Here is a 54,599-nt window from a genome sequence, read left to right on the forward strand (position 1 = left end):
CGCGCGCCGCACCGCGACTCAGCAGCACGTCGGTGAAGCCGCCGGTGGATGATCCCACATCGATGGCGACCGCGCCCGTCACGTCCCAGCCGAAATGGTCAAGCCCATGCGCCAGCTTGATGCCGCCGCGCGATACCCAGGGATGGTCCCGGCCGCGCACGTCGAGCGTCACATCCTCTGCGAAGCTTTGCCCCGGCTTCTCCACCTTGCGATCACCGACATAGACCAGCCCGGCCATGATCAGCGCCTGCGCACGGGTGCGCGATTCGGCGAGGCCGCGATCGACGAGCATCTGATCTACGCGAGACTTTGCCATGCCGGCCCTATCGCCCCCCGATCGCTTCGTCGCAAGCGCTGCTCGATCCGACCTTGTGGCGGAACTGAGTCATTGCCCATGGATTTGATAGGATATAGAAAGAGGTCGAGGTCGCGATGCCGGGCGTCCCCCTAGAGCACTGGCACCGCGGCCTCGCCCCGACGGACAGGAGCACCATCATGGGCCATTTTTCGTCCAGCATCGCGCGGCCGCCAACCGTCCTTACGGTTCCCGGCCTCGGCAATTCGGGTCCGGCGCATTGGCAGACTCTTTGGGAACAAGGCCGCCTCGACACGCACCGTGTCGATCTCGGCATGTGGGATACCCCGCATCGCAACGCCTGGGTGACGAAGCTCGACCAGGCAATCTCCAGCGCGCAGGCCCCCGTCATCCTGGTCGGGCATAGCCTGGGATGCCAGGCGATCGCCTGGTGGGCGTCGCTCAGCCCGCAACCCTATGGATGGCCAGTGGCGGGCGCCCTGCTCGTCGCGCCTGCCGACGTGGATCGCGAGGGCGCACCGGCGGAGCTGAACACCTTCGCCCCCGCACCCCGAATCCCCCTGCCCTTCCCCTCGATCCTGGTTGCGAGCACCGACGATCCCTGGGTCTCGATCGAGCGTGCGCACAGCCTGGCGGCGGATTGGGGCAGTTACTTCGTCGATGCTGGCGCACAAGGCCATCTCAACGCGGCCAGCGGACTTGGCTGGTGGCCCGAGGGTCAGGCCCTGCTCGACCGAGTGATAGAGGCCGCCGGCGGGCCGCATGGCGAAGTCAGGGCGCCCGGCGATGCCCGCGCGATCCTCGCCCGCCCGCATGATTACACTGCGCATGAGGCACGCAACTGAGGCAGATGGTCGAGGCCACCGGCCACGACGCGATCAGGAAGGTGGCAGCGCCTCGTCGCTTTCCTGTTCGGCGCGCAACGCCGCGATCCGCCGCGCTTCCTTCAGGCGGCGCCACAGCGCGAGATTGAAGCCCGCCATCGCCACCACCAATATGGCAGTGGCGAGGATGACCTTGGTCCAGCCGCTCACGCGCCCACAGCGGCGCCGGTTTCGTTCCAGCGCAGCGCCTTCAGCACGGTTCCGACGATCCCATCGGCATCAAGCCCTGCCGCCGCATATTGCGCCTGCGGCGTATCCTGATCCTGGAAGACATCCGGCAGGCGCAGCGTGCGCAGCTTCAGCCCGCCATCGATCAGCCCCTCGTCGGATGCCATGGTCAGGACATGCGCGCCGAGGCCGCCAACCGATCCTTCCTCGATCGTCACGGCAACTTCGTGGCTGGACAGCAGGCGACGGATCATCGCCTCGTCCAGCGGCTTGGCAAAGCGAAGATCGGCCACCGTCGTCGACAGGCCCTTGGCCTCCAGCTGATCCGCCGCCTTCAGCGCCTCGGCCAGCCGGGTGCCGAGCGACAGGATCGCCACCGTCTTGCCCTCGCGCACGATGCGGCCCTTGCCGACCTCCAGCAGTTCGGGGGTCCCGGGCAGCGGCACGCCGGTGCCGTTGCCGCGCGGATATCGCACCGCGATCGGGCCGGAATCATGCTCGACACAGGTATGGACCATGTGGACCAGCTCGGCCTCGTCCGCCGCCGCCATCACCACGAAATTGGGCAGGCTCGCCAGATAGGTGATGTCGAACGATCCGGCATGCGTCGCGCCGTCAGCGCCAACCAGCCCCGCACGATCGATCGCGAAGCGCACCGGCAGGTTCTGGATCGCCACGTCATGGACCACCTGGTCATAGGCGCGTTGCAGGAACGTCGAATAGATCGCGCAGAACGGGCGCATGCCCTGTGCCGCAAGGCCAGCGGCGAAGGTCACGCCATGCTGTTCGGCAATGCCCACGTCGAACGCGCGATCGGGATGGCGCTGCGCGAAGCGATCGACCCCAGTGCCCGACGGCATGGCCGCGGTGATCGCGCAGACCCGCGGGTCGCGATCCGCCTCATTGGCCAGCGCGTCGCCGAACACGTTCTGATAGGCCGGCGGCCCCGGCGGCGCCTTCGCCTGCGCGCCAGTCACCACGTCGAACTTCTGCACACCGTGATATTTGTCGGATGCCGCCTCGGCCGGGGCATAGCCCTTGCCCTTCTTCGTCACGACATGGACCAGGATCGGGCCTTCCTCCGCGTCGCGCACATTCTCGAGCACCGGGATGAGGTGTTCCAGATTATGCCCGTCGATCGGGCCGACGTAGTAAAAGCCCAGCTCCTCGAACAGCGTGCCGCCCATCGTCATGCCGCGGGCGAATTCGTCGGTCTTGCGCGCTGCATTGTGAAACGGCCGCGGCAGACGCCGCGCCAGCTTCTTCATCAACTCGCGCACCGACAGGAATTCGCGGCTGGAAACGATGCGCGACAAATAGGCCGACAGCCCGCCGACCGGCGGCGCGATCGACATGTCATTGTCGTTCAGGATCACGACCAGCCGGTTGCCTGCGGCCTCGGCGTTGTTCATCGCCTCATAGGCCATGCCGGCGGACATCGCGCCGTCGCCGATCACCGCGATCGCCTTGCCCGGCTGGTCGGCCAGCTTGTTGGCGATGGCAAAGCCAAGCGCGGCCGAGATCGAGGTGGAACTGTGCGCCGCGCCGAACGGATCGTATTCGCTCTCGCTGCGCTTGGTGAAGCCGGAAAGGCCGCCGCCCTGCCGCAGCGTGCGGATACGGTCACGCCGCCCGGTCAGGATCTTGTGCGGATAGCATTGGTGCCCGACGTCCCAGATCAGGCGGTCGCGCGGCGTATCGAACACATAGTGGATCGCGGTCGTCAGCTCGACCACGCCCAGCCCCGAACCAAGGTGCCCGCCCGTGGAGCCAACCGCGGAGATCGTCTCGGCCCGCAGTTCGTCGGCAAGTTGGCGAAGCTGTTCAGGGGCCAACTTTCGAAGGTCGGCCGGCGTCGAAACGGTATCGAGCAACGGCGTCTGAGGCAGATCGGTCATCGTGCGGCGCTTACCCCAGCGGTTGGATCGTGTCGAATGGTACGGGTTCCTGCCACGTCGATCATCGGGCGGTACCGGCGCAGGCGGCGCAGCGGCCGCGCACCTCGATCACCGGGCGCACCGGTGAAAAGCCAGCGGCAGAGGCCGCGTCGCGGACCCCGCCGGTCAGGCGGTCATCGTCAAGATGAGTCGTCTGCCCGCACGAATCGCACACCAGGAAAATGCAGTCATGCAGGCAATCGGGGTGCGCATTGGCGACATAGGCGTTGGCGCTCTCCACCTTGCGGGCCAGGTTCGTTCCGACGAACAGATCCAGGATGCGGTACACGCTGTTGGCGGCAACGCGCCGCCCCTCCGCCTTGGAAACGGCGTCGGCGATATCATAGGCGCTCGCCGGCTTATCGAACCCGGCCAGCGCGCCAAACACGCTGGCGCGCATCGCGGTCCATTGCTCCCCGGCACGTTCCAACGTTGCCTGGGCTGCCTCGGCCAGGTCTGCACCCTGCGGTTCGTGATGATCGTGATGAGCATGCGCCATGATCTGGATTTAGGCAGGCGTGCACCGCGCAGCAAGCACGCGATACCGCCCGCGCCCTTGCGATGGTGACGCCGCCTGCCTCTCTCCCCTATGATCCGGCCTCGATCGGGAGAATGTTCATGGATCTTGGCCTGTCCGGCAAAACCGCCATCGTCTGCGCGTCCAGCCAAGGGCTGGGCTTCGCCTGCGCGCAGGAACTTGCCCGCGCCGGCTGCCGTCTCGTCATCAACGGCCGCGATGCCGATGCGGTCGAGCAAGCAGCCGCGAAGCTGCGGCAGGATGCCGGCGTGGAGGTGATCGCCATCGCCGGCGACATCGGTGATCCGGCGGTGCAGGCCGATCTGGTCGCCGCCGCCGGTCGGCCAGACATTCTCGTCAACAACAACGGCGGCCCGCCCCCGCGCGGTTTCCGCGATCTTGACGAGGCTGCGATCCACGCCGGGCTCGATGCCAATATGGTCACGCCCATCCGCCTCGTTCAACAGGTCGTCGACGGGATGATCGAACGGCGCTTCGGCCGCATCGTGTGCATCACCTCCGGGTCAGTGAAGGCGCCCGCCGGCGGCCTTGATCTTTCCAGCGGCGCGCGCATCGGGCTGACCGGCTTCCTCGCCGGCGTCGCGCGCGAAGTGGCGAGCGCCAATGTCACGATCAACTTCCTCCTCCCCGGCCTGTTCGCCACCCGCCGCTTGCCCGCCGTCATGAACTTCGCCGCCAGATCGCAGTCGATCGATGTCGAGACGGCAGAGGCGCGCAGCCGCGATCGCATCCCGGCCAAGAGGTTCGGCGATCCGGCCGAATTTGGCGCAGCCTGCGCCTTTTTATGCTCGGATCGCGCCGGCTTTATCACCGGGCAGAGCCTCCTGATCGATGGCGGCGCCTACCCGGGCGTGCTATAAAGTACAGCTTGTTTGCGCGCTGCGACATTTTCTTGCATGGCCGCGCGCCGAAAGGAAACTTGCCATGGCCTCCAATTGGGCCCCTCATAGCTGGACCTCTCACGAGGCTCGCCAACTCCCCGACTACCCCGATCAGTCCGCGCTGACCGCCGCGACCGATACGCTGCGCAGCTTCCCCCCGCTCGTCTTTGCCGGCGAAGCGCGCAATCTGACCGCTGAGCTCGCGCGTGTCGCGGCCGGCGACGCCTTCCTGCTGCAGGGCGGCGATTGCGCGGAAAGCTTCGCCGAGTTTCATCCCAACAACATCCGCGACACGTTCCGCGTCATCCTACAGATGGCGGTGGTCCTCACCTATGCCTCGAAGCTGCCGGTGGTGAAGCTCGGCCGCATGGCCGGCCAGTTTGCGAAGCCGCGCTCCGCCCCGACGGAAACGATCGATGGCGTCGAATTGCCCAGCTATCGCGGCGACAACGTCAACGACATCGGCTTCACCCCGGAATCTCGCACCCCTGATCCGAAGCGCATGGTGCAGGGCTATGCCCAGTCCGCCGCGACGCTGAACCTGCTGCGCGCCTTCGCGCAGGGCGGTTACGCCAATCTCGCGCAGGTGCATCGCTGGACGCTGGATTACATGGGTCGCAGCCCGTGGGCGGCGAAATATGCCGAAACCGCCGATCGCATCGGCGAGGCGCTCGATTTCATGGCGGCGTGCGGCATCGATCCCGAAACCGTGCCCCAGCTCGCGCAGACAAGCTTCTACACCAGCCATGAGGCGCTGCTGCTTCCTTATGAGGAGGCGATGACCCGGCAGGATTCGCTAACCGGCGACTGGTACGATACGTCCGCGCACTTCCTGTGGATCGGCGATCGCACCCGGTTCGAGGGCTCGGCGCACGTCGAGTTCCTCCGCGGGATCGGCAATCCGATCGGCGTGAAGTGCGGACCGACGTTGGAGCTCGACGTGCTGCTGCGCCTGCTCGACACGCTCAATCCCGGCCGCATCCCCGGCCGCATGACGCTGATCACCCGCTACGGCCATGACAAGATCGAGGCGGCCTTCCCCAAGCTGCTGCGCGCCGTCACGCGCGAAGGGCATCCGGTGGTCTGGAGCTGCGATCCGATGCACGGCAACGTCGTGAAGGCAGCGAACGGCTACAAGACCCGCCCGTTCGAGCGGATCCTGGCCGAGGTCCGCGGCTTCTTCGCGGTTCACCGCGCAGAGGGGACGCACGCCGGCGGCATCCACGCCGAAATGACCGGGCAGAACGTCACCGAATGCACTGGCGGCGCCGTCGACGTCACCGAACAGACGCTGGCTGACCGCTACCACACGCATTGCGACCCGCGCCTCAACGCGGGGCAGAGCCTGGAGATGGCCTTCCTGCTCGCCGAAATGCTCAACGCGGAGATGGCGGAGCGCCGCAAGGCAGCCGCCTGAAATGAAAAAGGATGTCGCGGTGGGTTGACGACCCGCCGCGACCCCCGTAGAGGCGCCGCTCCCGCTTGCACGGCCCCTTCGTCTAGCGGTCTAGGACGTCGCCCTCTCACGGCGAAAACACGGGTTCGAGTCCCGTAGGGGTCACCAGCGCACAGCCTCCGGGCGTGCCACGCTGCCGGTGCAAGGCGTCTCCCGCCGCCGATCAAGATCAACCGCATCACGGCGTCTCCCGCCGCAAGCGGTATCCAACAGAGCTCGCCGGATTTTCTCATCCGTCTCGGACGAGAAGACCGACCTGCAACCTTGCCGACCGCAGGTGACCGTGCTGCAACCCGGCGGCGATTGACCAAGGGGGGACTTCATGCGGTGGCTTGGCGCGCGCGACGAAACGACTGGGAGGAATAATCCCGCCTACCCCGACAAGCTGTTCGCTGCCCTCGGCGCCCGTGGTCTATGCGCGAGTCGGCGATGGTGAGTCTCGCTGCGCCCACGACTCGCGCCGACAAGGAGATCGAGGCAGAGATCGATGGCTCATCCTACCGGCGAAGGCGGCTCCAGCGCTTTGTCGATCATATGGAACGGCACTGTCTGACGGATGGGCGACAGATCCGGGTGCTCGATCTGGGCGGGTCAAAGGCCTATTGGCAGACGACCAGACCAGTCTGGGAACGGCTCGATCTCGATATCACCATCGTCAACCTGGGCGCCCCGACACTGGATGACGGATGTTATCACCTGCGCCCCGGCGACGCCTGCCACATGGCAGATCATCCCGCGAACACGTTCGACATCGTCCATTCGAACAGCGTGATCGAGCATGTCGGTCACTGGCGCGAGATGACGGCAATGGCTGCGGAAGTCCGCCGCCTCGCCCCACACTATTTTGTTCAAACCCCGAACATGTGGTTCCCGCTGGAGCCGCATTTCCGCACCCTCGGGTTTCACTGGTTGCCGGAGGCGTTGCGAATGGAACTGCTGATGCGCCGCGGCTTTGGCTTTCGCGCCCGCCAGCACAACGTGGGTGCAGCGATCGCGAACGTGCAGTCCGTCAACCTCCTGACCGCACGACAAATGCAGCATCTCTTTCCCGATGCCGTCATCGAGCGCGAACGCGTTATGGGGCTGACCAAGTCACTGATCGCCATTCGCTGACGCCCGGCGGCGCGCGTCAGCGCCCTTCATTTCCTTGTCGGCGAGCGCACCAGAACGTGCGCCCGCTACCCCGCAAACGCCTTCAGGATCGGGCACGGCCCGGCATTGCCCGAGGCGCAGTCGCGCTCCAACTCGCTCAGCCAGTTGCGCGCCGCCTGCAGGTCCGCGATCCGGCGATCCAACTCGGCAATCCGCTCTTCCGCCAGCGCCCGGGCACGCGCCCGGTCCTGTGCAGCGTCCAACGCCAGCAATTCCCCGATCTGCTCCAGTGAGAAACCGGCACCCTGCGCCGCGCGAATGAAGCGCAATCGCCGCACATCTTCGCCGTCATAGCGTCGCACGCCGTTGGCGGGCCGCTCGGGCTCGCTCAGCAGTCCGCGGCGCTGATAATAACGGATCGTCTCGACCCCGACGCCGCCCTCGCGCGCCAGTCCGGCAATCGTCATCGATCCCATGCCTGCCACCCCATTGACTCCGTACCATAGTACAGAACCTATATCGGCCTCCGAACGCACCGAACAAGGACCGGCGCGTAAGGAGCTTCAATGACCATGCGGCGCGACAAGACAGCCGTTCTATACCGGATGGTGCTGCCCGACCATCTGTGCCCCTCCGGCCTGAAGTCGAAATGGCGGCTGGAACGTCATGGCTATGTCGTCGAGGATCGCCCGCTGCGCACCCGCGCGGAGGTGGACGCGTTCAAGGCGGCGCACGGCGTACAGACCACGCCGCAGACCTTCATCGACGGGCAGCGCATCGGCGGCAACGACGATCTGACACGCTTCCTGGGCAAGCGGATGCCCGCGCCGGGAGAGACCAGCTACCGCCCGGTGATCGCGGTCTTTGCGATGACGGCACTGATGGCGCTTGCCGCCAGCCTCGCCGCCTTCGGCAGTCCCTTTACCGAACAGGCGGCGATGTGGTTCGTCAGCCTGTCGATGTGCGTGCTGGCGCTGCTGAAGCTGCAGGACGTGGAACGGTTCTCGACCATGTTCCTCTCCTACGACCTGCTCGCCCGGCGCTGGGTGCCCTATGCCTATCTGTATCCCTTCGGGGAGGCGCTGGCCGGGGTGCTGATGACGGCGGGCGTGCTCGACTGGATCTCGATCCCGCTCGCGCTGCTGCTCGGCGGCGTCGGCGCGGTGTCGGTGTTCAAGGCGGTCTATATCGATCGGCGCACGCTGAAATGCGCCTGTGTCGGCGGGTCGAGCAACGTGCCGCTTGGCTTTGTCTCTCTTACCGAAAACCTCTTCATGCTTGGGATGGCGATCTGGATGCTTGTACGATGAAGACGATGATGACGTTGGTCGCCGGCGCTGCGATCGCCCTCCCGGCGGCCGCCCGTGCGCAGGAGCCAGCGCAGGCCGCCGCCGCCGCGGCCCATACGGCACAAGGCCATGGCCATCATCACACCGGCCCTGCCACGCCGGCAGCACCGCCCTCACCCGCCACCCCGGCCGCGCAGGGCGCCCCCCACGCCGGGCACGAGATGGGCAAGGCCGTAACGCCTCAGGCGGGCGCGCACGCCGCCCACAGCAGCCACGGCCAGCAACCGCAACACGACGCGCCCATGATGGATCATGCCGCCCATGGCGCCGCCGCGATGAACCATGGCGCGGATCATCAGATGCCGGCGATGCTTGGCCCCTATGGGATGAGCCGCGAGGCATCGGGAACGGCGTGGCAGCCGGATAGCTCGCCGGTGCTCGCCACCATGTTCCACGCCGGCGACTGGATGGGCATGGCGCAGGGCAATGCGACGCTGGTTCATTCCGACCAGGGCGGCCCGCGCGGCGACCGGCACAATTTCGTCGAATCGATGGCGATGGTCATGGCCAACCGCCCGATCGGTGAGCATGGCCGGCTGGGCCTTCGCGGCATGTTGTCGCTCGATCCCTTGATGGGTCGCCGCGGCTATCCCTTGCTGTTCGCGGTTGGCGAAACGGCGGACGGCGTGAACAAGCTGGTCGATCGCCAGCACCCGCACGATCTCTTCATGGAGCTTGCGGTCAGCTATTCGCACGATCTGGGCGATGGCCGCGCGGCGTTCATTTATGCCGGCCTCCCCGGTGAGCCCGCGCTGGGCCCGCCCACCTTCATGCACCGCCTCTCCGGTCTCGATAATCCGGAGGCGCCGCTCGGCCACCATTGGTTCGATTCGACCCACATCACCTGGGGCGTCATCACGGCGGGTTTCTCCACCCGCACCTGGAAGATCGAGGCCAGCGCCTTCAAGGGCCGCGAGCCGGACGAAAAGCGCTGGGACATCGAAACACCACGGCTCGACAGCTGGTCGGTCCGTGCGTTCTGGAACCCGACCGCCAATCTGTCGCTCCAGGCGTCCACCGGCTTCCTGAAATCGCCCGAACAATTGCACCCTGACGAAAACGAGCAGCGCACCACCGCCTCGACGACGTGGAACAAGCCGCTCGGGCCGGGCGCGAACTGGGCCACGACCGTCGCGTGGAGCCGCAAGGATCTGCAGCCCGGCCCGGTGCTCAACGCCTGGCTCGCCGAAAGCCTCATTCGCTGGGACGACAAGCACACCGTCTACGCCCGCGCAGAACGCAACGATCAGGGCGAGCTGTTCGGGGAGGATAACCCGCTTCACCATGACATCTTCACGGTGAACAAGCTCAGCCTCGGCTATCAGGTCGAAGTGCCGGTCACCGGCGATGTGCGCCTCACCTTCGGTGGTCTCGCCAGCGCTTATGCCTATCCCGACGCGCTGAAGCCCTTCTACGGCGACGATGGGTTGAAGAGCTTCATGGTCTATACCCGGCTCAACTTCGGCAATCGCTCATTGCGCTAGGCACGCGGCGGCTGCCGGCATCTTGCGTGCCCGCAGCCGCCGGATAGGCTGATCTGTGTTTAGGGAGCGTGGATCGCGCGGAACGGCCACCGTTCCCGCGACTTGTTGATGGCATCCCCATCATGAGGAATGCCATGCCCCGCCGTCCCGAACCGCCCTACCCCGAACAGCAGCAGCCTATGCCCGGCCGCACCGCGCCGATGGATCCCCGCCCCGATCATGGCGAGGATAGCTATGTTGGCCACGGCCGCCTGCTCGACCGACGCGCCCTCGTCACTGGCGCCGACAGCGGCATCGGCCGCGCCGTCGCGATCGCTTATGCCCGGGAGGGCGCCGATGTGGCGATCAGCTATCTCGACGAACATGAGGATGCCGAGGAGACCAAGCGGCTGGTGGAGGACGCTGGCCGTCGCGCAATCCTGCTGCCCGGCGACATCAGCGATCCCGCCCATGCCCGCGCCATCGTCGCCCAGACGGCAGAGGCGTTCGGGCGGATCGACATCCTCGTCAACAATGCCGCCCATCAGGCCACCTTTGCCCGGCTGGAGGATATCTCCGACGAAGAATGGCAGGTGACCTTCGCCACCAACATCCATTCTATGTTCTATCTGGCGAAGGCAGCCGTCGCGCACATGAAGCCGGGCAGTTCGATCATCAACACCAGCTCGATCAATGCCGAGGATCCCAGCGAGCAACTGCTCGCCTATGCGACGACGAAGGGCGCGATCTACAATTTCACTGCCGGGCTCGGGAAAATGCTGGCCGATCGCAAGATCCGCGTGAACGCGGTCGCGCCGGGCCCGATCTGGACGCCGCTGATCCCGTCCACGATGCCGGTCGAAAAGGTGAAGAACTTCGGCAGCGACACGCCGATCGGCCGCGCCGGCCAGCCGGCAGAGGTGGCGCCGCCCTATGTCTGGCTCGCCAGCGACGAGGCCAGCTACATCACCGGCGCGACCATCCCGGTCACCGGCGGCCGCGCCTTCCTCTGATCGGGCGAGTCGCGACGCGAGGAGCGCGCACGGCAAAAGGCCGGGTGGCACCAAAGCCACCCGGCCTTTTCGCTATCCTCGGCCTCCCCTTGCCGGGAAGGCCCGCTGGATCAGGCGAGCGCCGACAGGCGCTTGGTCAGACGCGAGAACTTGCGGCTGGCCGTGTTGCGGTGGAGCACGCCACGCGCGACGCCACGCTGCAGTTCCGGCTGAACCGCTGCAAGGGCTGCCGATGCGGCCGTCTTGTCACCCGCTGCGAGCGCTGCCTCGACCTTCTTCACGAAGGTGCGGATGCGGCTCACGCGCGCACCATTGATTTCGGCCCGGCGCTGGTTGCGGCGGATGCGCTTCTTCGCTTGCGGCGTGTTCGCCATTTACAGTCCTCGAAATATCGGTCGATGAAAAAAGGGCGGCGGGAACACCCATCGCCCTGGAAGCCGCTGCCCTTAACGATATCGCTCGTCTTGGTCAACCGCGCTGGCACGTCGGACACCAGAAGGTGGAACGTCCGCCCTCTGCATAACGCTGCACCGTTCCGCCGCAAGCGCACGGCTGCCCTTCGCGGCCATAAACCGCGAATTGCTTGGAAAAATACCCCAGTTCGCCGTCCGGCCGGGCATAATCGCGCAGCGACGATCCGCCCGCTTCGATCGCCGACAGCAGAACCGCCCGAATCGCCTCGACGAGTCGCTCGAGTCGCGCCAGCGATATTCGCCCCGCCGCGCGCTTGGGGGAAATGCGCGCCAGGTACAGCGCCTCGCAGACATAGATATTGCCGAGGCCCGCGACGATGCGCTGGTCGAGCAGCATCAGCTTGATCGATGCCCGCCGGCCATGCAGCGCCTGTTTAAGGCCGGCGGCGGTCAGTTCGGGGCCAAGTGGTTCCGGACCCAGGCCGATGAACGCCGGAAACGACCCGATGTCCGAGCTCGGCCACAGGTCCACCGAGCCAAATCGGCGCGGATCGTTCAGCGCGACACGGCGCCCTGCGTCGGTCTCGATCACCAGGTGGTCGTGCGGCAGCAGCTCCTGCGGATCGACCCGCCACCGCCCCGACATGCCCAGGTGAAAGATCATCGCCTGGTCGCGATCGGTATTGATCAGGCCATATTTCGCCCGTCGCCCGAGGCTCGTGATCGTCGCGCCGGTCATTACCTGCCTCAGGTCATCCGGGAAGGGCCGGCGCAGATCGGGCCGGCGCAGCTCCAGCGAGACGACCCGCGCGCCTTCCAGCACGGGGCGCAGCCCTCTCACCGTGGTTTCGACTTCAGGTAATTCCGGCACCTGCGCCCCCTAGCCCGCTGCGCTGCACCGGGCTAGAGCCGCGACCATGAGCGAAACCGTCTCCTTCGGCTACGAGGACATCCCCGCCACGGAGAAGACCGCCCGCGTCGGCGGCGTCTTCACCAACGTCGCCAGCCGCTACGATCTGATGAACGATGCCATGTCAGGCGGCATGCACCGTTTGTGGAAGGACCGCTTCGTGCGCCGCGTGAAGCCGCGCGCCGGGGAGCAGATCCTCGACATGGCCGGCGGCACCGGCGACATCGCCTTCCGGCTCGCGACATCCGGCGCATCGATCACCGTCGCTGACATCAACCCCGCGATGCTTGAGGTCGGCATGAAGCGGGCGCAGGACCGCGGCATCGACGGCCTGGTCTGGACGGAGGCGAACGCCGAATCGCTGACCTTCCCGGACCGTTTCTTCGATGCCTACACCATCGCCTTCGGCATCCGGAACGTGACGGACATTCCCGCCGCCCTGCGCGAGGCACATCGCGTGCTCCGCCGCGGCGGCCGCTTCTTCTGCCTTGAATTCTCGACCACCACCTGGCCGGGGTTCAAGGAGGTGTACGACACCTATTCGCACAAGATGGTGCCGAAGCTGGGCCAGCTGCTCGCGCAGGACGCCGACAGTTACCGCTACCTCATCGAATCGATCCGCCGTTTCCCCGACATGCCGACGTTCGAGGGCATGATCCGCGACGCCGGCTTCACCCAGACGAAGGTGGAGCCGCTGCTCGGCGGGCTGGTCGCGATCCACAGCGGCTGGAAGATATGATCGCTGCCCGTCCCCTCTCCCCGGCGTGGGAGAGGTAAGTGACCAGTTCGATCGTCCATAGCTGGCGCCTGCTCAAATGGGGCCGCACGCTCGCCCGCCACGGCGCGCTGCGTGGCCTGGAGCAGGATCCGAACACCCCGCCTCGCGTGCGGCGGATGCTGCGCCTCGCCCGCTTCGGTGCGCGCGTGCCGGCGCAGCCGGGCTATGCCGATGCGTTCGAGGCGATCGGCCCCGCCGCGATCAAGCTCGGCCAGACGCTCGCCACCCGTCCCGACATCGTCGGCGACGAGGCGGCGCTCGACCTCCTGCGCCTGCAGGACGCGCTCCCGCCCCTACCGTTCAGCGTCATCAAGCCGCAGATTGAGAAGAGCCTCGGCCGCCCGCTGGAAACCCTCTTCGCCAGCTTCGACGAAAACCCCGTCGGCGCCGCCTCGATCGCGCAGGTCCACCGCGCCGTCACCATCGACGGTCGTCCCGTCGCGGTCAAAGTGCAGCGCCCCGGCGTCGAGGCCGATTTCGCCGAAGCGATCGACACCTATGAATGGGCCGCGGCTCAGCTTGAGGCCGCGGATCGCAACGGCGGCGGCGAGATCACCCGGCTCCAGCCGCGACTCGTCATCGCCACCTTCAAGCGCTGGACCGCGCGCGAACTCGATTTCCGCCGCGAAGCCGCCTCCGCCAGCGAACTGGCAGAGGGCATGGCCTCGGAGCCCAATTTCCACGTGCCGGCGATCGACTGGGCACGCACATCAGGAAAGGTGCTCACGCTCGAATGGATCGATGGCATCAAGCTGTCGAACCGCGAGGCGCTCGCGGCCGCCGGCTACGACCTTCCGCTGCTCGCCCAGACGCTGATCCACGCCTTTTTGCGCCAGGCGATCGCCGAGGGGTTCTTCCACGCCGATCTCCATCAGGGCAATCTCTTCGCCTTGCCCGGCAACCGCATCGCGGCGGTCGACTTCGGCATCATGGGCCGGATCGATCGCCGGGCGCGCATCTGGCTCGCCGAAATCCTCTACGGGCTGATCACCGGCAATTACCGGCGCGTTGCCGAGATCCATTTCGAGGCCGGCTACGTTCCCCCGCACCATGACGTCGCGGAGTTTGCGACGGCGCTTCGGGCCGTGGGGGAGCCAATGCGCGGCCTGCCGGTCAAGGAAATGTCGATCGGGATGATGCTCGATGGGCTGTTCTCGATCACCCGCGACTTCGACATGGTCACCCAGCCGCACCTTCTGCTGCTGCAGAAGACGATGGTGATGGTGGAGGGTGTCGCGACCGCGCTCGATCCCGACATCAACCTTTGGGAGACCGCCGGCCCGCTGGTGGAGGAGTGGATCCGCACCGAATTGGGCCCGGAGGCGGCGATCGCCGACCGGATCGTCTCGGACGTTAAGACGCTGTACCGCCTGCCCGAATTGGTCCGCCGCATCGAGGCGCGCTTCCCGCCGCCCGGTGGCGCGCCGCCCGCGCCCCCGCTGCGCGAGATTGAGGTCGTGCGGATCGGCGGTGGCTGGCGCTATGCCGCGGTTGGCCTCGCCAGCGCGCTCGCCGGGATTGCCGCAACCTGGACGATGATCGGCTGACATGCGTACGGCCGTCGGCCGCCCTCTCCTGCTCGCCGCGCCGTCCCGCTTTGCGGGATTGCCGCGACCGCGCGCGCGCCTGTTCCTGGCGCTGCTGGCGCTGCTTCTGCTCGCCTCGCTGACGGCGCTCGGCACGCCGTCGCTGCAACAGGCCGCAGCCCCGGTCGACGATCAGGCCGGTGCCATCGTTTATGGCTCGACGGTCGACGCGCTGCGCCACGGCGCGGATTATTATTCCGCGGTCATCGACGCGCTGCGTGCGGGCGACCAACCGGTCCGGCCCTGGGTCGCGGTGCGGCTCCCCACGCTGTCGGTGATCCAGGCCGGCGTCAGCCGCGTCGCGGCGGCGCTTCTGCTCTACGCGCTTGCCCTGCTGACGCTCGCGTCATGGTGGCGCCGCCTTCGCGACATTCTGCCGCGCCCGATCCCCCGCTTCGCCGCGACGCTGTTGGCGGCGGGTGGCATGGGGACGGCGCTGCTCGGGCAGCAGGTCACCGGACACGAACTATGGGCAGGGCTGTTGATCGCCCTGTCACTGGCCATTCGCTTGCCGGAACGCACCATGGCGTCAGTCGCGATCGGCCTGTGCGCGATGCTGATTCATGAGGGCGCTGCGCTGTTCGCCATCATCATGGCTGCGTTCGCGCTGGCGGAACGCAATGGGCGCGAGATGCTGGGCTGGGCCATCGCGGCCATCGTCTTTGCCGCCGCGCTCTGGTTCCATGCCCGCGCCGTCGGCGCCGTCACCGGACCGCTGGATCAGCCGTGGATCGGGTGGCCCGGCATCCTGGGCTTCGGCTTTGCGGTTCGCTCGCTTATCATGGCGACGCTCCTGTCGATCGCGCCCTTGTCCCTCGCGGCTATCGCGATGGGCCTGGCAATTGCCGGATGGACCGCCTGGCGCAATCCCCTCGCCGCGCGCGTGCTGGCGACGCTCGTCGGATATCTCCTCTTCCTGTCGCTCGTGGCGCCGGCTGACCTGTCGGACCCTGCCAATCTTGTTGCGCCTGTTTCGCTGATCGGGCTCATCTTCATCCCTGATGCGCTGCGCGATCTGCTGCGCGCAGCGCTCGACAGACGCCGCATCACCGTGACAAGAACGGCTTCATGAGCCGCATCCTCCTAATCGTCGGCGGCGGAATTGCCGCATATAAGGCGTGTGAGATCATCCGCTTGCTCCGCAAGGGCGGGCACAGTGTCCGCTGCGTCCTTACCGAGGGCGGCAGCCACTTTGTCACGCCCATGACGCTGGCCGCCTTGTCGGAACAGGAAGTCCACACCACGCTGTGGGACCTGAAGGACGAGGCGGAGATGGGCCATATCCAGCTCAGCCGGCAGGCCGATCTGGTGCTCGTCGCGCCGGCCACCGCAGACCTGCTCGCCCGCATGGCCGGCGGACTGGCGAACGATCTCGCCACCACGCTCCTGCTCGCCACGGACAAGCCCGTGCTTGCCGCGCCTGCGATGAACGTGCGCATGTGGCAGCACCCCGCAACCCAGCGCAACGTCGCGCGGCTGCGCGCCGACGGAGTCCGGATCATGGCCCCCGATGAAGGGGCGATGGCGTGCGGCGAATTCGGACCCGGCAGACTGCCGGAGCCGGCAGCGATCGTCGCCGAGGTGGAGCGACAGCTTGGCCTGGCGCCGGCGCCCGCAGATGCCGTCGGTCAGATCACGGCACCGGGCGCTCGCCTTGCCGGCAAGCATGTGCTGGTCACCGCCGGTCCGACACATGAGCCGATCGATCCGGTGCGGTACATCGCCAATCGCTCCTCCGGCAAACAGGGCTTCGCGATCGCCGGCGCACTGGCGGCGCTTGGCGCTCGCGTGACCCTCGTTGCCGGCCCGGTGTCACTGCCGACCCCACCTGGTGTGAGCCGTATCGATGTCGAGACCGCGCGCGAGATGCACGCCGCAGTCGACGCCGCCCTCCCCGCCGATGCCGCGGTGCTGGTGGCGGCGGTCGCGGACTGGCGTTCGGCCGGCGCGGCCGAGCAGAAGATAAAGAAAGACGGCACGGGGACGCTTCCGGATCTGCGTCTCGTGGAGAATCCCGATATCCTCGCCGGGCTTGGTCGTGGCTCACAGCGTCCACGTCTCCTGATCGGATTTGCCGCTGAAACCGAGAATGTCGTTCCTCACGCCCAGGCCAAGCTCGCGCGAAAGGGCGCCGACTGGATCGTCGCCAATGACGTCTCGGGAGACGTCATGGGCGGCGAGGCCAATGCGGTCCACCTCGTGTCCGCGGACGCAGTAGAAACGTGGGAACATATGCCGAAGCAGGCCGTGGCGGATCGTCTCGCCGCACGCATTGCTGACGCTCTGGAGAATGTGTCGTGATCACCATCAGCCTTCGCCGTTTGCCGCATGGTGCCGACCTCCCCCTTCCTGCTTATGCAACCTCGGGCGCGGCCGGCATGGACGTGGTCGCCGCGGAGGATGTCACCCTTGCATCCGGCGCACGGCATGCGGTGGCGACGGGGTTTGCGATCGCGATTCCGGAAGGTTTCGAGGTTCAGGTGCGCCCCCGCTCCGGCCTTGCGCTCAAGCATGGAATAACCTGCCTCAACACCCCCGGCACGATCGATTCCGATTATCGGGGCGAGGTGAAGGTGATCCTCGCCAACCTTGGTGACTCGCCGTTCGAGGTCAAACGTGGCGATCGCATCGCGCAGCTTGTCCCGGCGCAGGTCACGCGGGCTTCGCTGATCGAAAGCGCGGACCTGGACGAGACGGATCGCGGCGGTGGCGGCTTCGGGTCGACCGGGCGGTGAGCGTCATCCTCCTGGCACTCGCGCGAGCGGCGCAGGTGACGGCGTTCGTGTCCCCGTCAGAGGGCGAGGAGGCCCCGCCGGTGCTGACTGTGGCTGCGACGCAGGAAAGCGCCGCCAGCGTCCCGGGCGACCTGTCCGGTCTTCCCGAACTGAAGTTCCGTCGCCGGCGCACGATGCCGCCCGCCCTCTCCTCCTTCGTCCGGGATGAGGTCGCGGCGCGGCGCTGCGAGGCGGCCGACAAAAGGTTGCGGGTCAATCTTGCAGTGCTTGTCGCGGAGGACGGCCAGTTGCGCCGGATCCATCCGCAAGCGATCGGCTGCCCCACCGTCGAACAATATGCGTCCGGCGTGATGCTCAGCATGGCGCGCGCCAACCTTCTGCCGGTCGGCGAGACCCGCTGGTTCCGCACATCCCTGCTGTTCCAGTGGCAGTAACGATCGGGCCGGAAGAGCGCGAACGCTACGCGCGCCAGATCATCCTGCGCGAAATCGGCGGCTCGGGTCAGCGACGGTTGAAGGGGGCTACGGTCGCGGTGATCGGCGCTGGCGGGATTGGGGCGCCGGCGATCGCCTATCTCGCGGGTGCCGGGCTTGGCGAAATTCGCATCGTCGACGACGATCGCATCGACATTTCCAACCTTCAACGCCAGATTCTGTTCGACGTGGCCGACACCGGCGCGTTCAAGGCCGAACAGGCTGCAAAAGCGGCCGAATGCCGCAACCCCTTCGTGACAGCCGCGGCCATTGTTCGCCGGATCAACGCCGGCAATGCGGAAGAATTGCTGCACGGGGCCGATGTTATTCTGGACGGCTGCGACAATTTCGCGACCCGCCTCATCGTTGCCGATGCGGCGCTACAACTCCAGATCCCCCTTGTCTCCGCTGCAGTCGGCCAGTTCGAGGGGCAATTGGCCGTATACCGCGGTTGGGAAGCTGACCTCCCCTGCTACCGCTGCCTCGTCGGCAGCGCACCCGATCGCGACGAGGCAACCTGCTCAGAACAGGGCATTCTTGGCCCGGTCACCGGTGTTCTCGGCAGCATGGCGGCACTGGAAACGATCCGCGCCATTACCCCTTTCGGCGCCGATCCCGCGGGCAGGCTGACGCTGATCGACCTGCTGGACTGTCGCTTTCGTACCATCCGTGTGCCGAAGGATCCGGCCTGCCCCGCCTGTTCTCCACGCTCAGGCGAGTAGCGCTTCCGCAAAGGCGCGCACCTCGGGCCCGATGTCGTCCCGCTCAAGTGCCAACGCAAGATTCGCCTTGATGAAGCCGGACTTTCCCCCGCAATCGAACCGACGCCCCGAAAAGGTGTAGCCGTGAAATGGCTGTTTGCCGATCAATTGCGCCATGGCATCGGTCAGCTGTATCTCGCCGCCGGCCCCCTTCACCGGCGTATCGAGGATCTTCATCACTTCCGGTTGCAAGATATATCGGCCCGGTGTCATCAGGTTTGACTTGGCAGTTCCCGGTGCGGGCTTCTCGATAACTTCCAGAACCTCCGTCAGAGGCCCGTCGACGGCACCAGGAGTGATAATCCCGTAATTGTGAGTCTCGCTGGGGGAAACCTCGAGCGCGCCGATCAGATTGCCGCCGACGCGCTCATACGCTTCCACCATCTGCGCCAGAAAGCCCGGCGTTCCGACCATCAGCTTGTCCGGCAGGAGAACGGCAAAAGGCTCATCGCCCACGATCTCACGCGCACACCAGACCGCATGGCCCAGACCCAGGGGTTCCTGCTGGCGGACATAGACGGGAGAACCTGGCGCCTGCCGAATATTGTCAATTAACTCCAGGCCCTTGCCGCGGCTCTTCATCGTTGCCTCTAGCTCGAAGGACACATCGAAATGATCCTCAAGCGTCCCCTTGCCACGACCGGTGACGAAGATGATCTGCTCGATCCCAGCTTCCCGAGCCTCCTCGACCGCATATTGGATCAGCGGCTTGTCGACGACGGTCAGCATCTCCTTCGGCATCGCCTTGGTGGCCGGAAGGAAGCGCGTCCCAAGCCCGGCCACAGGAAAAATGGCCTTACGCACCGGCTTGAAAGAGGACATCGCTGTTTTCTCCCGATAGTTGCGGTGCGCTTTAGCGAGGCTGCGGTGAAGGGCAAAGCCGCTGACGCAAATTTGGATTTAGTCTGCTCTTAACGCGCCATGTGCTAGGTGGTCGCCATGAAGACCTTGGTGATTTTCGGCACCCGGCCAGAGGCAATCAAATTGTTTCCCGTGGTGCGGGCGTTAGAGGCGACGGCAGGCGTTCAGGTTCGCACCTGCGTCACCGCCCAGCATCGCGGCTTGCTCGATCAGGTGTTGGCGATCGCTGGGCTTTCACCGGACATAGATCTCGACCTCATGGAGCCTGGCCAGACCCTCGACCGGCTGACCAGCCGCTTGCTGGCAGGAATTGGCGAGGTGCTCGATCGCGAGCAGCCTGACCGCGTCATCGTACAGGGCGACACCACGACGGCGATGACAGGCGCTCTGGCTGCCTATTACCGCAAGATTCCGGTTGCTCATGTGGAGGCAGGCCTTCGCTCGAGCAACATCTACCATCCATGGCCAGAGGAAGTGAATCGCCGCATCGTTGCGCCAATCGCAGATCTTCATTTCGCACCCACCGCGACCGCAGCAGAGGCGCTCGCGCGTGAGAACATCCTGTCGGGCGTCCATGTCACGGGGAACACCGTGATCGACGCCCTTCGTTGGACGAACGACCGGATCTCACATGATCCTTCGCTCGCCGCGGGATTGGACTCCATCCTGAGCCGCTTTGCTGACCGCCGGATTGTGCTGGTCACCACTCATCGGCGGGAAAACTTCGGCGACGGTATGGCGGCGATTGCACGCGCGATCGCCCGCATCGCCGAGGATCGGGACGCTGCAGTGCTGTTTCCGATGCACCCGAACCCGAACGTCGTCTCCGTCATGGAAAAGACGCTTGGCGCTCGCGATAACGTGGCGCGCATCGAACCGCTTGATTACCCCCACTTTATCCGAGCGCTGAACGCCTGCACCTTGGTGCTCACCGATTCCGGCGGGGTTCAGGAGGAGGCGCCCGCGCTCGGCAAACCCGTGCTGGTAATGCGAGACACGACGGAACGACCTGAGGGTGTAGAGGCTGGGACCGCTAAACTGGTGGGCACTGCGGAGGAGCGGATCGTTTCCGAAGTCTTCACGCTTCTCGATGACAAGCGCGCCTACGCCGCAATGGCCCGCGCCCACAATCCCTTTGGCGATGGTCGTGCGAGTGAACGGATCGCGGAGATCATTGCCAATGCTGTCTGATAACGAGCTCAAGGTCGCGGTTCTCGGGCTCGGGTACATCGGCCTTCCGACCGCGGCAGTGATTGCTCGCACTGGCGCGAGCGTGCTTGGCATTGATGTTCATCAGAACGTGGTCGACACGGTTAACTCGGGCAAGGTCCACATCGAGGAAGTGGACTTGGACGGGCTTGTCTCGGGGGTGGTGCAGCGCGGCTACCTTCGCGCATCGAACGTGCTGGAGCCGGCGGACGTGTTCGTCATCGCCGTTCCCACGCCCTTCGCCGAGGATCGCAGACCCGACACGGGCTTTGTCCTCGAGGCGGCGCGCGCGGTCGCCTCCGTCTTGAAGGCTGGAGACACGGTGATCCTTGAATCAACCTCCCCCGTCGGCACCACCGAGCACGTGCGCGATTTGCTCGCTGAGCTGCGCCCCGAGCTACGTGCGCCGGGCATCAGCGAAAGCTCGGACTATGCGGTCGCCTACTGCCCCGAACGGGTGTTGCCTGGTCGCATTCTCGTCGAATTGATCGACAATGATCGGGTCATCGGCGGGATCACACCCCGTTGTGCGCGCAAGGCGCTCACCTTCTACCGCCGTTTTGTTCGAGGCGCATGTATCACGACCAGCGCTCGGGCAGCGGAGATGACGAAGCTCACCGAAAACGCGTTCCGCGACGTGAATATCGCCTTTGCCAACGAACTGAGCCTGGTTGCCGACACGATGGGCGTTGACGTCTGGGAGGTCATCCGGCTCGCCAATCGTCACCCGCGTGTCAACATCCTTCAGCCCGGACCGGGCGTAGGGGGTCATTGCATCGCCGTCGATCCGTGGTTTCTGGTCGCAGCGGACCCGGAGAATACGCCGTTGATCCGGACGGCGCGCGAGGTGAATGACGGCAAGACAGACCACGTGATCGCAGCAGCGGCGGCCATGATAGCCACCAACCCCGGTGTACCCGTCGCGTGCATGGGGCTCGCCTTCAAGGCAAATATCGACGATTTCCGCGAAAGCCCTGCGCTGAAAGTCGCCTTGGCGCTGGCGCGGCAATTCCCCGACCAGATCAAAATTGTCGAACCCTATGCCCGGAATCTGCCGAACGCCTTCGAGGCAACCGGTGCGCGGCTAATTGACGTGGATGCGGCAATCGAAACGTGTCCAATCATGATCGTCCTCGTCGACCATGACGTATTCCGATCGATTCCGCTCGAGGAACGCGCCGACAAGCGCGTTCTGGATACCCGCGGCATCTGGCCCGACCAACCGCCGCTACGTTCGGACGCTCGACTAGGACGACGGACAAGCTGATCGGCGTTGTTGCGGGGGCTGACCCGCTCGGCTAGTTGGTCGGCTCTTTGCACAAAGATCTGCCTGCCATGTTATCGCGTTTGCTTTCACGCCGTCGTCCGAGTGCACCACCTGCCCAGCTTCCGGCGGGCCGGCGCCTCTATGCGATTGGCGACGTGCACGGCCGACTTGATCTTCTTGACGAACTACTACGGCGCATCGACGCTGACGACGCGTCGCGCGGCGGAGCGCAAACAGGAATCATCCTGCTCGGCGATCTCGTGGATCGCGGGCCTGATTCCGCTGGTGTGGTGGAGCGCGTTCGGCAGATGTGCGCCAGTCGACAGGACGTGCGATGCCTTTGCGGCAATCATGAGGAAATCTTCCTCGGCGCCTATGACGGGGATCCGGACCTCGTTCGCCTCCTGCTCCGGGCAGGCGGGCACGAAACGCTGCTCAGCTACGGCATGAAAGCAGCTGCCATCGATCAGGCCACCATACCCGAACTCGTCGACATGATGGCCCGAGACATACCGGCAGAGCAGATCGCCTTCCTCCGGTCTCTCGACGACTATCTCCTGGAAGGAGATTATCTGTTCGTTCACGCTGGCATACGCCCGGGGCTACCGCTGGAGCAGCAGACCTCCCGCGACCTGCGCTGGATAAGGCAGCCCTTCCTCGAACATGGCGGTCATCACGGAAAGTACGTCGTCCACGGCCACACCATCACGGATGGGGTAGATGAGCGGGTCAACCGAATCGGTATAGATACGGGCGCCTACCGAACGGGCCGGCTAACCGCGCTTGGAATCGAGGGCGAGCACCGTTGGATCATCGATACTGTTGATCATCATGAAAGTGGCACGTGAGGTTCATCACATTTCCGCTAAAGTGTTGCGGAAATGCCTTGATTGGAAAGCGTTCTGAGCGCTGTTGACCAACATATGAGATTGCGCTGCACTGCAAACTCTGTCAGATGGCCGTGACGGACAAAAAAGGGAGTTCGTGATGAAGGTTCGTGGTTACCTCGCGGCTGTTGCCGCTGCTTCGCTGGCTGCAGCTCCTGCTGTTGCGGCTCCGACCTCGGCATCCAGCCTGTCGGTTGCCAAGGCTGCTCGCGCCAGCACCTCCACCGCCAAGGCCGACAAGGCTGCTGGCGGCGGCGTGATCGTTGCCGTTCTCGCTGCTGCTGCAGTGATCGCCGGCATCGTGATCATCGCTGACTCGGACGACGACTCCGACAGCAACTGAGTCTCGACTCAGGATGATGAAATAGCGGCTTTCGGGCCGCTATTTTTTTGTCTGAACGGCGGGAACCCACACAGCCCTTTGGACGTCATTTCCTTCAAAGAATAACCGCGTCAGCCAGCACCGTTTCGCGACCCCATTCGTTTGCAGCCTTGATCCAGGTAATTGAGGCAAGGAAACGGTAATGAGCAACGGCGCAACGAACCACGGTGCCGGTGGCGAGCCGCACCAGCAGGCTAGCGGTGACGAGCAGGTGCTCACCACCAACCATGGCGTGCCTGTCAGCGACAACCAGAACAGCCTGAAATCCGGGCGGCGCGGACCTACCCTTCTCGAGGATTTCGTCCTTCGGGAGAAGATATTCCACTTCGATCACGAACGCATCCCTGAGCGCATCGTACACGCTCGTGGCTCCGGCGCGCATGGGTTCTTCGAGGCCACTGCCGATATCAGCGAACTGAGCAAGGCAGCAGTGTTCAAGAAGGGCGAAAAAACCGAGGTGTTCGTTCGCTTTTCGACTGTCGCCGGCGGCGCAGGGTCGGTCGACACCCCGCGCGACGTGCGTGGCTTTGCGGTGAAGTTCTACACCACCGAAGGCAATTGGGATCTGGTCGGCAACAACATACCCGTTTTCTTCATACAGGATGCCATCAAGTTCCCGGACTTGGTGCATGCGGTAAAGATGGAGGCCGATCGCGCCTATCCACAGGCCGGAAGCGCGCACGATACATTCTGGGACTGGGCGTCGTTGATGCCCGAATCCACCCACATGCTGATGTGGGCTATGTCGGACCGCACCCTTCCCCGCTCCTTCCGGATGATGGAGGGCTTCGGCGTCCACACGTTCAAGCTCGTCAACGCCGACGGACACGCCAGCTTCGTCAAATTCCACTGGAAACCTCGACTGGGCCTGCAATCGACGATCTGGGACGAGGCTTTGAAGTTGCAGGCGGCAGACAATGATTATCAGCGCCGCGATCTGTGGGAAGCGATCGACACGGGGGCATTCCCGCAATGGGATCTTGGAATCCAGGTGTTCGACCAAGCCTTCGCCGAAGCGCAGCCCTACGACGTTCTTGATGCAACGAAGCTGATCCCGGAAGAGGATGTTCCCGTCCGGATCGTCGGTACGCTGACGCTGAACCGAAACCCCGACAACTTTTTCGCGGAAACCGAGCAGGTGGCTTTCCTGCCAACGAACATCGTCCCCGGCATCGATTTCACGAATGATCCGCTGCTCCAGGGACGTCTGTTCAGCTACCTCGACACGCAAAACTCGCGCCTCGGCACCACAAACTTCCATCAAATTCCGATCAACGCGCCCCGCTGCCCCTTCGGCAATTTCCAGCGGGACGGAAAGATGCAGACACAGGTCCCCAAGGGCCGCGCCAATTACGAGCCAAACAGCCTGGCAGCGCATGGAGAGGAAGGTGGTCCTCGCGAATCCCGGGATCGTGGCTTTCGCACCGTCACTGCGCCATCCTTCAGCGACGAACAGGGAGAGAAGCTGCGCGTCCGGGCCGAGCTGTTCGCCGACCATTACAGCCAGGCCCGGCTATTCTACCGCTCGCAGACGCCAGCCGAGCAGGCGCATATAGCCTCATCATTCGTGTTCGAACTGTCGAAGGTCGGCCTGCTTGATCAGGTACCGCCCCGCATGGTCGCCAACCTTCGCAACGTTGACGAAGATCTGGCGAGGCGTGTCGCGGACGGGCTCGGAATCGACCTTCCGGAAAAGGCACCAGCCGCACGTGAGCCAGTGGACCTGCCATCCTCCGGCGCTCTGTCGATCCACAAGAACATGAAGGAAACCCTCGACGGGCGCGCCGTCGGCATCCTCTTCGCAGAAGGAAGCGACGCATCGACACTCGATAGCCTGGTCGCCGCTGTTGAAGCGGAAGGCGGCAAAGCGGTACTGGTCTCTCCAAAGGTAAATGGCACCCCCCTGTCAGACGGCAGCAAAAGAAAGGCCGATGGACAATTGGCCGGAACGCCCTCCCAATTGTTCGACGCGGTTGCGGTAGTGGTCTCGGAAGACGGCTGTGCAGCGCTGTTGAAGGAAGCCGCCGCTGTTCAGTTTGTCATGGATGCGTTCGGGCACCTCAAGGCGATCGGCGCCAGCGCGGAGGCGCAGCCACTGCTGGACAAGGCTGGCGTGCAGAAGGACGAAGGTGTGACCACGCCGGACGGCAGCTTCGTGTCGGCGGCCAAACGCCGCTTCTACGACCGGGAGCCTGCGATCCGGATGCTTGCCTGATCTGGCTCCCTCAATCCCGCACGCTCGCATCGCCGAGCGTACGGGATTGGGAAGGGCAGCCCCTCCCATTCCCCTGCACATCGGTGATCACGACGAGCAGAGCTTCTCACAAACGCTGCGCCCGATATCAGGCAGACGCGTTGCAAGGGATGTGGATTGCGGCCACTCCAGCCGGGCGCCGACGGTCGGCGCAATTACGGGAAGAGTCGTGTTCCAGCTGGACGGCAAGGTCGCATTGGTGACGGGCGCAAGCGGCGGACTGGGCGCAGAGATCGCGCGCGGCCTCTGCTGGGCGGGCGCCCATGTCATCCTCCAAGGACGCAATCTGGATCGGCTTACCGCTCTGGGCGAGACATTGACGACGCTGGGTGGATCGGCAGCCGTTGCGGCGGTAGACCTTCGCGCGGATGATGCGGCCTCGACGCTGCTCGCTCACCACGGCGCGGTCGATATTTTGGTCAACAATGCCGGCCAGCGCGACCGCCGCGCGCTGCAGATGATCGATCGGGCGTCGGTCAGAGATTTGCTTGAGACAAATCTCGTCGCACCCTTCGACCTCGCCCGTCGCTTCAGCGCCGGGATGCAACCCGGCGGACGCATCATCAACATCAGTTCAATCGCCGGCCAAATAGCCCGGTCCGGCGACGCTGCCTACACCATGTCGAAAGGCGGTCTGGAGGCACTGACACGTGCGCTCGCCGCCGAACTCGGCCCCGCCCAGATCACCGTCAACGCGGTCGCGCCCGGCTACTTCGCCACCGAAGCCAATGCGGCCATGATTGCCGATCCAGCCATTGCCGAACATCTACAGCGCCGCACATCGCTCGGCCGTTGGGGCCGCCCGGAAGAGATTGTGGGCGCCGTCCTCTTCTTCGCCTCGCCAGCCGCATCCTATGTGACCGGACAAGTCCTGGCCGTCGACGGCGGCTATCTAGCACACTTTTGAAAGGAAAGTTTTGCCCGAGCCTGTGGCATTCACCGCCGAAATCTCGGCAAGGGAAGCTGGCGCACCCGACAGGATTCGAACCTGTGGCCTCTGCCTTCGGAGGGCAGCGCTCTATCCAGCTGAGCTACGGGTGCTGGGAGCGATGCGCCTAGCAGGGGCGGATCGAGGGCGCCAGCGATTTCGTTAGCGGCGCTACTTTGCCAGCGTGACAGGCTGAAATGGCGCCAGGCCGCAACTCGCACCCGGCATTGCCGTCGTACCCACTAACACGGTGATGATGTCCTGCTGGCACAACTGGCTTAGCGACGTCGCGTAGCTGAAGCGCCGTTCAAACCCCAATTGAGGACAAGGCTGGTCGAGGGTGACGCGATAATAGCGGCCACCCGTCATCCGGAAATCGATGACTTGGTCGTTGCGCACCAGCGTCTCGCGGATGTTGCGGAGTGGAATGCACGATTGCGGCTTCCCCGCCGGGGTCGCAGCCGGGACGGCATTGCGATCGCGCGCCGCCCCTGGAGCTGCCGCCACTGCCAATGCCAAGGCGGCCGGAAAGAGCAAACGCATGATCCTTCTCCTTTGCAGTCCCGGCTCCGCGCCGGATCAATCTCCTGCGAACGCGTTCTTTAGCCGCGCGAAGAAGCCCTGGCTTTCAGGACATTCCTCACCCGTCTCGGTTTCGCGAAACTCCTCCAGCAGGGCGCGCTGACGCGTGCTGAGGCGGGTCGGCGTCTCGACGTCGATCTGGACCACCAAGTCACCAAAACCGCGTCCCTGCAGTACCGGCATCCCTGCCCCGCGCTGGCGCAGCTGCTTGCCGGACTGAATACCGGCCGGAATGCGAAGTTCGTGACTGCGGCCGTCAAGGCCCGGGATCGTCAGCGATCCTCCAAGCGCAGCGGTGGTGAAGCTGATCGGTGCGCGCGCGAACAACGTTGTGCCTTCACGTTCGAACAGATTGTGCCGCTTCACGTGAAGGAAGATGTAGAGGTCACCGGGAGGGGCACCACGAGCACCCGCCTCACCCTCGCCCGTCATGCGCACCCGCGTGCCTTCATCGACGCCGGGCGGTATCTCCACGCTCAACGTCTTGGTGCGCTCGACCCGTCCGTCCCCGCGGCAGTCCGGGCACGGATCGTCGATCACCTGACCCGAGCCGTTGCAGACCGGACAGGCGCGCTCGACCACGAAGAAGCCCTGCTGGGCGCGCACCTTGCCGTGGCCGGCACAGGTGTTGCAGGTGTGCGGATGGCTGCCGGCACGTGCGCCACTGCCCTCGCAGGTATCGCACACCGCGGTGACGTCGATGGTGATTTCCGCTGATTTGCCATGATAGGCCTCCTCCAGCGTGATCTCCATATCATAGCGCAGGTCCGCGCCGCGGCGCACCTGCTGGCGCCCGCCACCGCGGCCGCCCATGAATTCACCGAACACGCTCTCGAAGATATCTGAAAAGCCGGAGAAGTCCTGCGAATGGCCGCCCCCGGCGCCGCCATTGCGGAACGCGGCATGACCAAAGCGGTCGTAGGCCGCCCGCTTCTGCGGATCCTTGAGGCATTCATATGCCTCGCTCACCGCCTTGAACTTCGCTTCGGAATCCTTGCACCCGGCGTTCTTGTCCGGGTGATACTTCATCGCAAGCTTGCGGTATGCCGACTTGATGGTGCCGGCATCGGCCGAACGGTCGACCTCAAGCAGTTCGTAAAAATCGACTTCAGTCATTCAGCGCCCCCGCGCAACGACAGAACGAGCCGCCACTCGCCGAAGCAAATGGCGGCTCGATCATCGCTTACGCCTTGTGGTTGTCGTCGACTTCCGAGAATTCGGCGTCGACCACATCATCGTCCTTCGGCGCCGTACCGGCGTCGGCAGCCGGCGACGCTTCCGCCTGCTGCTGCTTCTCGTAGATCGCCTGGCCAAGCTTCATCGCGACCTGCGCCAGCGCCTGGCTCTTCTCGTTCATCTGATCGACGTCACCGCCCTCGACCGCTGCCTTGGCGGCATCGATCGCGGACTGGATCTCGCCCTTCAGCGCCTCGTCCACCTTGTCGCCATTGTCAGCGAGTTGGCGCTCCGTGGTGTGGATCAGGCTCTCGGCATTGTTCTTCGCCTCGGCGCCTGCCTTGCGCTTCTTGTCTTCCTCGGCGAACTGCTCGGCTTCCTGCACCATCTTCTCGATATCGGTATCGGACAGACCGCCCGATGCCTGGATGCGGATCTGCTGCTCCTTGCCGGTGCCCTTGTCCTTCGCGGAGACGTTGACGATGCCATTGGCGTCGATGTCGAACGTCACCTCGATCTGCGGCACGCCGCGCGGCGCCGGCGGGATGCCGACGAGATCGAACTGACCGAGCAGCTTGTTATCGGCCGCCATCTCGCGCTCGCCCTGGAAGACGCGGATCGTCACCGCCTGCTGATTGTCATCGGCAGTGGAGTAGGTCTGCGACTTCTTGGTCGGGATCGTGGTGTTGCGATCGATCATGCGGGTGAAGACGCCGCCGAGCGTCTCGATGCCCAGCGACAGCGGGGTCACGTCGAGCAGCAGCACGTCCTTGACGTCCCCCTGCAGCACGCCGGCCTGGATCGCCGCACCCATGGCGACGACTTCGTCCGGGTTCACGCCGGTGTGCGGATCCTTGCCGAAGAAGTTCTTCACCGCTTCGCGCACCTTGGGCATGCGGGTCATGCCGCCGACCAGCACCACTTCCGAAATGTCGCTGGCCTTGAGGCCGGCATCGGCGAGTGCCTTCTTCATCGGCTCGATCGTGCGCTGGATGAGGCTGTCAACGAGACGCTCGAGGTCCGCGCGGCTGATCGTCTTGACGAGGTGCTTCGGACCGTTCTGGTCGGCGGTGATGAACGGCAGGTTCACTTCGGTCGAGGCAGCCGAGGACAGCTCGATCTTCGCCTTCTCGGCAGCTTCCTTCAGGCGCTGCAGCGCGAGCTTGTCCTTGGTGAGGTCGATGCCCTCATCCTTCTTGAAGCTCTCCGCCAGGAAATCGACCAGCTTGTTGTCGAAGTCTTCGCCGCCGAGGAACGTGTCACCGTTGGTCGACTTCACTTCGAACACGCCGTCGCCGATCTCCAGGATCGAGACGTCGAACGTGCCGCCGCCAAGGTCATAGACCGCGATCGTCTTGCCGTCCTGCTTGTCCAGGCCATAGGCCAGCGCAGCCGCGGTCGGCTCGTTGATGATGCGCAGCACTTCGAGGCCCGCGATCTGGCCGGCGTCCTTGGTCGCCTGGCGCTGCGCGTCGTTGAAGTACGCCGGCACCGTGATCACGGCCTGCGTGACGGTCTCACCAAGATAGCTCTCGGCGGTTTCCTTCATCTTCTGCAGCGTGAAGGCGCTGATCTGCGACGGCGAATAATCCTTGCCACCGGCCTGCACCCAGGCATCGCCATTGGCACCCTTCACAATGTGATAGGGAACCAGCTCGGTGTCCTTCTTCGTCACCGGATCGTCGAAACGGCGGCCGATCAAGCGCTTCACCGCGAAGATGGTGTTGTCGCCATTGGTGACGGCCTGACGCTTCGCCGGCTGCCCCACCAGTCGCTCGCCATCCTTCGCGAAGGCGACGATCGACGGCGTCGTGCGCGCGCCTTCCGAGTTCTCGATCACCTTGGGCTTGCCGCCCTCCATCACTGCCACGCAGCTGTTGGTGGTGCCGAGATCGATACCGATAACTTTTGCCATGAGTGCTCTTCCAGCCCCTGCTTGAACAAAAAACCAAAAAGATGTGCTGTCACGCCCCGTTACGGCGACGGAACAGCGTTGACGCTTCGCGATATAGGTGACGCTCCGCTTGCCGCAAGGCACCGGCCGAAGTAGCGCGCACGCATCGTTTCGGTTGGAGAGAAGGCCCATGTTCCGCGTCGCTGCCACGCTTGTTTTCGCTTCGGTGGCCATCGCGGGATGCGCGCAGCAGAAGTCGCTGCAGGTCACCGACGCATGGGTTCGCCTGGCTGCCGTCGATGGTCGTCCTGCCGCAGGCTATTTCACCATTCAGGGCGGCGGCAGCGATACATCGCTGACCAGCGTGTCCACGGCCGAGGCCGCCCGTACCGAGCTGCATGAAAGCCGTATGACCCAAAGTGGCGGCATGGCGATGGATTCGCTCTCCTCCGTTCCGGTGCCGGCTGGCCAACGTGTTGTATTCGCGCCTGGCGGAAAGCACGCAATGCTGTTCGAAGTATCGCCGAATGTTGAGCCGGGCGGGACGCTGACCTTTGCCTTCACCTTCTCGGACGGCAAGCGTGTCGAGCAGAAGGCGCGGGTCGTTGGCCCCGCAGATCCGGTGCCTGCCGGCAGCTAAAACTGACGGGAGAGCTGACCTTCCACAGTCATGAAGCGCCAGCATTGATTGGAAAGATTTAACTCACGCCTCCGAACCTTTGAACGTCTATGGGCAAAGCTATGCCCAAGTTCTCCTCGATCATCGACGATGTAAAACGCCGATTGCACGGACGTACGCCGGCCGAAGTAGTCTCACTGACGCTGAAGACGGTGCGTCATACCGCCCGCGGCATCAGCCCGGCCGCTGCACGCGCGCGCCGCGCCGATCAGGCTTTTGACCGCCGCTGGGGCACCGACACGAGTGGCACGGTCAATCTATCGGCACTCAGCGTCGCGCGGGACCGGGCGCTGCTCGGCTTCGGCTACCAGGCCAGCAATGGTGTGGCACTGGACGAAGCCGTCACGAGGGCCGGCATCGATCCGGCGCGCTACAGCTTCATCGATTATGGCTCGGGCAAGGGCCGGGCCGTCATGATCGCCGCCGCGCGGGGCTTTCAGCGCGCGATCGGCGTCGAATTCGCGCCCGAATTGCATGACATCGCACTCGCGAATGGCCGCCGGTTCACGTCCGCTGGCGGATCCAGCACACGCTGCGAGTTCATCCTCGGCGACGCGGGCAGCTACGAACCCCCGACCGGCCCGATCTTCGCCTATATCTACAACAGCTTCGGCACTGTGATCCTACGCGAAGTGTTGAGCCGCCTGGAGACGCGCGCCGCGCAGGGTGATCCGGTGGTGATCGTTTACGTCAACCCGCTCAACCGAAGCGCGTTCGAGGATGGTCAGCGCTGGACGGTGGCCGCGGATCGCAGCGACTGGGTTCTCTACACCCCCGCTTGCTAGAAGCCGTTCGCTTCGGCTGGATCATGCCGCGCCGCTTCCTACGTTGAAGGCGATGACCAGCCGCAGCCTGACGATCGGCGAACGCGCACTCGCCCGATCCATCTTTGCCGATGCGATCGACCTTGATCGCGTGGAGGTCCGGCGCCGGCGCTGGTGGTTCCTTCAGCCGCGTGACATTGTCATGGCGCCGCGCGGGCACATCCACTTCCATCCCGATGCCACCACCTGGAGCGATGACTTCAGCCAGGAACATCTCGGGCTGCAGGGTCTGTTCGTGCATGAGATGTGTCACGTCTGGCAGCACCAGCGCGGCGTCTTCCTGCCGCTCGCGCGCCACCCCTTCTGCCGCTATCATTACAGCTTCGTGCCCGGCTGGCCGCTCAAGCGCTACGGGGTCGAACAGCAGGCGGAGATCGTCCGTCACGCTTTCATGCTGCGGCAAGGCGCAACGATCCTCGGCGCCCCGCCGCTCCGCCAATATGAGGGACTGCTGTCGGTCTTCCGCTGAACGGTGCAGCCCCTCTCTCTGAGCTACTTCAGCAGCACCAGCTCCTCGGCCATCGTCGGGTGAAGCGCGACGGTGGCATCGAATTGCGCCTTGGTCAGCCCCGCCTTCACGCAGACGGCCGCGGCTTGGATGATTTCGGGGCAGTCGGGACCGATCATGTGGATGCCGACCACCCGATCAGTCTCTGCATCGCATACCATCTTGTACAGCGATCGCTCGTCGCGTCCGGCAAGCACGTTCTTCATGGGTCGGAAGTCGGACGAATAGATCTTTACCGAGCCCAGCTTCTGCCGCGCTTCGCTCTCCGTCATGCCGACGCCGGCGATCGGCGGATGGCTGAAACATGCCGCCGGCACGCAATCATAATCCACCTTCACCCCGCCCTTGCCGAACAGATTGTCGGCAAACGCCTGCCCCTCGCGGATCGCCACAGGGGTCAGCTGGATACGGTTGGTGACATCGCCAACCGCATAGATCGACGGGCATGACGTACGATTGTCGTCATCGACCGGTACCGCGCCCTTGTCGTCCACGTCGATGCCGGCAGCGTCCAGCCCCAGCCCCTCGGTATTGGGCACCCGGCCAGTCGCATACATCACGCAATCGACCACTACCGGCTCGTGTCCCGTCATATGGACTTTCAGGCAGCCGTCGTCCTGCTTCTCGATCTTCTCGAACGTAGCGTCGAAACGAAATTCCAGTCCCTTCATCATGCTGATCTGCAACAGCCGGTCACGGATCTGCAGGTCGTAGCCGCGAAGGATGTCCTTGGTGCGGTTCATGATGATCACATGCGCGCCGAGTTGGTGGAAGATCCCGGCAAACTCATTGGCGATATAGCCCGCACCCGCGATCAGCACGCGCCGCGGAATGGCGTCCAGGTGAAACACTTCGTTGGACGTGATGCCATGTTCGCACCCCGGGAAGCTTGGCACATGCGGACGCGCCCCGGTCGCCACCAGAATGTTCTTCGCCGACTTCGTAGTGCCGTCTGCCAGCCGGATCTCGTTCGGGCCCACGATCGTCGCACGCTGGTGGATGATCTCCGCCCCGTTGGACTCGAGCGTGGTGGTATAGGCCTGATTGATCCGATCGACCTCCGCGAGGACATTTGCCTGCAGGCACTTCCAGTCGAATTCGCATTCGTTCGGCACGCGCCAGCCAAATCGTTGCGCGTCCTTCAAGTCCTCGGCGAAATGCGCGCCGTAGACCAGCAGCTTCTTGGGCACGCAGCCGCGAATGACGCAGGTCCCGCCGACGCGATATTCCTCCGCCACCGCAACGCGCGCGCCATGCGCCGCCGCCACGCGCGAGGCCCGCGTCCCGCCCGATCCGGCGCCAATCGTGAAAAGGTCATAATCGAAATCGGGCATAAGGATCTCCGCTGGGCTGGCGCCCGCATATAGGGGAACACGAAAGGACCAAGGCGGATGGCATCGCGCCCACCAGCGCGCCGCCAGATGCTACGTCTGGTCGGAACGTGCCAGCGCCGGTTACGCCAGCCCGGCCCGGTTAATCAGATCGGTGGTCGAGGGATCGAAGTCACCACCGCCCTTCGCTGCCGCCTTGGCCATCTCCTTGCCCAGTTCGACGCCGAACTGGTCGAAGGAATTGATGCCTAGCAGAACGCCGTTCACGAACACGCGATGCTCGTAGAAGGCGATCAGAGCGCCGAGCGTGCGCGCGTCCAGCACGTCGAGCAACAAGGTGGAGGACGGCCGATCGCCCGGATAGGCGCGCGCGGGATCGTCAGGGTTCGCCCGCCCCTTCATCAATGCCGCGCCCTGCGCAAAGGCATTCAGCAGCAGCTGGCGGTGATGCTCATCCGGAAGCGTGTCGCCGGGCTCGATCACGGCCAGGAACTCGACCGGGACGAGGTGCGTGCCCTGATGCAGCAGCTGGAACACCGCATGCTGCGCGTCAGTACCGACCCCGCCCCACGTGATCGGTGCGGTCGGGCGCCCCACCGGCGTGCCGTCCGCCCTCACGCCCTTACCGTTCGATTCCATCTCCAGTTGCTGAAGATAGCTCGGCAGCAGCCGCAGCCGCTCGTCATAGGCGAAGGGTGCGCGCGTCTCGCAGCCGCGCACCTGCGTGTAGTACAGGTCGGCAAAGGCGGCGATCACCGGCGCATTCTCATGCAGTGCAGTCAGGCGGAAGTGGCGGTCCATCTCCGCCGCGCCCTCCAGCAGCTCTTCAAACTGATCCCAACCCAGCTTGATCGCGGCCGGAAAACCGATCGACGACCATAAGGAATAGCGGCCGCCCACCCCTTCGGAGAACGGCAGGATGCGCGTTTCGTCGACGCCCCATTCGATCGCCTTGTCCGGCGACGCGGTGAGCGCGATCACCCGGCCATAGGGATCATCAACGCCATGTTGCTGCATCCAAGCGATGGCGCTTTCCGCGTTCATCATCGTCTCGGTCGTGGTGAACGTCTTTGACGCGACCACCAGCAGCGTTGCAGCAGGATCGAACCGCTCAAAGACGTCCTCCAGCGCCATGCCGTCGACGTTGGAGACGATCGCAACGTCGTACCGCTCGTAATCCCGGCCAAGCGCATCCACGAGCAGATCGGGGCCCAGCGCCGAGCCGCCGATCCCGACATGCAGCACATGGCGCACCGGGCCAAAAGCGTCCGCCTCGATCGCATCGATCAGCATCCGCATACGGGCGTGGTAATCGGCTGCCCGCGCCACGCTCTCCGCATTGCCCTCGCCGCGCTCCGCGGTGTGCTCGACGGGCCGATCCTCGGTCACGTTGACGTGCGCGCCGCCGAACATCGCTTCGCGCTTGCCCGCCAGGTCCTGCTCCGCCGCCAGCGCCTCGAACGCCTTGATCGCGTCCCACGTCAGGTGCGTCTTCGACCAGTCGAAATGAATGCCGGCGACGTCCAGCGACAATTTGCTCAGCCGCTCGGGATCGTCGGCGAACAATTGCTCGATCCTCGTCTGGGGCAATGCTTCGATCGTCGACCAGTCGGCCATGCTGCTAACTCCATTCGGCGGGATCTCGATTTGACCCCGCGGCATCGTTCTCCGTAAGAACGAAAAAGCCGGCGTACGGCAAGTTCAGCGCGAACGGGAGGCGCAACATATCGTTCCGCCGCTTGACGTGCAGCCCGCGTTCGGCAACGCGCGATCCATGGCCGATCCCAAACCCGCCACGGGTGCCTCGCCCGCGAAAAAGTCCGAAATGTCGGAGACGATCCGCTTCCTCCTGAAGCTCGCCCTGGTCGTCTGGATCTTTCGCAGCTTCGTCCTCGCGCCCTTCTCGATCCCGTCGGAATCGATGCTGCCGCGCTTGTTGATCGGCGACTATCTGTTCATCTCGAAATGGAACTACGGTTATTCGCGTTGGTCGATGCCGTTCGGTTTCCCGCCGGTACCCGGACGCCTGCTTCCCCATACGCCAGAACGCGGCGACGTGGTCGTTTTCCGATCCAAGGGCGCTGACGATCACGACGTGATCAAGCGGGTGATCGGCCTTCCCGGCGACACGGTGCAGATGCGCGGCGGTCGTCTGGTCCTGAACGGTCAGGCGATCCCGAAGCAGCGGGTGGCCGACTTCGTCCTGCCGCTCTCGCCCAATTTCACCACGCGCGAATGCGAGGCGGATTTCGTCAAGAATGACGTGCAGGGACCGACCTGCCGCATTCCGCGCTACCGCGAAACGCTGCCCGGCGGGCGCAGCTATTATGTGCTCGACCAGCATTACATCCCCGATGCCGACGACACGGGCGTCTACACGGTGCCCGAGGGTCACGTCTTCCTGATGGGCGACAACCGCGACGACTCAGCCGACAGCCGCTTCCCCGCGGCAGAGGAAGCGCTGCCGGGACAGGTGCAGGGTATGGGCTTCATCCCGATGGAGCGGGTCGAGGGCAAGGCGCTGGTGATCTTCTGGTCGACCGATGGCTCCGCAAATTGGCTGCTGCCATGGACGTGGTTCACCGCGGCGCGGTGGGATCGACTGGGCGGCGGCTTTGAGTGACCTCAGGCAATGGATCACCGACAATTTCGGTGAATCCCCCCAGGATCTGAAGCTCTGGGAACGCTCGCTCACCCATGCGAGCCGCGGCGACGTGCACTATGAACGCCTGGAGTTTCTGGGCGATCGCGTGCTCGGCCTCGCGATGGCCGAATGGCTGTTCGATGAGTTCCCGGATGAGCCCGAAGGCGCGCTGTCGAAGCGTCTGAACGCGCTCGTCTCGGGCATCGTGTGCGCCGACATTGCTCGCGAAATCGGCGTGCAGGCGCATCTCAGGCTCGGCAAGCAGGCGCGCGACGATGGGGCGAGCGACAGCGACAATATTCTGGGCGACGTCATGGAAGCGCTGCTCGGCACGCTGTTCCGCGAACGCGGTCTTGATCCTGCCCGCGCGGTCGTCCGGCGGCTCTGGGCTTCGCGGCTCCATGCCGAAGCCGTTGCGCCGCAGCATCCCAAGTCGGCACTGCAGGAATGGGCGGCGGCCAACAATCGCAAGCCGCCGGTCTATGAGGTGGTCGACCGGTCCGGACCGGGGCATGCGCCGCGCTTTACGATCCGGGTGACGATCCCGAAACTCGCCGAGGCAGTCGCCGACGGTGGCAGCAAGCAGGAGGCGGAAACCGATGCCGCCCGCACCCTGCTGAAGGAGCTGACGGCGGCCGCGCCGAAGCGCAAGAAGGGCTAGGATCGGCCGCCCGCCGGCCTGCCTGCGGCGCGCTACGGCCTCGACGCTGACCGTCGCGGCCAGTATGGCAACGGCGAAGAATGCAAGGAATGACCATGACCTGTTGCGGCCTTGTTGCCGTGCTCGGCGCCCCGAACGCCGGCAAGTCCACCCTCGTCAACGCGCTTGTCGGGCAGAAGGTGGCTATCGTGAGCCCGAAGGCGCAGACGACCCGCACGCGGTTGCTGGGCGTCGCGATCGAAGGCGACACGCAGCTCCTGCTGGTCGATACCCCCGGCATCTTCGATCCCAAGCGCCGGCTCGACCGCGCCATGGTGGCCGCCGCCTGGGGCGGAACGGAAGGCGCGGACGTCGTTGCGCTGGTGGTCGACGCCAAGGGTGGCCTCGGCCCCAAGGTCACCGACATTGCGGAGCGGATCAAGGACCGGCCCGAGCCCAAGTTCCTGATCCTCAACAAGGTGGACCTGGCGGACAAGCCCAAGCTGCTGGTGCACGCCGAAAAGCTGAACGCGCTTGTCCCATTCGCGCAGACCTTCTTCATCAGCGCGGCGACCGGCGATGGCCTGCCGGAGCTCAAGCATGCGCTGGCCGCCGCCATGCCCGAGGGGCCGTGGCATTTCCCGGAGGACCAGGTGTCCGACGCCAGCGAGCGGACGCTGGCCGCGGAAGTGACGCGCGAGCAGCTCTACCTCCAGCTCCATGCCGAGCTTCCCTATGCGGCGACGGTGGAGACCGAGAAGTTCACCGATCGCGCCGATGGTGCGGCGGAGATCCACCAGCAGATCCTGGTCGAACGGCCGACGCAGCGCGCCATCGTGCTGGGCAAGGGCGGCGCGCGCATCAAGGAGATCGGGGCCAAGGCACGCGCGGAGCTTGCCGTGCTGCTCGACCGCCCGGTCCACCTCTACCTTCATGTGAAGGTGAAGCCGGGCTGGGACGAGGATCGCGGGGTCTATCGCGACATCGGGCTCGACTGGGTCGACTGACCCGCCAGCAATTCGTCCACCCAGGCCGGCACCAATGTGCTGGCCGGGCCGAGCCTGCTTTCATCGAACCAGCCGCTGCCGGCGGATTGATCGAGGTTCAGCTCCAGCGTCCGGGCGCCATGATGGTTGGCCAGTTGGACGAAGCCAGCCGCCGGATACACGGCGCCCGACGTGCCGATCGACACAAACAGGTCGCAGGTCGCGATCGCGGCCTCGATCTGCTCCATGCCGTACGGCATTTCCCCGAAGAACACGATGTCGGGACGCAGGTCCCCCGCTGCGCACGCCGGGCATCGCACCCCCGGCGGCAAGGGATCGGGCCACGCCCGCCGTTCGCCGCAGGCGGGGCACAAGGCGGAGCGCAGCTCGCCGTGCATATGCAGCAGGCGCCGCGCCCCGGCACGCTCGTGCAGGTCATCGACATTCTGCGTGACGATCAGGAGGTCCCGGTCCCATTCGGCGTCAAGCCGCGCCAGCGCCTCATGCGCAGCATTGGGCGCCACCGCGTTGAGGGCGGCCCGGCGCAGATCGTAGAACCGATGCACCAGCGCCGGATCGGCGGCCAGCGCGTCGGGCGTGCAGACATCCTCGACGCGATGCCCTTCCCACAAGCCGCCGGGACCACGAAAGGTGGCGAGGCCGCTCTCTGCCGAAATCCCTGCGCCGGTAAGGATCAGGATGCTTCTCTTTTCGTTCATCGGTGGCAGCATAAGCGTTCGGTCCTCGACACGCGACTGCAACCGCCGCGTCCCACTCGACGTGCCGGAACAGCAACGATATCGGGAGCCCGCATGAACACCGAAGGACGCGCATGACCGCGATCGGAATCTATGGAAGCGAAGGCCGCATGGGGCGCGTGATCGCCACCATCGCGGAAGATGAAGGTGCGCGGATCGCGGGCGGCGTCGATGCGGGTGGCGATCCCGTCCCGCTGGCCCATGCAGCGGACGTGCTGGTTGATTTCTCCACCCCGGCAGCGCTGGAATCTCATCTCGCCGCCGCCGTCGCCGCGCGCACACCGATGGTGATCGGCACGACTGGCCTGCTGCCGACGCATCACGCCATGATTGACCGCGCGGCGCAGGAGATCGCCGTGCTGCAGACCGGCAATACCTCGCTGGGCGTCACGCTGCTGGGTATCCTGGTGCAGGAAGCCGCGCAGCGACTGGGGTCCGACTGGGACATCGAAATCGTCGAGATGCACCACCGGCACAAGGTGGACGCGCCATCCGGCACTGCCGTCTTGCTGGGCGAGGCGGCGGCGCGTGGGCGCCGCACGACGCTGAACGAGGAGCGGGTCGATGGCCGCGCCGGTCTGGTCGGCGCGCGCACCGAAGGGACGATCGGCTTTTCCTCGCTGCGCGGCGGCACCGTCGTCGGTGACCATCTGGTGGTGTTCGCCGGCGAGGGTGAGCGGATCGAGTTGGGCCATCGCGGGGAGGATCGATCGATCTTCGCGCGCGGTGCGGTGAAGGCGGCGCTGTGGCTCGCCGACCGGCCGGCCGGGCGCTATTCCATGGCAGAGGTGCTGGGGCTGTGACGCCCACCCGATGAAGCGCGCCGACGTCTTCGAATTCTTCCGACGGCTGGCGGAGGCGAACCCGCACCCAGAGACGGAGCTTGAATCCGGCAACACCTATCAGTTGCTGGTCGCGGTGGTCCTGTCGGCCCAGGCCACCGATGCCGGAGTCAACAAGGCGACGCGCCGGCTGTTCGCGGAAGTGAAGACGCCGGCGCAAATGCTGGCGCTGGGCGAAGAGGGGCTGCGCGAGCACATCAAGACGATCGGCCTGTTCAACGCCAAGGCGAAGAACGTCATCGCGCTGAGCCAGGCGCTGGTCGACCAGCACGGCGGCGAGGTGCCGGCGGATCAAGAGGCGCTGGAGCAGCTTGCCGGGGTCGGGCGCAAGACCGCCAATGTGGTGATGAATGTCGCGTTTGGCGCGGAGACATTCGCCGTCGACACCCATATCTTTCGCGTCGGTAATCGCACGGGGTTGGCCAAGGGCAAGACGCCGCTCGCCGTCGAGCTGAAGCTGGAAAAGGTGGTGCCCCAGCCATTCCGCCTCCACGCGCACCACTGGCTGATCCTGCACGGGCGCTACATCTGCAAGGCACGCAAGCCCGAATGCTGGCGCTGCCCGGTGGCGGACCTGTGCGCGTTCCGGCCCAAGACCCCGGCACCCGCAGCGCCGCCCAGCAAGGCGGCTGCGGCGACCGCTCCGTAAATCAGGAGGCGAAGGCCGCCTTCAGCCGCTTGCGCAGCCGGCCGGGCATGAAGCGGCGGGCGAAGTGCGCCTGCCGGCCAGCCTTGCCGACGATATATTCGCGCTCGCTGCCATGCGCCGCCTGCCACACCATATCGGCCGCTTCCTCCACGGTATAGACGGGTGAATTGCCGATCGCGTCGCGGATCGTCTGGTTGCTGCCCTTCGACCCCGCGTCGAGGATCGGCGTCTCCACGTAGAACGGCATGACGCAAGTGACATCGACGCCATGCCGGGTCCATTCGGCATCCAGCGCCTCGGTCAGGCCGCGGACCGCATGCTTGGTGGCCGAATAGACCGCGAGGCCGGGCGATCCGACGATGCCGGCGACCGACGCCACGTTGACCAGCCGGCTGCCGGGCGTCGCCTTCAGGTGCGGCAGGGCGGCATAGGCACCGTTGACCACGCCCTTGACGTTGATGTCGATCTGCAGGTCGCTTTCGTCGGGGGTCACATCCTCGAACATGCCGTAGCGCGCGATCCCCGCATTGTTCAGGAGGATGTCGAGGCGACCGGTCGTCCCGACGAACTCCTGCAGCGCACTGCGCCATTGGCCCCGGTCGCGCACGTCGAGCGGATAGGTGGAGAGGTTCAATTCCTCGGCGGCGCGGCGCATCCCGATCTCGTCAATGTCGCCGATCCCGACCGTCCACCCTTCGCGGGCAAAGCGCCGTGCCGCCGCAAGGCCGATCCCCGACGCGCCGCCAGTGATGAAGATCGAACGCATATCGTGCCTCCCCCGCCCGTTCCCGGTGCCTGTGCCTGTGCCTGTGCCTGTGCCTGTCGTGCGATGGCGTGCGGCCCATCGCGCGCGAGCCGCACGCCGCCACCTATCCCGCGCGGACCTCCCGAAAGGGGATCGTCCGATCGACTTCCGGCTCCTTCGGCAGCCCCAGTACGCGCTCACCGATGATGTTGCGCTGGATCTGGTCGGTGCCGCCGCCGATGGAGGTGAAATAGGCGTTCAGCGTGAGGAAGTTGGCGTCCTCCGCGCGCGGATGATCAGGCCCTTCGAGCAGGCTTTCCGCGCCCAGCAACATGGTGCGCACGCGTGCCTCCTCATGCAGGATGCGGCTCATCGCCAGCTTGCCAAGCGACATGATCGGCGACGAGGTGCCCTGTGCCAGTTCCGCCTTGGCGCGCTGCGTATTGAGCTTGTTGAGCGCGCGCCAGGCGATGACCTGCGCCACGTCCTGCCGCACCACGGGATCGGCCAGCCGCCCGGCCTCCCGCGCGAGGCCGAGCAGCGCATAATCGCCCTTCGGCCCTCCAGCGCCGGATCGCGGACCGCGCGCCGCATCGCCCATGACCGACCGCTCATAGGCGAGCGCCGTCTGCAGCACGCCCCAGCCGCCGTTCAGCGGCCCCAGAAGGTTCTCCTCCGGCACGAAGGCGTCGGTGATGAACACCTCGTTGAAATGCGCCTCGTCGGTGATCTGCCGCAGCGGGCGCACCTCGACGCCCTCCTGCCGCATCGGCAGGAAGAAGAAGCTGATCCCGCGATGCTTGGGCGCGTCCCAGTCGGTGCGGGCGATCAGCATGCCGTAATCGGCAACCGCGGCGCCCGAGGTCCACACCTTCTGCCCGGTGACCCGCCAGCCGCCCTCGACCTTTTCCGCGCGCGTGCGGACGGCGGCCAGATCGGAGCCTGCGCCCGGCTCCGAATAGAGGAGGCACATGCCGACCTCCCCGGCGAGCAGTTGCGGCACGATCTTGCGCTTGAAGCTGTCGGTCGCGTGGGCGAGCGCGGTGTTGGCCCACAGGTTCGACCGGTCCTGCCCCGCCCCCGGTGCGCCGGCCGCGGCAAAGGCGCGCTCGACAATGCGGGCCTGTTCGTTCGACAGCCCTCGCCCGCCCCATTCCGGCGTCCAGCGCGGCACGGCCCAGCCGGCGTCGCGCACCTTGGCCAGCCATGCGCTGCGCGGATCGCGGCCGAAGTTTTCGTGGTGGGCGGGAAGCCCGGTCCAGTTCGCGGCGAGCCACGCCTCCACCTCGGCGCGCAGATCGTCGTTGGTCACGTCGTCGCTCATGATTGCGCCTCCAGCGCCTGAAGGTAGCGTTCGCGCCAGATCTGGCTGTCGCCGTAGAGCTGCGCCGCCGATCGCGCGCGCCGGAGATAGAGGTGCGCCGGATGCTCCCAGGTGAAGGCGATGCCGCCATGCATCTGGATGCCGTCCTTCGCCACGCGGACGAAGGCGTCGGCGCAGGCGAAGGCCGCGAGCGCGATGGCGGCGTCCTTCGTCTCCGTCCGCTCGGCCAGCTGGCGCGCGGCGTCGCGGGCGGCGGAGGTGGCGGACTCGCTTTCGAGCAACAGGTCGGCGGCCATGTGCTTGATCGCCTGGAAGCTGCCGATCGCGCGGCCGAACTGGTGACGCTCCGTCGCGTAGGCGACCGTCATCTCCAGCATGCGGCGTGCCCCGCCCGCCTGCTCACCGGCGAGCGCCACCAGCGCAATGTCCTTCGCCGCGGCGATCCGCGCACCATCCGACACCAGCTGCGCCGAGCCGTGGAACGTCACGTCGGCCATGCGGCGGGTGCCGTCGAACACCGGCAGCGGCGTGACGGTCATGGCATCGCGCGCGACCGCGACTATCTGGTCATCGCAGACGACGAACACCGTGTCGGCGATGGCGGCGTCCGGCACGAAGCGGGCGACGCCGGTCAGCCGCTCCCCATTCCAGGCGACCGTGCTATGCCCGGCCCAGTCGTGCCGCCCGGCAAAGGCGACCGCCGCAATGCACGATCCATTGGCCAGCCCCGGCCAGTCGGGACACAAAGTAGCGGCAATCGCGGACGAGATGATCGGGGCGGGCAACAGCGCGGCGCCGACCTCTTCCATCACCAGTTCAAGCTCGACCGGGCCAAGCCCGGTGCCGCCCGCCTCTGCGGGGACCAGCAAGCCCGGCAGGCCCAGATCACACAGGGCGCGCCACAGCGCCGGATCGTGCCCGCTCTCGCTGTCCATGATCCGGCGCACGTCCTGCTCGGTGCACCGCTCCGCCAGCAGGCGCCGCACCGTATCGACCAGCGCCGCCCGCTCGCCTGCATCGAGCGCGACGGGTTCGGCTGCACGCACCAACGTGTCGGTCATGCCGCGATCCTGCCCGTGCGGGCCTTGGCGCGCCGCTCGCCCTTGGCGATCTCCTTGTGGAGATCGGCGACATAGCGCGCGAAATCGACCTGGATCGTGTGGCGCGTGGACTGGTAATAATCGCCCAGCTCCACCGCCTCATCCTCGGCGGTGATGCGGCGCATGTCCTCGACGCTGGGCAAGGCGTAGCGGCCGGCGAGGAAGGCGCCCGCCAGCTTCGACTGCTGCTCGGCGAAGTTGACCAGCGTCGGCAGCGGCTGGGCAAGGCCCATGAAGAACAGATCGTCGATGCCCGGGATCACCATGCGCTTGAACAGCGGGAACCGGTTCTGCGCGTCGGGGAGCAGCGCCGGATCGTCGAAGAACGGGAAGCTGATGCGGTAGCCGGTGGCGTAGATGATCGCGTCCACATCCTCGACGCTGTCATCATCGAAGCGGACACGTGTGCCCTCCAGCGCCTTGATATTGGGCTTGAACTTGATGTCGCCACAGCTTGCCCGGGTCAGGAACTCGCCCGAGACGCTGGGGTGCGCGTCGAGCGGCTCGTGGTCGGGCTTGGGCAGGCCATAATCCTCCATTCGCCCGACCAGTTTCTTGATCGCGCGGCGGGCCAGCGCCTTGCCGAGCTTACGCGGCATCCAGGTCGGCATGGCGGATTTGTCCATCGGCTTGCCGCCCGCCATCTTGGGCAGCACCCACACGCCGCGGCGGGCCGACACCCACAGATTCTTCGCCAGGTGCCGCTGCGACAATTCGCTCGCCACATCCATGGCCGAATTGCCCATGCCCACGACGACGACGTTCTTGCCGCGCAGGTCGACCGGATCATAGGGATCGCGATAGCTGTGAACGTGGAAGTGCGGCCGATCGAACGTGCCGGGATATTCCGGCACGTTGGGGTCCCAGTGATGGCCGTTGCAGACGAACAGCACATCGTAGCTTCGCGTCTCGCCGGTGGACAGGGTGACGTCCCAGCCGCCGCGGGGGCGCCGCGACGCGCGTGTCACCTCGGTATTGAACGTGATCTGCCGACGCAGGTCAAAATGATCGACATAGTCGCGGAAATACTGGCAAAGCTGCGCGTGGCTGGGGAAATCGGGCCAGTCGGCCGGGACCGCATAATCCTCAAACGCGAGCCGCCATTTCGATGTGTCGATGTGCAGCGACTGGTAGCAGGCCGACCGGCCGTTGGGATTACGATAATACCAGTTGCCGCCGATATCGTCCGACATCTCGAAACAGTCGAACGAGATCCCTTCATCCTGCAACCGCTTCGCCGTCGTGAACCCCGAGCAGCCGGCACCGATGATGCAGGCGCGCTTGCTAGTCGTCATTTCCCTCTCCCCGGCTGCTCTTTCCCGGCAGCCATAACGAAAGTTATGATGGCCTGAAGCGAAGGCCGAATCAACAGGCGCCGGCGGAAGAGGATGCAGGGGAGAGGATGATGCGGTTTCAGGACAGGGTCGCCGTGATCACGGGCGGCGGCTCCGGCATCGGCGCTGCAACGGCGCGGTTGATGGCGCGCGAAGGGGCGAAGGTCGTGGTGGTCGATCTGGCCGAGGCGCCGGCGCGCGCTGTCGCCGACGAGATTGGCGGGACCGCGATTACCGCGGACGTGGCGGACCGCGCGTCGGTGGAGGCGTTCGTCGAGGCCGCGGTGGATCGCCACGGGCGGATCGACATCCTGGTCAACAATGCCGGCATCGGCTGTTTCGGGCGGACGCCCGATCTGGCGCCGGACAACTGGGAACGGGTGATCGCGATCGACCTCAACGCCGTCTTCTACGCCTGCCGTGCCGCAATCCCGCACATGACCGGGGGGAAGGCGGCGATCGTCAACACCGCCTCCATTTCCGGCATGGCCGGCGACTATGGCTTCACCGCCTATAATGCGGCGAAGGCGGGGGTGATCAACTACACCCGCAGCCTGGCGATCGACCATGCGCGCGAGGGCATTCGCGTCAACGCGCTGTGCCCGGGCCTGATCGCCACCCCGCTCACTGCCGGTGCGAAGGCGATGCCGGGCCTGGAGGCGGCATGGCATGACACCATCCCGATGGGCCGCGCGGGCACGCCCGAGGAGATGGCGGACGTGATCGCCTTCCTCGCCTCGGACGCGGCCTCCTATGTCACGGGTGCGATTGTCGTCGCCGATGGCGGCCAGACCGCCTGGACCGGCCAGCCCAACCTTCTACGCTTTGCCGCAACCGCATCAGCCGCCGCAGGAGAAACCGCATGACGCCCAGCTGGTCCCCCGCCCCCGAAAGCGGCATCACCATTCGTGAGGTCGTCGCCAATGGCCAGACCTTTGAAGTGGCGGAGGCTGGCCAGGGCGATCACCTCATCCTGTGCCTCCACGGATTTCCCGAACTCAATTATTCCTGGCGTTTCCAGATGCCGTTGCTGGCCGGGATGGGATATCGCGTGTGGGCGCCCAACCAGCGCGGTTATGGCGCGTCGTACCGGCCCAAGGGGGTCGCATCCTACACGGCCGACAAGATCGTCGAGGATGCCGCCGCCTTGTTCGACGCCAGCGGCGCCAGGAAGCTGACGTTGGTCGCGCATGACTGGGGCGGGGCAATCGCCTGGCTGTTCGCGATCTGGAAGAAACGGCCGATCGAGCGGCTGATCGTGATGAACCTGCCCCATCCCGCGTGCTTTGCCGAGGCGCTGAAGCATGGGCCGCAGCGCCGGCGCAGCTGGTACATGGCGTTCTTCCAGCTGCCGTTCCTGCCCGAACGGATGATGGGTGCCCGCAATGCGCGCGGCGTGCGCGAGTCATTCCGCGGCATGGCGATCGACAAGAGCCGGTTCCCCGACCAGGTCCTCGACGTCTATGCCGAGGCCGCCCAGCGCCCCGGCGCGCTGACGGCCATGATCAACTGGTACCGCGCCGCTGCCCGCCATCGCGCGAGCATGCGGATCGGCGACGGCAAGGTCGATGTGCCGACGCTGATCGTCTGGGGGGAGCAGGACAAGGCGCTCGGTCTGGATACGCTCGACGGCACCGACCGCTACGTCGCGGACCTCACCATCCGTCGCCTGCCCGGCGTATCGCATTGGGTGCAGCAGGAAGCCCCGGAAAAGGTCAATGCGATCCTGATGGACTGGCTGCCGCGCGCGGACGAGTGATCGCGGGCATGACGGGCCGGCGCGGGGCCGCTCAGCGGCTGCGCGGCGTGGTGACGAGGCAGTGCCCGCTGCCCGTCGCGAGCGCCCTGCCCGCCTCGCTCCAGATGCGCACCCGCCCGCTGATCAGCCCGTCGCCGGACACGTCGCTGTCGGCATCGCTCAACAGCCACGCGCCCGCCGGCTCGCTGCCGTGGAAATAGACGGTCAGGTCCAGCGATGGGGCAAGATAGCCGGCCGCTCCCTCCAGCCGATGCCAATGCCCCGGCCAGATGCCGAGGTCGATCAACAGCGCGGTCCGCATCGCATCGAAGAACAGGTCATCGGCCTGCCCCTCGTCCCACTGCGTAAACCGCATCCAGCGGCGCTGGTTGGGATGCTGCGCGGGCGGATCATCGTGGAGGCGGAACTCGACCGGGCGGCCCTCCAGGTTCTTCCAGAACTTGCCGGGCTGGATACCTCGCTCGGCGCTCAGCTCCTCCTGGTTGCGCAGCACCGCCGGGCGGGGAACGTCCGGCATCACCGGCTGGATCGGGGCGGACGGTTCGGCACGCCGGGTGGTCCACACCTGAGACAGGAAGATCGGCTGCCCGTCCTGTGACAATGTGACCGCATAGAGTGCCGACGCGCCTTCCTTGAGCGGCGTGATCGAGATCTGGAGCTCGCCCGGCTGGGCCACGCGCACGAACTGGCCGGTCAGAGTCACGGGCCGGTGCCCGTCCAGCGCCCGTTCCCGCACGGCGCGCAGCGCGATGGCCGCAAGATAGCCGCCGGCCGGTCCCCAGATTTCCCAGTCGCGATCAAGCGTGGCGACATAGTCATCGCCCCCCGCGCTTAGCGCGGTTGCCTCGATCAGCCCTGCCATGATGCGATGCCCTCCGCGGTACGCCGCATCATGCCATCAGCGCGAGAGCGTCGCAGTCGATCGCCTGCGCACACCCGCCCCGCGCCATGGCAAGGAACATCGCGTCACCGCGCTCGGTACGCTTGGTCGATGCCGAGGCGAAAACCGCGGTCGACACGCCGGACAGGAGCGTCAGGCGATAGTCTCGATAAAGGTCATCGTAATCATAATCTTGCACGCCATAGCTGCGAAGATGATCGAGGTAATATTCCAGCAGGTGCCGCTCATGCCGGCGGCGATCCTCGATCGAGATGGCGAGGCCCATGAAATAGGCGACGTCGACGGCGCCCAGCCCGATGGCCGGCGATTGCCAGTCGAGCACCGCCAGCGGTACCTCACCATCGCGGGCGTCGAACAGCATATTGTCGAGCCGGAAATCGCCATGGGTCAGCGTGAAATTGCCCGGCTCCGGCGTCTTCGCGGTGGCGATCAACGCGCCGTAGCGATCGCACACCGCCATATATTCCGGCTCCAGGATGCCGTCATAGCGGCGGTGGAACTCGGCAAGGCAGTCGGGAAACACGCTGATCACGAAATCGCGCGCGCCGCTGACGTTGAGGAAGGCATGGTCGCGCAGCGTCGCGTCGTTCCAGCGCGGCCCGTGCAGCGCCGCCGCCTGCTCCATCGCGCGTTCGGCATCGGCGATGTCGCAGCCGGTCAGCTGGTTGCCGGGCCGTGACGGCGTCAGATCCTCCAGCAGCAGGGCGAAGGTGCCGTCGGCCGGGTCATGCTCGGCCGTGATGCAGCCGGGCGAGCGGATCGCCACCGAATCCGCGATATGCCGGTAGAAGCCGACTTCGCGCTCATAGAGGCCGAAGCCCGCGCCGGTCTGCCGGCTGGTGGGATCAGCGCTGGCAAACTTGCCGACGAACGATCCGGGCGCCCCCTCGTCGCGGTCATAGCGCATTTCGAAGCGGATCGAATCGCCGAGCATGCCGACGCCGACCGGGGTCGCGGTGACATCGACGACGCTGGCCTCCCGCAACACGCCTGCCCCGCGCAGCCGCTTGGTCAGCCACGCAGCGTCGACGGCGCCTGCCTCTAGATCGGCGCTCATCAGCAGCCCCCGTCGCAGCGAATGACGCTGCCGGTGACGAAGCTTGACGCTGGGCTTGCGAGGTAGAGCGCGCTGGTCACGATCTCCTCCGGGCGGCCCGGGCGGCCAGCCGCGTTGTCGGCGGTTTCGCGCGCCTCCTCGGTCCAGGCCTTGGAAATGTCGGTCAGGAACGGCCCGGCGGCGATGCCGTTGATCCGGACCTTTGGCCCATATTCATGCGCCATGCTGACCACCATCGCGTTCAGCGCCGCCTTTGCCCCGGCATAGGGCACAACGCGCGGGGTGGGGCGCAGCGAGGCGATCGAGGAGGTCGCGAGGATCGCCCCGCCCTTCCCCTCCGCCATGCGATGGGCAACGTTGGCCATCGGCCGGAACGGGCCCTTGAAGTTCAGGCCGACGACGCTGTCGAACAACGCCTCCGACACCTCGTGGCTGGGGACCAGCGGCCCCATGCCGGCGTTGGCGACCAGGATGTCGAGCCTGCCGAACGCAGCCCATGCCTCGTCCGCAAGCCGGTCCATCTCGTCCCACTTCGCCGCATGCGCCGGGATCGCGACGGCGCGCCGGCCCTTCGCCTCCACCTCGGCAACCACCGCCTCGCAGGCGTCTGCCTTGCGGCTCGACACGATAATGTCTGCGCCGGCATCCGCGAAGGCGAGCGCCATCTGGCGCCCCAGCCCGCGCGAGCCACCGGTAATCAACGCAACCTTGCCCGACAGGTCGAACAACGGATGTGGTACGGCCATCCTCGTCTCCTAAGCGCCGCCGATCGTAAGCCGGCTGACTTAAGTGTGTTATGCCGATTGCGGCGGCGGCTGCAAGTGACGCGGGCGATGCCTATCTTGGCCGCGATGGGACGCGTGAAGCGGATGATGGGGCTGCGGGAGGCCGAGCGGCGGGTGGCCGCCAGCGCGCCCAAGCGATGCGCGCTATGTGATCGACCACTGGGCGTGCGGACCGAATGGCATCATGTCGTGCCGCGGAGCGAGGGTGGCACGCAGACCGCGCCGCTGCACCCGATCTGCCACCGCGCCATTCACGCCGCGACGGACAATGCGACCTTGGCGCGGCTGGGTGATCTTGCCGCACTGAAAAGCCTTCCAGCGATCGCGCGGTTCCTGAAGTGGATCGCGCACAAGCCGGCCGACTTCCATGCGCCGACGCGGCGCGCGCGCTGACCCACCGCGATCTCAGCCGGCGAGCAGCGAATCCCCGCGTACCAACACCCGCAACGCGAGGCCCGCCTGCGCCGCACGATCCAGCGCGAGGCGCGTCGGTGCGGAAATGGTCGCCAGCAGGGGGCAGCGGGCGAGAACAGCCTTCTCCACCAGTTCGTAGGAACAGCGCGACGTCAGCAGCGCGAAGCCGCCGTTCCAGGTGAGGCCCGCCCGGGCACCGGCGCCGATCAGCTTGTCGAAGGCATTGTGCCGGCCGACATCCTCGCGAACCATCAGGATCGTGCCGTCGGCGCTGCACCACGCCGCCGCATGCACCCCGCCGGTAGCGGCATTCAGCGGCTGGTGCGCGGCGATGGCATGATAAGCGCGGAAGATCGCCGCATCCTCCCCCGCCCAGCGCGCGGCCGGGGGCAGCGGCCGCATCGCCTGTTCCATCGTCGCGATGCCGCACAGGCCGCAGGAGGCGTCCGACGCGCGATGGCGCACGCGATCATTGACCCGCTGCGCGACGCGCCGGGCGAGCGTCAGCCGCACGACGACGCCGCCCCCGGCCTCGTGAACGTCGATCGCGCGGACATCCTCCGGCGTGTCGATCAACCGCTCGGTGAGGGCGAAGCCGACGGCCAGATCCTCGAGCGCGTCCGGTGTCGCCATCAGCACGGCATAGCCGATGCCGTTGCATTCGATCGCGATCGGCCGTTCTTCCGGCACCGGGCGCGTGGCCGCTGATTGCGCCCCATCAGCGACGATCAGGCGAAACGGCCGCGCGGCGGCGGTACGATCATCGAGCAGCTGCGTCATGAGATTACCCTGCGCCCGCCCCGGGGGCGGGGCAAGGCATGAAGCTCAGCCGGCAAGTTCCTCCTCCAGCGCGGACAGGAGCGCGCGGTTGAAGGCCGGGATATCATCCGGCTTGCGGCTGGTGATCAGGTTCTCGTCGATCACGACTTCCTCGTCGACGACATCGCCGCCGGCATTCTCCAGGTCGGTGCGCACCGATGGCCAGCTGGTCACGCGGCGCCCCTCGACCACGTCGGCCTCGACCAGCAGCCAGGGCGCGTGACAGATGGCGGCGACGATCTTGTTGTCGTCCATGAATTCGCCAACGATCGACACGGCACGATCGTTCATCCGCATCGTGTCGGGATTGCCCACGCCGCCGGGCAGCAGCAGCGCGTCGAATTCCTCCGTATCGACCTGATCCAGCGTCAGATCCGGCGTGATGGTGCGCGTGGGATCCTTGTCACCCTTCACACCCTGGATCGGATCGGTCTTGATCGAGGCCAGCGTCACCTGTGCGCCGGCATCCAGCAGCGCCTGACGCGGTTCGAACAGCTCGGAATCCTCAAAGCCATCGGTTGCCAGGATAAGGACGCGGGCACGCGAAAGATCGGCCATAGGGGGTAGCTCCTGTCTCGGGGGGTTGCCCTTCACAACCCGCCGGCGGGGCCGCCGTTCCGGAACCGTGCGATAGCCCGCGCATTTCCTGTGCCACGCGGAGGTCTTTCCAGTGGCATCGACGACAATCGTTTATCACGACGATGAGGAACCCGGGATCACCCGGCGCAAGATGCGGCATGGCTGGGGATATTTCGATCCCGATGGTGCCCGCATCACCGATCGCGAGGAGATCGACCGGCTGAACAGCATCGGCCTGCCCCCCGCCTATCGCGACGCGTGGTTCTGCCCCGACCCGATGGGCCATATCCAGGCCGTCGGATGGGACGAGAAGGGCCGCAAGCAATATCGCTACCATCCCGAATTCCGCGCCGCGCGTGAGGATGAGAAATATAATCTGTGCGCGGCATTCGGGCGCGGCCTTCCGCGACTGCGCGAGCGGGTCGAGCAAGACCTGAAGAGCCGCCGGCACAGCAAGGAGAAGACGATCGCCGCGATCGTCAAGCTGCTCGACACCGCGCACCTGCGGATCGGGAACGAGACCTATGCGAAGAGCAACAAGAGCTTCGGCGTGACGACGCTGCGTGATCGTCATGCCCGGATCAAGGGCAGCACGCTGCGCCTGCAATATCGCGCAAAGTCGGGAAAGATGCGCACGCTGACGATCACCGACGGCAGCCTCGCCCGCTTCGTCAAGAAGTGCCAGGACCTGCCCGGGCAGAAGCTGTTCCAGTACGTCGATGCGGACGGCGAGCCCCGTCCGGTCACCTCCTGCGACGTCAACGCCTATATCAAGGAAGCGATGAAGGGGGATTTCACCGCCAAGCATTTCCGCACCTGGGGCGCGAGCGTCATCGCGTTCGAGACGCTGGCGCAGGCGGACAAGGACATCAGCCTCAAGACGCTTCTCGCCCCCGTCACGGAGAAGCTGGGCAACACGCCGGCGATCGCGCGCAAATCCTATGTCCACCCGGCGCTGATCGCGCTGATCAAGGATGGGCAGGAGGCGTTCCGCGCCGCGCTGCACCTGCCGCGCTCGACCCGCTGGCTCAGCCGCGCCGAACGCGGCTTGATCGCCTTCCTTGAAACGGGTGAGAACGGCAGCGCGCAGCAAGCCGCCTGATTGAACCAGAAGGTCATAATGACAGCAAAGAAAACCGAGGCGTCGTTACCGAAGATTTCCTCGGAAGAGGTCGAGCGGCAGATCTCCACCTTTTCCTTCACCAGTATCGACTGGATCAAGGATCATTGGCTGCAGATCACGATTGCCGCCGCCATTGGCGCCGGCATCGTTCTTGCCCTGCTGTGGCTGCGCAACCTGGGGCCACGCCTCGCCCGACGATCGACGTCGGGCGCCGGCTGGTCCGCGATCATCGGCCGGGTGATCGCGCGCACGAGCACCTTCTTCATCGTCATGGTCGCCGCCCGCCTCGTCGTCGGCTATGCGGACCCGCCCGAGATCGTTGCGCGGACGATCCACTTCCTCTTCACCGTGGCGGCCGTTTTCCAGGCAGCGATCTGGGCCCGCGAGCTGATCCTGGGCGCGATCGAGCACCGTACGCGCGCGGAGAATTACTCCGGCGAGGCGCTGATGAACGCGATGGGGCTGATCCGCCTCCTCGTGACCATCGTGGTCTTTGCGATCGCGCTGGTGGTTGTCCTCGACAACCTTGGCGTCAACGTGACGGGTCTCGTCGCTGGCCTTGGCGTCGGCGGCATCGCCATCGGTCTGGCGGCGCAGGGCATCTTCGCCGATCTGTTCGCGGCGCTGGCCATCATCTTCGACCGGCCGTTCCGCCGCGGCGATTCCATCACCTACGATTCAAGCTCGGGCACGGTCGAGGAGATCGGGCTGAAGTCGACCCGCATTCGCGGCGTCAATGGCGAGCAGCGGATCATCTCCAACCGCAACCTGCTCGACAAGGAGATCATCAACAATTCGCAGCGGGAGCGCCGCCGCACGAAGCTGGCGATCGGCGTCGCCTATGAGACCGACCGCGACGTGCTCCAGCGACTGCCGGAGATCTTCAAGGAAGTGGTCGAGGAACAGGGCCTGGCGTTCGTGCGCGCCGGGTTCGTCTCGTTCGGCGCATCCTCGCTCGACTATGAGCTGGAGTTTGAGTCGCCGTCGGCCGACTATCAGGAGGCATATGACGGGCGGCATAATGTCGGCATGGCGCTGTACCGACGGCTGGATCAGGAGGGGGCATCGATCCCCTATCCGACGCAGACCACCTATACCGCCGCGCCCGACGGGCGGCTCATCATGCCCTTCCCCGACGTCCAGCCGATCCGCGACGTGACGACGCAGGGCCATGGCGACGCGGAACGAGCGAGCGGGAAGCGCAGCAACATCGTCTGAGGACGACTGACCGCTGGATTGAGACGGAAAGAGGGCACCATGCGAGCGGCATGGTGCCTTTTTTTCTTAGCGCTGCTTGGCGAACAGGCTCGACATGAAAACGCCGGCCGCATCGCTCAGCGCGTCGACCACGCGGCTGGGATCAACCGTGGTGCCTGCGGTACCGGGAGCGCCGGCAGCGCCAGCGTCCGCCCCGGGCGCATTGTCCGCGCCGGTCGCCTGGTCCTTGGCGGCGGCGCGCTGATCATTCTTGCAGCCATGCTCGCGCGCCTGCCGTGCCGCGACGGCCGCAGCGGCGGTCGCCGCCATGGCAAGGCCGGAGGCGATCGCCTGGCGACCGGCCGGGGTGCTCGCCTTCTCGATCAATGCTTCACCGGCACGACGTGCTTCCTTGGGCACCTTGATCCCGCCGATTTCCTTGGGGATCCGAAAGCCCTTCTTGTCCTTCTTCGCCATACCGTCCTGTCCGCTGGTGTTTCGGCAACATAATACACCAACGAACTTGTTCAATAGTCGCGCACCTTGCCGCGGCCGGCCTTCACCGCGCTGCGCCCCTTCTTGGCGTCGACGCGGCGCGCCTTGGCCGCACGCGACGGCTTCGTCTTCACGCGCCGCGCCTCGCGTTCCTCGGCCTTTTCCAGCAGTTCAGCGAGGCGGGCGCGCGCGTCGGCGCGGTTGGCCTCCTGCGTGCGGTAGCGCCGCGCGGTGAGAACGAGCGTTCCGGCGGCGGTCAGCCGCGATCCCGCCAGCAGCTTCAGCCGGCGAAACGTCTCGGGATGCAGGCCCAGCCGATAGACGTCGACGCGCAGCTGGCACGCCGTCGCGACCTTGTTGACGTTCTGCCCGCCCGGCCCGGTGGCGGCGAGGAAGCGCTCCTCCAGCGCCTCCTCCGGCACATCAACCATCGAAGCCGATCTCGGCAAAGCGCGCCGGCCATGGCGCCTGCGCCGCCGCGTCCGGCTTGCCGGGGCGCGGCACGACCAGTTCCGCGGCGTGGAGCATCATGCCCGCGGGATGCGCCGTGCCGTACACCGGGTCACCCAGCACCGGCACGCCGAGCCCCTCCAGCGCGTGCACGCGGATCTGATGGGTGCGCCCGGTCGCGGGATGAAGCTCGACCAGCGCCTTGCCGTCTTTCTCACCCAGCAGGCGCCAGCGCGTGCGCGCTGCCTTGCCGGCCGGATCGCCCGTCATGCGCCAACCACGCTCGGCCGACGAAATCTTGACCAGCGGCAAGTCAATTTCCCCCTCCGCGCCCTGCGGCACGCCGTCGAGGATGGCGACGTAGCGCTTGCGCACCGTCCCCGCCTCGAACGCCTGCTGCAATCGCGCGTGCGCCTTCGGATTGCGCGACAGGAGCAGGCAGCCGCTGGTGTCGCGATCCAGC

At 65.8% G+C, this 54,599-nt stretch carries 59 protein-coding genes and 2 tRNA genes (2 of these 61 running past the window's edge); 34 read left to right on the top strand and 27 right to left on the bottom strand.

Going from position 1 to position 54,599, the window contains the following annotated elements:
- Positions 1-316 carry the start of a TlyA family RNA methyltransferase gene (locus L8F96_RS09375; RefSeq protein WP_334655844.1) on the bottom strand. Its footprint begins 419 nt before the window's first position, so only the first 316 of its 735 coding nucleotides appear in the window; its start codon is at positions 314-316; the stop codon falls past the left edge of the window.
- 179 nt (positions 317-495) lie between these two features.
- Here L8F96_RS09375 and L8F96_RS09380 point away from each other — a divergent pair, with 179 nt between their 5' ends.
- Positions 496-1,161 carry an RBBP9/YdeN family alpha/beta hydrolase gene (locus L8F96_RS09380; protein WP_125944610.1) on the top strand — a complete coding sequence of 222 codons (666 nt, stop codon included), beginning with the start codon at positions 496-498 and terminating at the stop codon, positions 1,159-1,161.
- Positions 1,162-1,194: 33 nt separating this feature from the next.
- On the opposite strand, the gene L8F96_RS09385 is transcribed toward L8F96_RS09380, so the two are convergent.
- The 3 genes from L8F96_RS09385 to L8F96_RS09395 all read right to left on the bottom strand — a co-directional run bounded on the left by L8F96_RS09385 (position 1,195) and on the right by L8F96_RS09395 (position 3,804).
- A complete protein-coding gene (locus L8F96_RS09385; protein WP_156167287.1) occupies positions 1,195-1,350 on the bottom strand; it encodes a hypothetical protein in 156 nt (51 codons plus the stop codon).
- Complete coding sequence (dxs, locus tag L8F96_RS09390) at positions 1,347-3,266, bottom strand: 1-deoxy-D-xylulose-5-phosphate synthase (protein ID WP_334655845.1); 1,920 nt, start codon at positions 3,264-3,266, stop codon at positions 1,347-1,349. The genes L8F96_RS09385 and dxs overlap by 4 nt, the downstream gene beginning before the upstream one ends.
- 61 nt (positions 3,267-3,327) lie before the next feature.
- Positions 3,328-3,804, bottom strand: coding sequence for a Fur family transcriptional regulator (locus L8F96_RS09395; protein ID WP_046411152.1), 477 nt, complete (start codon positions 3,802-3,804; stop codon positions 3,328-3,330).
- Positions 3,805-3,923: 119 nt separating this feature from the next.
- Between L8F96_RS09395 and L8F96_RS09400 the strand changes: the two genes are divergently transcribed.
- The 4 genes from L8F96_RS09400 to L8F96_RS09415 all read left to right on the top strand — a co-directional run bounded on the left by L8F96_RS09400 (position 3,924) and on the right by L8F96_RS09415 (position 7,293).
- Positions 3,924-4,703 (top strand): SDR family oxidoreductase, encoded by a 780-nt coding sequence (locus L8F96_RS09400; RefSeq protein WP_046411884.1) that lies wholly within the window; start codon positions 3,924-3,926, stop codon positions 4,701-4,703.
- Between the two features lie 64 nt (positions 4,704-4,767).
- Positions 4,768-6,141 (top strand): class II 3-deoxy-7-phosphoheptulonate synthase, encoded by a 1,374-nt coding sequence (locus tag L8F96_RS09405; RefSeq protein WP_334655846.1) that lies wholly within the window; start codon positions 4,768-4,770, stop codon positions 6,139-6,141.
- Between the two features lie 71 nt (positions 6,142-6,212).
- A tRNA-Glu gene (locus L8F96_RS09410) sits at positions 6,213-6,288 on the top strand.
- A 306-nt stretch (positions 6,289-6,594) separates the two neighbouring features.
- On the top strand, positions 6,595-7,293 hold the full coding sequence (locus L8F96_RS09415; RefSeq protein ID WP_334655847.1) for a class I SAM-dependent methyltransferase: 699 nt from the start codon (positions 6,595-6,597) through the stop codon (positions 7,291-7,293).
- A gap of 65 nt (positions 7,294-7,358) precedes the next feature.
- On the opposite strand, the gene L8F96_RS09420 is transcribed toward L8F96_RS09415, so the two are convergent.
- Positions 7,359-7,748, bottom strand: a complete 390-nt coding sequence (locus tag L8F96_RS09420) for a MerR family transcriptional regulator (RefSeq protein ID WP_125944666.1) — start codon at positions 7,746-7,748, stop codon at positions 7,359-7,361.
- 90 nt (positions 7,749-7,838) lie between these two features.
- Between L8F96_RS09420 and L8F96_RS09425 the strand changes: the two genes are divergently transcribed.
- From L8F96_RS09425 to L8F96_RS09435, 3 genes are all read left to right on the top strand, one after another.
- Entirely contained in the window at positions 7,839-8,582 is a 744-nt protein-coding gene (locus tag L8F96_RS09425) for a MauE/DoxX family redox-associated membrane protein (RefSeq protein WP_334655848.1), read from the top strand.
- Entirely contained in the window at positions 8,579-10,105 is a 1,527-nt protein-coding gene (locus L8F96_RS09430; protein WP_334655849.1) for a hypothetical protein, read from the top strand. The genes L8F96_RS09425 and L8F96_RS09430 overlap by 4 nt, the downstream gene beginning before the upstream one ends.
- Positions 10,106-10,239: 134 nt before the next feature.
- Positions 10,240-11,097, top strand: coding sequence for an SDR family oxidoreductase (locus L8F96_RS09435; RefSeq protein ID WP_046411218.1), 858 nt, complete (start codon positions 10,240-10,242; stop codon positions 11,095-11,097).
- 110 nt (positions 11,098-11,207) lie between these two features.
- Here L8F96_RS09435 and rpsT read toward each other — a convergent pair whose 3' ends face one another.
- Both rpsT and mutM read right to left on the bottom strand, forming a co-directional pair.
- Positions 11,208-11,471 (bottom strand): 30S ribosomal protein S20, encoded by a 264-nt coding sequence (gene rpsT / locus L8F96_RS09440; RefSeq protein WP_046411219.1) that lies wholly within the window; start codon positions 11,469-11,471, stop codon positions 11,208-11,210.
- 94 nt (positions 11,472-11,565) lie between these two features.
- Positions 11,566-12,381: a bifunctional DNA-formamidopyrimidine glycosylase/DNA-(apurinic or apyrimidinic site) lyase gene (gene mutM, locus L8F96_RS09445; RefSeq protein ID WP_125944670.1), complete on the bottom strand. Its 816-nt coding sequence runs from the start codon at positions 12,379-12,381 to the stop codon at positions 11,566-11,568.
- Positions 12,382-12,427: 46 nt separating this feature from the next.
- Between mutM and L8F96_RS09450 the strand changes: the two genes are divergently transcribed.
- Genes L8F96_RS09450 through L8F96_RS09480 form a run of 7 tightly spaced genes read left to right on the top strand, consistent with a single transcriptional unit; the run spans position 12,428 to position 18,714 of the window.
- A complete protein-coding gene (locus tag L8F96_RS09450; RefSeq protein ID WP_136451347.1) occupies positions 12,428-13,159 on the top strand; it encodes a class I SAM-dependent methyltransferase in 732 nt (243 codons plus the stop codon).
- Positions 13,160-13,197: 38 nt separating this feature from the next.
- A complete protein-coding gene (gene ubiB, locus L8F96_RS09455; protein WP_334655850.1) occupies positions 13,198-14,745 on the top strand; it encodes a 2-polyprenylphenol 6-hydroxylase in 1,548 nt (515 codons plus the stop codon).
- A 1-nt stretch (position 14,746) separates the two neighbouring features.
- A complete protein-coding gene (locus L8F96_RS09460) occupies positions 14,747-15,856 on the top strand; it encodes a hypothetical protein (RefSeq protein ID WP_334655851.1) in 1,110 nt (369 codons plus the stop codon).
- Positions 15,853-17,085: a bifunctional phosphopantothenoylcysteine decarboxylase/phosphopantothenate--cysteine ligase CoaBC gene (gene coaBC, locus L8F96_RS09465; RefSeq protein ID WP_125944674.1), complete on the top strand. Its 1,233-nt coding sequence runs from the start codon at positions 15,853-15,855 to the stop codon at positions 17,083-17,085. Before L8F96_RS09460 ends, coaBC begins: the two co-directional genes overlap by 4 nt.
- On the top strand, positions 17,082-17,519 hold the full coding sequence (dut, locus tag L8F96_RS09470; protein ID WP_125944675.1) for a dUTP diphosphatase: 438 nt from the start codon (positions 17,082-17,084) through the stop codon (positions 17,517-17,519). The genes coaBC and dut overlap by 4 nt, the downstream gene beginning before the upstream one ends.
- Positions 17,516-17,953: a hypothetical protein gene (locus L8F96_RS09475; RefSeq protein ID WP_334655852.1), complete on the top strand. Its 438-nt coding sequence runs from the start codon at positions 17,516-17,518 to the stop codon at positions 17,951-17,953. The genes dut and L8F96_RS09475 overlap by 4 nt, the downstream gene beginning before the upstream one ends.
- Positions 17,944-18,714 carry a HesA/MoeB/ThiF family protein gene (locus tag L8F96_RS09480; protein WP_334655853.1) on the top strand — a complete coding sequence of 257 codons (771 nt, stop codon included), beginning with the start codon at positions 17,944-17,946 and terminating at the stop codon, positions 18,712-18,714. Before L8F96_RS09475 ends, L8F96_RS09480 begins: the two co-directional genes overlap by 10 nt.
- On the opposite strand, the gene galU is transcribed toward L8F96_RS09480, so the two are convergent.
- Positions 18,703-19,575: a UTP--glucose-1-phosphate uridylyltransferase GalU gene (gene galU / locus L8F96_RS09485; protein ID WP_334655854.1), complete on the bottom strand. Its 873-nt coding sequence runs from the start codon at positions 19,573-19,575 to the stop codon at positions 18,703-18,705. The two genes, L8F96_RS09480 and galU, sit on opposite strands and share 12 nt — an antisense overlap.
- Before the next feature lie 117 nt (positions 19,576-19,692).
- Here galU and wecB point away from each other — a divergent pair, with 117 nt between their 5' ends.
- The 6 genes from wecB (at position 19,693) to L8F96_RS09515 (ending at position 26,520) form a co-directional block, all read left to right on the top strand.
- Positions 19,693-20,805 carry a non-hydrolyzing UDP-N-acetylglucosamine 2-epimerase gene (gene wecB / locus L8F96_RS09490; RefSeq protein ID WP_334655855.1) on the top strand — a complete coding sequence of 371 codons (1,113 nt, stop codon included), beginning with the start codon at positions 19,693-19,695 and terminating at the stop codon, positions 20,803-20,805.
- A complete protein-coding gene (gene wecC, locus L8F96_RS09495; protein ID WP_334655856.1) occupies positions 20,795-22,090 on the top strand; it encodes a UDP-N-acetyl-D-mannosamine dehydrogenase in 1,296 nt (431 codons plus the stop codon). The genes wecB and wecC overlap by 11 nt, the downstream gene beginning before the upstream one ends.
- A gap of 68 nt (positions 22,091-22,158) precedes the next feature.
- A complete protein-coding gene (locus L8F96_RS09500; RefSeq protein ID WP_125944865.1) occupies positions 22,159-22,938 on the top strand; it encodes a metallophosphoesterase in 780 nt (259 codons plus the stop codon).
- Positions 22,939-23,077: 139 nt separating this feature from the next.
- Positions 23,078-23,320, top strand: a complete 243-nt coding sequence (locus L8F96_RS09505) for a hypothetical protein (protein ID WP_046411243.1) — start codon at positions 23,078-23,080, stop codon at positions 23,318-23,320.
- A gap of 181 nt (positions 23,321-23,501) precedes the next feature.
- Complete coding sequence (locus tag L8F96_RS09510; RefSeq protein ID WP_334655857.1) at positions 23,502-25,574, top strand: catalase; 2,073 nt, start codon at positions 23,502-23,504, stop codon at positions 25,572-25,574.
- Between the two features lie 208 nt (positions 25,575-25,782).
- Complete coding sequence (locus L8F96_RS09515; RefSeq protein ID WP_125944681.1) at positions 25,783-26,520, top strand: SDR family oxidoreductase; 738 nt, start codon at positions 25,783-25,785, stop codon at positions 26,518-26,520.
- Positions 26,521-26,577: 57 nt separating this feature from the next.
- Here L8F96_RS09515 and L8F96_RS09520 read toward each other — a convergent pair.
- From L8F96_RS09520 to dnaK, 4 genes are all read right to left on the bottom strand, one after another.
- A tRNA-Arg gene (locus L8F96_RS09520) sits at positions 26,578-26,654 on the bottom strand.
- 58 nt (positions 26,655-26,712) lie between these two features.
- Positions 26,713-27,084: a hypothetical protein gene (locus L8F96_RS09525; RefSeq protein ID WP_046411259.1), complete on the bottom strand. Its 372-nt coding sequence runs from the start codon at positions 27,082-27,084 to the stop codon at positions 26,713-26,715.
- 36 nt (positions 27,085-27,120) lie between these two features.
- The gene (dnaJ, locus tag L8F96_RS09530) at positions 27,121-28,239 is read right to left on the bottom strand and encodes a molecular chaperone DnaJ (protein ID WP_125944682.1); all 1,119 of its coding nucleotides are present in this window, start codon (positions 28,237-28,239) and stop codon (positions 27,121-27,123) included.
- A gap of 67 nt (positions 28,240-28,306) precedes the next feature.
- Positions 28,307-30,214 carry a molecular chaperone DnaK gene (gene dnaK / locus L8F96_RS09535; RefSeq protein WP_125944683.1) on the bottom strand — a complete coding sequence of 636 codons (1,908 nt, stop codon included), beginning with the start codon at positions 30,212-30,214 and terminating at the stop codon, positions 28,307-28,309.
- Positions 30,215-30,383: 169 nt separating this feature from the next.
- Between dnaK and L8F96_RS09540 the strand changes: the two genes are divergently transcribed.
- The 3 genes from L8F96_RS09540 to L8F96_RS09550 all read left to right on the top strand — a co-directional run bounded on the left by L8F96_RS09540 (position 30,384) and on the right by L8F96_RS09550 (position 32,165).
- Positions 30,384-30,833 carry a copper chaperone PCu(A)C gene (locus L8F96_RS09540; RefSeq protein ID WP_145119565.1) on the top strand — a complete coding sequence of 150 codons (450 nt, stop codon included), beginning with the start codon at positions 30,384-30,386 and terminating at the stop codon, positions 30,831-30,833.
- Between the two features lie 101 nt (positions 30,834-30,934).
- Positions 30,935-31,657 carry a class I SAM-dependent methyltransferase gene (locus L8F96_RS09545; RefSeq protein WP_334655858.1) on the top strand — a complete coding sequence of 241 codons (723 nt, stop codon included), beginning with the start codon at positions 30,935-30,937 and terminating at the stop codon, positions 31,655-31,657.
- A 52-nt stretch (positions 31,658-31,709) separates the two neighbouring features.
- Positions 31,710-32,165: a vgr related protein gene (locus tag L8F96_RS09550; RefSeq protein WP_334655859.1), complete on the top strand. Its 456-nt coding sequence runs from the start codon at positions 31,710-31,712 to the stop codon at positions 32,163-32,165.
- A 23-nt stretch (positions 32,166-32,188) separates the two neighbouring features.
- Here L8F96_RS09550 and gorA read toward each other — a convergent pair whose 3' ends face one another.
- Together gorA and pgi are read right to left on the bottom strand one after the other, a co-directional pair.
- A complete protein-coding gene (gene gorA / locus L8F96_RS09555) occupies positions 32,189-33,538 on the bottom strand; it encodes a glutathione-disulfide reductase (RefSeq protein WP_334655860.1) in 1,350 nt (449 codons plus the stop codon).
- Between the two features lie 120 nt (positions 33,539-33,658).
- Entirely contained in the window at positions 33,659-35,152 is a 1,494-nt protein-coding gene (pgi, locus tag L8F96_RS09560; RefSeq protein WP_334655861.1) for a glucose-6-phosphate isomerase, read from the bottom strand.
- Positions 35,153-35,309: 157 nt separating this feature from the next.
- Between pgi and lepB the strand changes: the two genes are divergently transcribed.
- The 3 genes from lepB to era all read left to right on the top strand — a co-directional run bounded on the left by lepB (position 35,310) and on the right by era (position 37,826).
- Complete coding sequence (lepB, locus tag L8F96_RS09565; RefSeq protein WP_334655862.1) at positions 35,310-36,158, top strand: signal peptidase I; 849 nt, start codon at positions 35,310-35,312, stop codon at positions 36,156-36,158.
- Entirely contained in the window at positions 36,151-36,840 is a 690-nt protein-coding gene (rnc, locus tag L8F96_RS09570) for a ribonuclease III (RefSeq protein WP_334655863.1), read from the top strand. Before lepB ends, rnc begins: the two co-directional genes overlap by 8 nt.
- A gap of 89 nt (positions 36,841-36,929) precedes the next feature.
- Positions 36,930-37,826 (top strand): GTPase Era, encoded by an 897-nt coding sequence (era, locus tag L8F96_RS09575; RefSeq protein ID WP_334655864.1) that lies wholly within the window; start codon positions 36,930-36,932, stop codon positions 37,824-37,826.
- On the opposite strand, the gene L8F96_RS09580 is transcribed toward era, so the two are convergent.
- Positions 37,793-38,524 (bottom strand): NAD-dependent deacylase, encoded by a 732-nt coding sequence (locus L8F96_RS09580; RefSeq protein WP_334655865.1) that lies wholly within the window; start codon positions 38,522-38,524, stop codon positions 37,793-37,795. The two genes, era and L8F96_RS09580, sit on opposite strands and share 34 nt — an antisense overlap.
- Positions 38,525-38,637: 113 nt before the next feature.
- Here L8F96_RS09580 and dapB point away from each other — a divergent pair, with 113 nt between their 5' ends.
- Both dapB and nth read left to right on the top strand, forming a co-directional pair.
- A complete protein-coding gene (gene dapB, locus L8F96_RS09585) occupies positions 38,638-39,366 on the top strand; it encodes a 4-hydroxy-tetrahydrodipicolinate reductase (RefSeq protein WP_046411276.1) in 729 nt (242 codons plus the stop codon).
- Positions 39,367-39,376: 10 nt separating this feature from the next.
- Positions 39,377-40,054 carry an endonuclease III gene (gene nth / locus L8F96_RS09590; RefSeq protein ID WP_334655866.1) on the top strand — a complete coding sequence of 226 codons (678 nt, stop codon included), beginning with the start codon at positions 39,377-39,379 and terminating at the stop codon, positions 40,052-40,054.
- Position 40,055: 1 nt separating this feature from the next.
- Here the strand turns inward: nth and L8F96_RS09595 are convergent, their stop codons facing one another.
- From L8F96_RS09595 to L8F96_RS09610, 4 genes are all read right to left on the bottom strand, one after another.
- On the bottom strand, positions 40,056-40,820 hold the full coding sequence (locus tag L8F96_RS09595) for an SDR family oxidoreductase (protein WP_334655867.1): 765 nt from the start codon (positions 40,818-40,820) through the stop codon (positions 40,056-40,058).
- Between the two features lie 103 nt (positions 40,821-40,923).
- On the bottom strand, positions 40,924-42,123 hold the full coding sequence (locus tag L8F96_RS09600) for an acyl-CoA dehydrogenase family protein (protein WP_334655868.1): 1,200 nt from the start codon (positions 42,121-42,123) through the stop codon (positions 40,924-40,926).
- Positions 42,120-43,184: an acyl-CoA dehydrogenase family protein gene (locus L8F96_RS09605; RefSeq protein WP_334655869.1), complete on the bottom strand. Its 1,065-nt coding sequence runs from the start codon at positions 43,182-43,184 to the stop codon at positions 42,120-42,122. Before L8F96_RS09605 ends, L8F96_RS09600 begins: the two co-directional genes overlap by 4 nt.
- A complete protein-coding gene (locus tag L8F96_RS09610) occupies positions 43,181-44,518 on the bottom strand; it encodes a flavin-containing monooxygenase (protein ID WP_046411282.1) in 1,338 nt (445 codons plus the stop codon). The genes L8F96_RS09605 and L8F96_RS09610 overlap by 4 nt, the downstream gene beginning before the upstream one ends.
- A 107-nt stretch (positions 44,519-44,625) precedes the next feature.
- Here L8F96_RS09610 and budC point away from each other — a divergent pair, with 107 nt between their 5' ends.
- Together budC and L8F96_RS09620 are read left to right on the top strand one after the other, a co-directional pair.
- Positions 44,626-45,423 carry a meso-2,3-butanediol dehydrogenase gene (gene budC / locus L8F96_RS09615; protein WP_334655870.1) on the top strand — a complete coding sequence of 266 codons (798 nt, stop codon included), beginning with the start codon at positions 44,626-44,628 and terminating at the stop codon, positions 45,421-45,423.
- Positions 45,420-46,316, top strand: a complete 897-nt coding sequence (locus L8F96_RS09620) for an alpha/beta fold hydrolase (protein ID WP_334655871.1) — start codon at positions 45,420-45,422, stop codon at positions 46,314-46,316. The genes budC and L8F96_RS09620 overlap by 4 nt, the downstream gene beginning before the upstream one ends.
- Before the next feature lie 31 nt (positions 46,317-46,347).
- Here L8F96_RS09620 and L8F96_RS09625 read toward each other — a convergent pair whose 3' ends face one another.
- Genes L8F96_RS09625 through L8F96_RS09635 form a run of 3 tightly spaced genes read right to left on the bottom strand, consistent with a single transcriptional unit; the run spans position 46,348 to position 49,020 of the window.
- Positions 46,348-47,178 (bottom strand): thioesterase family protein, encoded by an 831-nt coding sequence (locus tag L8F96_RS09625; RefSeq protein ID WP_334655872.1) that lies wholly within the window; start codon positions 47,176-47,178, stop codon positions 46,348-46,350.
- Positions 47,179-47,206: 28 nt separating this feature from the next.
- Complete coding sequence (locus tag L8F96_RS09630; protein ID WP_334655873.1) at positions 47,207-48,274, bottom strand: oxidoreductase family protein; 1,068 nt, start codon at positions 48,272-48,274, stop codon at positions 47,207-47,209.
- Positions 48,274-49,020 carry an SDR family NAD(P)-dependent oxidoreductase gene (locus tag L8F96_RS09635; protein ID WP_334655874.1) on the bottom strand — a complete coding sequence of 249 codons (747 nt, stop codon included), beginning with the start codon at positions 49,018-49,020 and terminating at the stop codon, positions 48,274-48,276. Before L8F96_RS09635 ends, L8F96_RS09630 begins: the two co-directional genes overlap by 1 nt.
- A gap of 123 nt (positions 49,021-49,143) precedes the next feature.
- On the opposite strand from L8F96_RS09635, the gene L8F96_RS09640 reads away from it, so the two are divergent.
- Positions 49,144-49,452 carry an HNH endonuclease gene (locus L8F96_RS09640; protein WP_334655917.1) on the top strand — a complete coding sequence of 103 codons (309 nt, stop codon included), beginning with the start codon at positions 49,144-49,146 and terminating at the stop codon, positions 49,450-49,452.
- 12 nt (positions 49,453-49,464) lie between these two features.
- On the opposite strand, the gene fdhD is transcribed toward L8F96_RS09640, so the two are convergent.
- Together fdhD and L8F96_RS09650 are read right to left on the bottom strand one after the other, a co-directional pair.
- Complete coding sequence (gene fdhD / locus L8F96_RS09645; protein ID WP_125944699.1) at positions 49,465-50,253, bottom strand: formate dehydrogenase accessory sulfurtransferase FdhD; 789 nt, start codon at positions 50,251-50,253, stop codon at positions 49,465-49,467.
- Between the two features lie 45 nt (positions 50,254-50,298).
- A complete protein-coding gene (locus L8F96_RS09650; RefSeq protein WP_046411293.1) occupies positions 50,299-50,850 on the bottom strand; it encodes a type 1 glutamine amidotransferase domain-containing protein in 552 nt (183 codons plus the stop codon).
- 172 nt (positions 50,851-51,022) lie between these two features.
- Here L8F96_RS09650 and L8F96_RS09655 point away from each other — a divergent pair, with 172 nt between their 5' ends.
- The gene (locus tag L8F96_RS09655; RefSeq protein ID WP_082103278.1) at positions 51,023-51,973 is read left to right on the top strand and encodes a DNA topoisomerase IB; all 951 of its coding nucleotides are present in this window, start codon (positions 51,023-51,025) and stop codon (positions 51,971-51,973) included.
- 18 nt (positions 51,974-51,991) lie between these two features.
- Positions 51,992-53,212, top strand: coding sequence for a mechanosensitive ion channel family protein (locus L8F96_RS09660; RefSeq protein ID WP_136451373.1), 1,221 nt, complete (start codon positions 51,992-51,994; stop codon positions 53,210-53,212).
- A gap of 66 nt (positions 53,213-53,278) precedes the next feature.
- Here the strand turns inward: L8F96_RS09660 and L8F96_RS09665 are convergent, their stop codons facing one another.
- The 3 genes in view from L8F96_RS09665 to L8F96_RS09675 are tightly spaced (at most 50 nt apart) and all read right to left on the bottom strand, a layout consistent with a single transcriptional unit that may run on beyond the window.
- Positions 53,279-53,668: a hypothetical protein gene (locus L8F96_RS09665; protein WP_334655875.1), complete on the bottom strand. Its 390-nt coding sequence runs from the start codon at positions 53,666-53,668 to the stop codon at positions 53,279-53,281.
- Positions 53,669-53,718: 50 nt separating this feature from the next.
- Positions 53,719-54,117: an alternative ribosome rescue aminoacyl-tRNA hydrolase ArfB gene (gene arfB, locus L8F96_RS09670; RefSeq protein WP_125944702.1), complete on the bottom strand. Its 399-nt coding sequence runs from the start codon at positions 54,115-54,117 to the stop codon at positions 53,719-53,721.
- Positions 54,110-54,599, bottom strand: partial view of an RluA family pseudouridine synthase gene (locus tag L8F96_RS09675; protein ID WP_046411298.1) — the 3' portion only. The gene runs 161 nt beyond the window's last position; the window shows 490 of its 651 coding nt (coding positions 162-651); its start codon lies off the right edge, out of view; its stop codon occupies positions 54,110-54,112. Before L8F96_RS09675 ends, arfB begins: the two co-directional genes overlap by 8 nt.

The organism is Sphingomonas panaciterrae (genome assembly GCF_036890205.1).
Taxonomy (GTDB): Bacteria; Pseudomonadota; Alphaproteobacteria; order Sphingomonadales; family Sphingomonadaceae; genus Sphingomonas; species Sphingomonas panaciterrae.

Bases quoted from the DNA above. Each gene is read 5' to 3' on its own strand.
- L8F96_RS09380 (WP_125944610.1), top strand. From the start codon at position 496: ATGGGCCATTTTTCGTCCAGCATCGCGCGGCCGCCAACCGTCCTTACG.
- dxs (WP_334655845.1), bottom strand. From the start codon at position 3,266: ATGACCGATCTGCCTCAGACGCCGTTGCTCGATACCGTTTCGACGCCG.
- L8F96_RS09395 (WP_046411152.1), bottom strand. From the start codon at position 3,804: ATGGCGCATGCTCATCACGATCATCACGAACCGCAGGGTGCAGACCTG.
- L8F96_RS09400 (WP_046411884.1), top strand. From the start codon at position 3,924: ATGGATCTTGGCCTGTCCGGCAAAACCGCCATCGTCTGCGCGTCCAGC.
- L8F96_RS09405 (WP_334655846.1), top strand. From the start codon at position 4,768: ATGGCCTCCAATTGGGCCCCTCATAGCTGGACCTCTCACGAGGCTCGC.
- L8F96_RS09415 (WP_334655847.1), top strand. From the start codon at position 6,595: ATGCGCGAGTCGGCGATGGTGAGTCTCGCTGCGCCCACGACTCGCGCC.
- L8F96_RS09420 (WP_125944666.1), bottom strand. From the start codon at position 7,748: ATGGGATCGATGACGATTGCCGGACTGGCGCGCGAGGGCGGCGTCGGG.
- L8F96_RS09425 (WP_334655848.1), top strand. From the start codon at position 7,839: ATGACCATGCGGCGCGACAAGACAGCCGTTCTATACCGGATGGTGCTG.
- L8F96_RS09430 (WP_334655849.1), top strand. From the start codon at position 8,579: ATGAAGACGATGATGACGTTGGTCGCCGGCGCTGCGATCGCCCTCCCG.
- L8F96_RS09435 (WP_046411218.1), top strand. From the start codon at position 10,240: ATGCCCCGCCGTCCCGAACCGCCCTACCCCGAACAGCAGCAGCCTATG.
- rpsT (WP_046411219.1), bottom strand. From the start codon at position 11,471: ATGGCGAACACGCCGCAAGCGAAGAAGCGCATCCGCCGCAACCAGCGC.
- L8F96_RS09450 (WP_136451347.1), top strand. From the start codon at position 12,428: ATGAGCGAAACCGTCTCCTTCGGCTACGAGGACATCCCCGCCACGGAG.
- L8F96_RS09460 (WP_334655851.1), top strand. From the start codon at position 14,747: ATGCGTACGGCCGTCGGCCGCCCTCTCCTGCTCGCCGCGCCGTCCCGC.
- coaBC (WP_125944674.1), top strand. From the start codon at position 15,853: ATGAGCCGCATCCTCCTAATCGTCGGCGGCGGAATTGCCGCATATAAG.
- galU (WP_334655854.1), bottom strand. From the start codon at position 19,575: ATGTCCTCTTTCAAGCCGGTGCGTAAGGCCATTTTTCCTGTGGCCGGG.
- wecB (WP_334655855.1), top strand. From the start codon at position 19,693: ATGAAGACCTTGGTGATTTTCGGCACCCGGCCAGAGGCAATCAAATTG.
- wecC (WP_334655856.1), top strand. From the start codon at position 20,795: ATGCTGTCTGATAACGAGCTCAAGGTCGCGGTTCTCGGGCTCGGGTAC.
- L8F96_RS09500 (WP_125944865.1), top strand. From the start codon at position 22,159: ATGTTATCGCGTTTGCTTTCACGCCGTCGTCCGAGTGCACCACCTGCC.
- L8F96_RS09505 (WP_046411243.1), top strand. From the start codon at position 23,078: ATGAAGGTTCGTGGTTACCTCGCGGCTGTTGCCGCTGCTTCGCTGGCT.
- L8F96_RS09510 (WP_334655857.1), top strand. From the start codon at position 23,502: ATGAGCAACGGCGCAACGAACCACGGTGCCGGTGGCGAGCCGCACCAG.
- L8F96_RS09525 (WP_046411259.1), bottom strand. From the start codon at position 27,084: ATGCGTTTGCTCTTTCCGGCCGCCTTGGCATTGGCAGTGGCGGCAGCT.
- dnaJ (WP_125944682.1), bottom strand. From the start codon at position 28,239: ATGACTGAAGTCGATTTTTACGAACTGCTTGAGGTCGACCGTTCGGCC.
- dnaK (WP_125944683.1), bottom strand. From the start codon at position 30,214: ATGGCAAAAGTTATCGGTATCGATCTCGGCACCACCAACAGCTGCGTG.
- L8F96_RS09540 (WP_145119565.1), top strand. From the start codon at position 30,384: ATGTTCCGCGTCGCTGCCACGCTTGTTTTCGCTTCGGTGGCCATCGCG.
- L8F96_RS09545 (WP_334655858.1), top strand. From the start codon at position 30,935: ATGCCCAAGTTCTCCTCGATCATCGACGATGTAAAACGCCGATTGCAC.
- L8F96_RS09550 (WP_334655859.1), top strand. From the start codon at position 31,710: ATGACCAGCCGCAGCCTGACGATCGGCGAACGCGCACTCGCCCGATCC.
- gorA (WP_334655860.1), bottom strand. From the start codon at position 33,538: ATGCCCGATTTCGATTATGACCTTTTCACGATTGGCGCCGGATCGGGC.
- pgi (WP_334655861.1), bottom strand. From the start codon at position 35,152: ATGGCCGACTGGTCGACGATCGAAGCATTGCCCCAGACGAGGATCGAG.
- lepB (WP_334655862.1), top strand. From the start codon at position 35,310: ATGGCCGATCCCAAACCCGCCACGGGTGCCTCGCCCGCGAAAAAGTCC.
- era (WP_334655864.1), top strand. From the start codon at position 36,930: ATGACCATGACCTGTTGCGGCCTTGTTGCCGTGCTCGGCGCCCCGAAC.
- L8F96_RS09580 (WP_334655865.1), bottom strand. From the start codon at position 38,524: ATGAACGAAAAGAGAAGCATCCTGATCCTTACCGGCGCAGGGATTTCG.
- dapB (WP_046411276.1), top strand. From the start codon at position 38,638: ATGACCGCGATCGGAATCTATGGAAGCGAAGGCCGCATGGGGCGCGTG.
- nth (WP_334655866.1), top strand. From the start codon at position 39,377: ATGAAGCGCGCCGACGTCTTCGAATTCTTCCGACGGCTGGCGGAGGCG.
- L8F96_RS09595 (WP_334655867.1), bottom strand. From the start codon at position 40,820: ATGCGTTCGATCTTCATCACTGGCGGCGCGTCGGGGATCGGCCTTGCG.
- L8F96_RS09600 (WP_334655868.1), bottom strand. From the start codon at position 42,123: ATGAGCGACGACGTGACCAACGACGATCTGCGCGCCGAGGTGGAGGCG.
- L8F96_RS09605 (WP_334655869.1), bottom strand. From the start codon at position 43,184: ATGACCGACACGTTGGTGCGTGCAGCCGAACCCGTCGCGCTCGATGCA.
- L8F96_RS09610 (WP_046411282.1), bottom strand. From the start codon at position 44,518: ATGACGACTAGCAAGCGCGCCTGCATCATCGGTGCCGGCTGCTCGGGG.
- budC (WP_334655870.1), top strand. From the start codon at position 44,626: ATGATGCGGTTTCAGGACAGGGTCGCCGTGATCACGGGCGGCGGCTCC.
- L8F96_RS09620 (WP_334655871.1), top strand. From the start codon at position 45,420: ATGACGCCCAGCTGGTCCCCCGCCCCCGAAAGCGGCATCACCATTCGT.
- L8F96_RS09625 (WP_334655872.1), bottom strand. From the start codon at position 47,178: ATGGCAGGGCTGATCGAGGCAACCGCGCTAAGCGCGGGGGGCGATGAC.
- L8F96_RS09630 (WP_334655873.1), bottom strand. From the start codon at position 48,274: ATGAGCGCCGATCTAGAGGCAGGCGCCGTCGACGCTGCGTGGCTGACC.
- L8F96_RS09635 (WP_334655874.1), bottom strand. From the start codon at position 49,020: ATGGCCGTACCACATCCGTTGTTCGACCTGTCGGGCAAGGTTGCGTTG.
- L8F96_RS09640 (WP_334655917.1), top strand. From the start codon at position 49,144: ATGATGGGGCTGCGGGAGGCCGAGCGGCGGGTGGCCGCCAGCGCGCCC.
- fdhD (WP_125944699.1), bottom strand. From the start codon at position 50,253: ATGACGCAGCTGCTCGATGATCGTACCGCCGCCGCGCGGCCGTTTCGC.
- L8F96_RS09650 (WP_046411293.1), bottom strand. From the start codon at position 50,850: ATGGCCGATCTTTCGCGTGCCCGCGTCCTTATCCTGGCAACCGATGGC.
- L8F96_RS09655 (WP_082103278.1), top strand. From the start codon at position 51,023: ATGCGGCATGGCTGGGGATATTTCGATCCCGATGGTGCCCGCATCACC.
- L8F96_RS09660 (WP_136451373.1), top strand. From the start codon at position 51,992: ATGACAGCAAAGAAAACCGAGGCGTCGTTACCGAAGATTTCCTCGGAA.
- L8F96_RS09665 (WP_334655875.1), bottom strand. From the start codon at position 53,668: ATGGCGAAGAAGGACAAGAAGGGCTTTCGGATCCCCAAGGAAATCGGC.
- arfB (WP_125944702.1), bottom strand. From the start codon at position 54,117: ATGGTTGATGTGCCGGAGGAGGCGCTGGAGGAGCGCTTCCTCGCCGCC.